Here is a 57,671-nt window from a genome sequence, read left to right as displayed (position 1 = left end):
ATCAAACCCCATTCGGCGGTGGGTGGCTGCGGTCCCATGCCAAGGAAGCTCAATCCGGCAGTGCCAATAATCGCGGTGCCCAATCCCAACGTTGCCAGCGCGGGGACTTGGGCAATCGCGTGCGGCAGGATGTGCCGGACAATCAATGTGAAGCGCGACAGACCAAACGTGCGCGCCTGTTCAACGTATCCTGAGGTCATCACGCTGTAGGTTTGTGCGCGCACCACGCGGGCAAAACGCGGCACCGACGCCACGCCCAGCGCGATGATCAGGTTGTTGGTGCCGGGTCCGGTGAAGGCGATCAACATCAGCGCCAGCAACAGATCGGGAAAGGCGGAAATCACATCCACCGCGCGACTCAGCAGCTCGTCAACCACGCCGCGCGCCAATGCCGCCACCAATCCCAGCGCGGTGCCGAACACCACCGCCAACGCCATCGCCGCCACGCTGATTAGCAGCGAATAACGGCTGCCATAAATCACGCGCGTTAACAGATCGCGTCCTAACTGATCGGTGCCCAGCCAGTGCTGCGCCGACGGCGGCAACTGCGCGTTAAGCGGATCGGCGAGTAACGGATCGCTGTGCGTCAGCCACTGCGGTGCGATGACGGCAATCGCTAAGATCAGCAAAAACAACACCGCTGCCCACACCGCCGCAGGCAGCGCGACAGGAAAACGTTGCAGTGCGGCAATCATGACTGGCTCTCCCCACGCAGACGCGGATCGATCCACAGCGATAAAATGTCCACCAAAGTGCTCATTACCACGTAGATCAGCGCCGACAGAATCGCTACCGCCAGCACCACCGGCAGATCCTGTGCCAGCACCGCATCCACCGTCAGTTTGCCGAGTCCGGGACGACCAAACACTTGCTCGGTGATCACCGCGCCACTCAGCAAGCCGCCGACCAGCCAGCCGGTTAGCGTCACGGCGGGCAGCGCAGCATGGCGCAGCGCGTGCCGCAGACGAAGGGTGGCTTCTGCGACGCCCCACGCGCGCAGCGTTAAGGTGAATGGCGCATCCAATGCGCGTTCCAGTTCGCGGCGCAGCAGTTGCGCGATCACCGCGCCCTGCGCCATGCCCAACGCCAGTGCTGGCAGCACCAGCGACGACAGCGAACGATCGCCAGCCACCGGGAACCAGCGCAGCGTGAAGCTGAAAATAAACAGCAGTACGATGCCCATCCAGAACGATGGCGTGGAAGCCAGCAGCAGCTCCAGCGCATTGGCAATGCGGCGACCAACGCGGCGATATGCGGTGCCAACCGCCAGAGCCAGCGCAAACAGAATACTGACCAGCAGCGCCGCCAGCGTTAGCTTGATGGTCGGCCACAGTTGCGTCGCCAGCAGATGGCTGACTTCGGTATTCAGCAGGTAAGAACGACCAAAATCACCGTGCAGCACGCGCCATAAATAGTGCACGTATTGCCACCATAACGGCTCGTTTAAGCCCCATTCGGCGCGGATCGCCGCCTCAATCGCTGGCGTACGCATCTGCTCGCCAATCAGCACGCTGACGATGTCGCCGGGTGCCAGATGCACACCCAGAAACGCCAGCGTCACGGCGGCCCACAGCACTACTATCCCGCCGAAAACCCGGCTGACGATACGACGCGCTAATTCGCTGCGCCACACAGCGGGCCGCCGCGTGCTGGGCGTGCGGGTGACAATGCTTTCCAGACTCATTTTGGTCTCCGGAATTAATCGGTTTATTTGCAGATAAGGTTGGCGAGAGTATTAAAATCCGCGGAGTTAAAGTAAACCGAGAATAACGGCAATCGATTTGTAGAATATGGCAATGCAATGCATTACAGAGGAGATGAAAATATTCAAGCGAGGCACATACCGTAGCGGCGCAATTTATTGCGTTATTTTGATTTTTAAAATCAACTGAACGCGATGAATCGCGCCGCTACGAATATGTGCGGTTATTTAATGCTTGCTTAACCACACATCATAAACACTTTCTGGCATCTGCTTATAACTACGGAAACCGTAACCGTGCACATAACTGGCGGTGGCTAACTGATCTTCCGGTTCATACAGCGGCACAGCCAGCGCCAATTGTGGTAACGCCAGTTGTTGCAGTTGGCTGTAAAAATCACGACGCTGATTGAGATCCAACGTGGCGGCGGCTTTATCCAGCAATGCGTTGATTTCTGGGCTATTCACGCGACTGTAGTTGATCGCGCCGCCCTGAGCGATGGGACGATAATGGTTTTCGATATCCACGCCATCGGTTGGTGTGTTGGAGTTGGCGATGGTGCCAAATTTGCCGCTTTTGCGCACATCGCCATAGGTGCCGGAATCGACGTAATTCAGTTTAAGATCAACACCCAAGCGCTGACGCGCCTGCGCCTGAATCGCCTGCAATAACACATCGCGCTGATCGCGCACCGTGGCCTGGGCCTGAATCAACTCGATGCGTAGACGTTGACCGTCTTTGGTGCGAAACCCTTCGCCGTCGCGCGTTTGCCAACCGGCCTCATCCAGCAGTTTGTTAGCGGCCGTGAGATTGTTGCCGTATTTGCCCTCCAGCGCTTTGTCGTATAGCGGATCAATCGGTGAAGTGATGCCCCACGCACGCGTACGTTCACCGCGATAAACCGATTTCAGTAAGGGATCGATGTCCAATCCTTGTAGCAACGCTTGCCGCACCTTTACCTCTTGCGTGGGACCATATTCCACGTTCAGGAACAGCGAATATGGCGTCCCCGTATTGAGCGCATGTTGGTAAGTGAAGTCGGGATTGTCTTTGAATTCCCCAGCATCGTTGCCTGAAATCCCTTCAATCACATCCACCTGGCCGGATAACAGCGCGCCTGTTCGCACCGATGATTCTGGCAGGAAGCGGTAGGTGACACGATCAAGATAGGCCGGACCTTGGTGCTGCGCGGTGGCGGGCGCCCAGTGATAATGGGGGTTTCTCACGTAGGTGACCTGCTGGCCTTTCTCGTAGTTTTCGAGAATAAAGGGCCCGGTACCGGCGAGCGCTTTGCCACCCGATTTAAGCTGCGGTGATGTCCAACTGGCCGGTGCTAAAATCTGCAAACCGGCGGCAAATGACAGGAACGGTGCATAAACGTCTTTCAAGGTGATCACCACGGTGTGATCGTCCGGAGTAGCGATGTTGTCGATGTGCGAACCCATCAGGCACAAACTGGTGCCAGCGCAATATTGCGCCACCTGGGTTTGACGAAAGTTGGCGGCTACTGCGTTGGCATCCAATTTTTCACCGTTGGAAAAGGTGACGTCACCTCGCAGGTTAAAGCGGATCACTTTACCGTTGTCGCTGACCTGATAACTTTCCGCCAGCCACGGCACAAAGCTGCCATCGGGACGGCGTGCTAACAGCGATTCCCAAAAGTTGCGCAGCGTGATTTCGGCTTTGTCCTGCCCGTTCAACTGCGGATTAAAGGTGGTAGGTTCGGTTTCTACGCCGACGGTTAAACTGCCGCCGCTGATGGGTTGATCGGCCGCGATAACAGCCGATGCGCTGCCCAGTAGCGTTAAACTCAGCGCCAACGTCATTTTATTAAATTTCATATTATCCTTGGTGAATGCAGGTATATTTTAAATAGCTCGCAGAGAGCCTGAATTAATTCCCGCTGAATTATTAAAACCCGGACAAATAAATGTAAAACGACAATAGTGGCAATCGATGTGTTGAATGTGGCAATGAAGGGAAATAAAAAAAGGTCACCATAAATGGCGACCTTACAAAGATGAGGTGCGGTTTTCGTAGGGTCACCGTTTATGGTGACCCTACGTTAGCACAACTCGATTATTTATTCGGCGCGAGCGGCGATGATGCTTTCGGCCACATTGCGTGGTGCTTCCGCATAGTGCGCAAACTCCATGCTGTAAGTTGCACGACCTTGCGACATCGATCGCAGTGTGGTGGCGTAGCCAAACATCTCCGACAACGGCACTTCGGCGCGAATAATGCGCGCACCAAAACGCTCCTCCATGCCTTGCAGGTTGCCGCGCCGCGATGACAGATCGCCCATCACGCTACCGGCGTACTCCTCCGGCGTTTCCACTTCTACCTGCATCAGCGGTTCGAGGATCACCGGATCGGCCTGCTTCGCTGCGGCTTTGAAGCCAAAAATCGCCGCCATGCGGAACGCCATTTCTGACGAATCGACATCGTGATACGAACCAAAGGTCAACGTGGCTTTAAGATCCACCACCGGATAACCGGTTAGCACGCCGCTGTTCAGCGCCTCGCGAATCCCCTTCTCCACCGAAGGAATAAACTCGCGCGGTACCACGCCGCCTTTGGTGGCATCTTCAAAGGCAAATCCCGCGCCAGCCGCTTGCGGTTCCAGCGTCAGCACCACATGGCCGTACTGACCTTTACCGCCGGATTGACGCACAAACTTACCTTCAACGTCGCGCACCGTTTTGCGGATGGTTTCGCGATAGGTCACCTGCGGCCGCCCGATGTTGGCTTCGACGCCAAACTCGCGCTTCATGCGATCGACAATAATCTCCAGATGTAACTCGCCCATACCAGAAATAATCGTCTGGCCGGATTCCTCATCGGTATGCAGACGGAACGACGGATCTTCGGCCGCCAAACGCTGCAACGCCAGCCCCATTTTCTCCTGATCGCCTTTGGTCTTCGGCTCAATCGACAGCGAAATCACCGGATCGGGAAACTCCATGCGCTCCAGCGTGATCACCGCATCGGGATCGCACAGCGTTTCACCGGTGGTCACCTCTTTCAAACCGACGCAGGCGGCAATATCACCGGCGCGAATCTCTTCGATTTCGATACGATCGTTGGCCTGCATCTGCACGATGCGGCCAATACGCTCCTTGCGCCCTTTCACCGCATTCCACACGCTGTCGCCTTTGCGCAGCACGCCAGAATAGACACGCACAAAGGTCAACTGACCGACATAGGGATCGCTCATCAATTTGAACGCCAGCGCCGAGAACGGTTCGGCATCATCGGCGTGACGTTCGTCGTGCTCGCCTTGCTCGTTAACGCCGCTCACCGCCGGTACATCCAGTGGCGACGGCATCAGCTCAATCACCGCATCCAACATGCGCTGCACGCCTTTGTTTTTGAACGCGCTGCCGCACAGCATCGGCTGGATTTCACCGAGCAAGGTGCGCTGACGTAGTCCGGCAATCACCTCTTCTTCACTGAGATCGCCCTGTTCCAGATAGCGATCCATCAGCGCTTCGCTGGCTTCGGCGGCCGCCGCGACCATGTTCTCACGCCATTCGGCGGCCAGCGCCTGCAATTCATCAGGAATCGGCGCATAGCTGAAGCTCATGCCTTGCGTGGCATCGTCCCAATAAATGGCGCGCATTTTGTTGAGATCGACCACGCCGCTGAAGTGCTCTTCGGCGCCAATGGGAATCACAATCGGTACCGGATTCGCGTGCAAACGATCTTTCATCATCTGCACCACGCGGAAGAAATCCGCGCCCTGGCGATCCATTTTGTTGACGAAAGCGATGCGCGGCACATGATATTTGTTGGCCTGGCGCCAAACGGTTTCGGATTGCGGCTGCACGCCGCCCACCGCGTCATACACCATCACCGCGCCATCCAGCACGCGCATCGAGCGCTCAACTTCGATGGTGAAATCGACGTGGCCGGGCGTATCAATAATGTTGATACGATGCGGCGTAAAGCTGCCATCCATACCCGGCCAGAAGCAGCTTACTGCCGCCGAGGTAATGGTGATGCCACGCTCTTGCTCCTGCGCCATCCAGTCGGTGGTTGCCGCGCCATCGTGCACTTCACCTAACTTGTGGCTCATTCCGGTGTAAAACAGAATGCGCTCAGTGGTGGTGGTTTTACCGGCATCGATGTGCGCGGAGATGCCGATGTTGCGATAACGTTCGATGGGGAGGGTTCGGGGCATGATGCGTCCTTAGTCTGCTCGACTGAGTCATTGCGCGGGCACCATTGCCCGCCGCTGCGCAATAGCCTAATCCTATTGTACGAACAAACACGAACAGTTTGAGCCTTTTTTAATCATCGTTGAAATCTTGCAGACGATTCAGCATTTGCGGGCTGGCAAGCCAACGCCCGCCGCTTTAAGGTAAGGGTTTCACTGTTAACGGGAATCTCAACCATGCGCATTCTGGTAGTCGGCGCCGGCGCAACCGGCGGGTATTTCGGTGCGCGTCTGGCGCAAGCAGGACGTGATGTGACTTTTTTGGTGCGCGAGCGCCGCTTCAAGCAGTTGCAGCAAACCGGTTTGGTATTGAAAACGCCTGATGCTAGCGAAGTGATTCAGCCGCAGCTGGCGCAGGCCGGATCGCTCAGTGGCAGCTTTGACCTGATAATTTTGACGGTGAAAAGCTTTGGACTGGATCAGGCGATGGATGACATCGCACCCGCTGTAGGCGCGGATACGTTGATCATGCCGATCCTTAACGGCATGCGACATATCGATACGCTGCGTGCGCGCTTTGGCGACAAAGTGATTGGCGGCTTGTGCAAAATCAACGCCACGCTGGGTGAAAACGGCGAAGTGATGCAGATGACGCCGCTGCATATGCTGTATTACGGTGCGCTCGACGGCAACAATGATGCGCGTTTGCAGCGCGTCAACCAAACCTTGAGCGGCGCGGCGTTTGATACAGTGTTTGCGGACAATATCATCAGCGAATTGTGGGAGAAGTGGCTGTTGCTGAGTACGCTTGGCGCGGTGTGTTGTATCGCGCGTGGCAATACGCAGCAAGTGCTGACTTCACAAGGCGGCGAAGCGTTGCTGCAAAGCGTTTTTGGCGAAGTGTTGGCGGTATTGAGCGCCGAAGGTTATCAGCAGCGTCCGGCGGTAACGGCGAAGATTTATGAGACGCTGAACAATCCCAAAGCCGCGATGACTTCGTCGATGTACCGCGATTTAACCCAAGGCTATGAGATTGAAGCCGACCAGGTGATTGGCGATTTGCTGGTGCGCGGCGCGCGCAGCGGCGTGGTAACCCCACTGCTGAACGCGGTGTATGTCAATTTGCAGGTGTATTTGCAGAATCGATAATAGCGGTCACCATCAATGGCGACCCTACAACATCCGTACGGTCGCCATTATCGGCGACCAAATTCTTACAATCGCGACTGCACGCCCGGCAATTTCACCAATCGTTGCCAGCCCGCTTCCACTGCTTCCGGCACCTCAACATGGCCGAGGAAACCTTTGCCGCGCGGGCCATAACCGTTTTCATCGTCACGCAGACGTTGAATTTCGCCAATCAGCAGCGACAGAAAACGCTCCATCGACCACAATCCCTGCGGCGGCGCACCGATGATGCGCAGCATGCCCGCGTCCATCATCACCTGCGGCACAAATACCGGCCAGCTGATAAATTCCGGTGCGTCGGCACGATCGCGCCATTGATAGCGGAAAGTTTCCCAGGTACGGCGCTGCATCAGCGGATCTTGCACCAACAGCACGCGCTGCGGCTGCCAGTTGTGCTCATCCAGCATTTTTTGGCTGAAAGCGGCGTTTTCACCACAGTTACGCGAGGCTTTTTCCAGCAGCAACTGATCGTCGGGCAACGCGGCAAACACCTGCGCCACTTCGCCCAACAGTTCCGCTTCACTTTTGCCTTTACTGTTAATTTGACGATACAGCGGATGCGCGGCCAACATCTCCGCCAGCAGCGCGGTTGAGTGACCAATACCGCCGCTGATCAACAAGGGCAATTGATACTTTTTCGCCACGGCAATCACCGCTTCGACGTTGGGCAGTACCGCATGACCGGCCAGAATGGCGAGATCGATATCGAGCGAGCCGTCTTTTGGCATGTGATCCAGCGCCAACCAGGCCGCCAGCGTGTTGATGTCCTGAATCTGATCGTTGTTGAGCTGCATTCCGTTCTCCTCGTTTTATCCTTGGCAGTGTAGCGGCTTAAGTGCGCGTCGGCAGGGAAAAATTTGCTACACTCGAGGCTGTTTATTCAGGAGAGATCCATGACTGCGCATTCCGTAACCCTTGACGATGTTGCCCAATTAGCTGGGGTTTCCTACCAAACCGTGTCCCGCGTTCTCAACCACTCCGCACAGGTTTCGCCGCGTACCCGCGCCAAAGTCGAAGCGGCGATGCAGCAACTCAACTATGTACCGAACCGCGTAGCGCAGCAGTTGGCGGGCAAAAATACCCGCACATTGGGTCTCGCCACCAGCGATCTGGCGTTGATGGCACCGGCGCAAATCGCCTCGGCGATTCAACAGCGTGCGGCGGCGCAGGGTTATCATCTGGTGATCGCCATGGCGAATCCACACAGCGCGCCGCAGGATACGGTGAATGAACTGCTGGCACAGCGGGTGGATGCGTTGATGATCAACCTGCCCCTCGACGCCGCACAAGCGGCGCAGATTCAGTTGCAGTGCGATAACAAGCCGGTGCTGTTTCTCGATGTCGAGCGCAGCGCAGCGGTGGCGCAGTGTCAGTATCAGAGCGAATCGGGCGCGCAGCAGGCAGTGGATCATTTGGTCGCGCTCGGCCATCGTCATATCGGCGTGTTGAATGGACCGTCGCGCTCCGCTTCGGCGCGGGCGCGTTATCATGCCTGGGAAGCGGCGCTGGCAGCACATCATCTGGCCCCCTTCTGCGTGCTGCATGGCGACTGGAGCGCGGCATCCGGTTATCAGGCGTTGCTGACGCAATTGCCGCAGCAGTTACCGCAAGCCTTGTTAGTGGCGAACGATCAGATGGCGCTCGGCGCGATGCGCGCACTGCATCAGCATGGCGTAAAAATTCCGGCTGAGATGTCGATTATCGGCTACGACGACACGGCAGAAAGCGCGTGGTATCAGCCGCCATTAACCACGGTGCGTCAGGATTTACAGCAGTTGGGCGCGGTGAGCGTTGATCGTCTGTTAGCGCAGTTGGAAGGTAACGAGGGTGGCGCAGAAGCGTTGCAAACGGAGTTGGTATTGCGCGAAACCACCGCAGCGCCGCAGAAAAATCAGGTGAATGTGGCGGAGATTGCACAGCAGTTGCAGGCATTGGCGCGCCAGTTGCTTGAGGCGCAGAAATAAAAAAGGTCGTCATAAATGACGACCTTCAGTATTACTGGGCTTTTGGTTCGCCCATCGCTTTCAACTTCTTCGACAGCTCGCGACGCTCTTTCGACAGGTCAGCGTTTTTGATGATGTATTCATCAACGCGGTCTTCATAGTCCACACGCATGGACGCAATGATTTCCTGCACCGCCTCAATGCTCATGCCTGGTTTGATGTATTCGCTCAGGTTGTCCAGCAGCAGCACACGTTTCTGGTTATCACGGACTTTCTTCTCGTTATCCACGATTTCGCGCTGCAGTTTGTTTTTACGACGGAACATACGCACAAACTCCAGTACGTCCTGAAATGATTGCTTGGCATTATCCATGTTGGCACCTTTCTTGAGGCCTGCATTCGCAGGCGGAATAGTCATAACGTTCAGCTTAGCGGGTTGGCCGCCAGGGAAGCAATTTTCACAGCTAAATTCGGACTGGCGCTTATCTTAGCGCAAAGAAAGCGTGATTCACATTAAGTCATTGCCTGAGAAAACTATTTACGCAACGCCAGACGCACCAAATCGGTCATGCGCTCCAATTGACGTGCTTGCTCCAGGCTCAGCCACACATAGCCGTAAATCGCGGTGGTTTCCGAACGCCCGCTGCGATTGGCGATCAACTGCTCCAACTCTTGCGTAATCTCTTCTAAAACATGGCTGTTGGCGGTGATCTGCTCGGTTTCGCCTTTCACCATCAAGGTGGCTAGCGCATTCAAGGTGTCTTCGGTCATTTGCTGCGTGCGGCGCAGCGTAGGCGCATTTAGCATGATCAGATGACTTTCACGCGATGACCACCACGCATCAATTTGCATCTGCATAGTGTTAACCATATTACGGTTGATGGTCTGAATCGCTTCAAACACCGATTTCGGAATACGCGTCTCTTTGCTGGCCGGTTCCAGCAGCGAGCGCATCTTGATCACCCCGGTCAGCAGCTTTTGGAACGGCTTATTGAGTCGCGGTTTTTCCAGCAGATTCGGCGAGAAGCCGGTGTGATGCAGCTTCGCCATCGCAATAAACGCATCCGACAATTGAATGCGCCAATGAGTGTAAGCACGCTGCGCCCAAATCGCGCTGAACAGCAACGCCATCAGCGAGCCGAGAATCACATCGCCGCCGCGCCATAGCGCAATAGTGAAATCGCCAGCCGGTGCACCCACCACCACGCCGAGCGTGATGCCGATCAGCAGCGCCATGTACGGTTGTTTACCCAGCGTCAAATAGCCGCAGACAATCATCACAATCGCACACCACACCAGCATCACCGGCAGCGAAAACAGCTCCAGTTTGAGCGCAATCAAGCCAGAGATCAGCCCGGCAAACGTGCCGCTGATGCGTTGTACCACGCGCGGGAAGACGTTGCCCCAGGTGGAAATCGGCCCCATCACCACCACCAGGGTAATCAGCGGCCAGGTGCCTTCGGGGATGTCGGTCATGCGCACAAACAGGAAGCACAATACAAAAGCGATAGCGATGCGCACGCCGTGCACAGCGCGATAGTGGCGGTAGAACCAGAACTCAATCTGCGAGATGGGTTTGTCAGCGCGTAACATGGTTATCCGGGAACGATAAAAAATTGCGCGCTATGTTACCCTGGCGACGCGCGAACCATCAGTGCCTGAAGCAACTTTTTCGCGCCATTTGGCGAAATTAAACATGTGCGTTACAAAGAATTTTCCCAATAGAAACATCAATGTAACGCCATGCGATTTTAATCGGCGGCGCGCACCGGGATATACATATCCACCAGCCAATCGCCGCTATCGGAACCATCAGAAAGGTAATGCTCGAAGCACGGACGATTGTCGACTTGCCAATCGCTTTGTGCTTTCAGGTGATCAAACAAACTGCGCCACGCGCTGAAGAAATCATTATTCAGCACCTCAATACGCGCATGATAATACTTGCCGCCCGCCAGCAATCCGCGTTCAATTTCATCGCTGGCTTCTGGCAATATGTCAGTGGCGATCACCGTTTCGACGCGCAGCTCTTCTGGCGGCACCACTTCGGGATTGCCGTAATAAATCGCCAGCCATTCGCCCTGCGCCTGATGCTCGCTGACCCAGTTTTTCAGCCGTTCAAAACCGCGCGGCACCGTTTCCTGCCACGGACCTTGCAGATGGTAGCCAAGCCAGCTTTGCGGATTACGTTCAACAATCGATGCTTTCATACCTTGCCTCAATTCAGCGGTTGAAAGCGCAATTGTGCCATCACCGCCGCGCCACGGCGACGATGATGACGCTGAAATCCGTCGCGGATTACAGTTTCTGTTTCACGTAATCGGTAATACGGGTAATGATGCCAGCCTGATCAACCGCTTGCAGCGCATACAGCGGATAGCTTGCCAGCTGCTTATCTTTATCCATCACCTGAATCTCGCCGACCTGCTCACCGGCTTTCAGCGGCGCTTCCAGGTCTTTGCGATCAATCACATATTTCGCCATCACGTTAGAGACTTCGCTGCGCGGCAGTGACAGATAAACATCCTGGGTGGTACCGACATCAACCTGATGCGGCTTGCCGTACCAAACGTTTTCGGTGCCGATTTTCTTGCCGGCGTGGAACAGTTGTACGGTGTCGAAGTTGTTCTGGCCCCACACCAGCAGCTTACGCGCCTGATCTTCGCGCCCTTTCGAGCTCTTGCCGCCCATCACTACGGCGATTAAGCGATGACGTCCCACCACGTTCGAAGCGATGATGTTGAAGCCCGCGCTCTCGGTGTGACCGGTTTTCAGGCCATCGACGTGCAGATTTTGATCCCACAGCAAGCCGTTACGGTTGTTCTGGGTGATGCCGTTCCAGCTCAGGGTTTTCTCGCTGTACATGGCGTAGAAATCCGGTTCGCCGCTGATAATCGCCCGTGACAACACCGCCAAGTCGCGCGCCGTGGTGTGCTGGCCCGGCGCATCAAGACCGTGCACGGTTTCAAAATGGGTATGCGACAGGCCGAGTTTCTGCACGTAGTTGTTCATCATGGTGACGAAACTGCTTTCGCTGCCAGCGACGTGATCGGCCAGCGCCACGCAGGCATCGTTACCGGAATCGATGATCACGCCGCGCATCAGATCGCGCACCGTCACCTGATCGCCCGGCTTGAGGAACATCAGCGAAGAGCCTTTAAACACCGGATTGCCCGCGCCCCACGCATCTTTGCCGATGGTGACTTTGTCGTCGCGACTGATTTTGTTCTGATCGATAGCGCGATCCACCACATAACCGGTCATCAGCTTGGTGAGGCTGGCCGGGTTGCGCTCTTCATCCGGATTACCGGCAGTGAGAATCTGGCCGGTGGTGGCGTCCATCAACACCCATGAAGCCGCATCAATCGGCGGAGGCGTCAGGGGAAATGGCATGCTGTCGTCGGCCTGTGCCAACGATGCCCAAACAATCATTCCAGATACAGTAACCAGCAGACGCCTTTTCAACACTTCTTCCTCGAAATCAAAAAATGAATTTACCGCCGGACGTTTTACGGCAAATAGCGCTTACAGATCTGAATAAATTGAAAAAAAGTATGAACTGCGGACAAATGCTGCGCGCCCGCTCGCAGCGAGGATGATCGAGGTTGTGCTGCTATCAACGGACGACTATCCTGTGCGTTGTTTCTCCACAGCCAGGATGATGCCGTGCCCGCCTCTGAGTTCACCTTCTTATTTCACGATTACGAGACCTTCGGTAAAAGTCCATCGCTGGACCGTCCGGCGCAGTTTGCTGGCCTAAGAACCGATAAAGAATTCAATGCAGTAGGTGAACCGCAGGTGTTTTATTGCCAACCTGCTGACGACTATTTACCGCAGCCAGAAGCGGTGATGATCACGGGCATTACGCCGCAAACCGCCAAAGCACGCGGCGTGACGGAAGCGGCATTTGCTGAGCGCATCCACGGCCTGTTTAGCGAGCCGCAAACCTGTGTGATTGGTTACAACAATGTGCGTTTCGATGATGAAGTGACGCGCAATATCTTCTATCGCAATTTCTTCGATCCGTATGGCTGGAGCTGGCAAAACGGCAATTCCCGCTGGGATTTGCTGGACGTGATGCGTGCCTGTTACGCGCTGCGCCCGGAAGGCATTGTATGGCCGGAAAATGACGATGGTTTCCCGAGCTTCAAGCTGGAGCATCTCACCAAAGCCAACGGCGTGGCGCATGAACAGGCGCACGATGCGATGTCTGACGTGTATGCCACGTTAGCGATGGCAAAGCTGGTCAAAGAGAAGCAGCCGAAGTTGTTTGAGTTTCTGTTTACCCATCGCAACAAACAGAAACTGATGACATTGATTGATATCCCGCAAATGAAACCGCTGGTGCATGTCTCAGGCATGTTTGGCGCGGCGCGCGGCAACACCAGCTGGATTGTGCCGCTGGCGTGGCATCCCGATAACCGTAATGCGTTGATTGTCGCCGATCTGGCTGGCGATATGTCGCCGCTGCTGGAGTTGGAACCTGATGAACTGCGCGCGCGTTTGTATACTCGTCACAGTGAGTTGGGCGAGCGCACTGCGGTGCCGATCAAGCTGGTGCACATCAATAAGTGTCCGGTGCTGGCACCGGCAAATACCTTGCGCCCGGAAGATGCTGACCGGCTGAATATTGATCGCCAACACTGTATCGCCAACCTCGCGCTGTTGCGTGCGCATGCTGAAGTGCGCGAGAAAGTGGTGACGCTGTTTGCCGAAGCCGAGCCGTTTACGCCATCAGATGATGTGGATGCGCAGTTGTATGACGGCTTCTTTAGCGATGCTGACCGCGCGGGCATGAACATTGTGCGCCAGACGCCGCCGCAGAATTTACCGGCGCTGGATTTGACCTTCGAGGATAAGCGCATTGCTAAATTGCTGTTCCGCTATCGTGCACGCAACTTCCCTGGCACGCTGGATGATAAAGAGCAGCAGCGTTGGTTGCAGCATCGCCGCGAGGCACTGAATGCCGATCGCGTGCAGGCGTTTCTGATGGAATTGGAGTCGCTGGCGAGTTTGCACGAAGAGAATGCCGAGAAGATGGCGCAGTTGAAGGCGTTGTATTTGTACGCGCAGGAGTTGGTGTCGTAGTCCTCTGCGGTCTGATGCCCTCACCCTAGCGCTCTCCCACAGGGAGAGGGGATGTTTAGGGGGCGAAAGCATCAGCACAGAGAGAGGGATGTTTAGGGGGAATGTGTGGTTAGGGGGTAACGCATCTGCCACCGCACTCGATCAGTCCCCTCTCCCGCGTGCGGGAGAGGGTTAGGGTGAGGGGCAGACGACGCCTTAAATCATCGCCCACACTGCCCACGTCAGGACGAAACCGCTCAAACCCATCACCGTAGTCAGCACCGTCCAGGTCTTCAAACCATCGGCAACAGACAAGCCCAGATAGCGCGTCACCACCCAGAAACCGGCATCATTAACGTGCGACAAGCCCAACCCGCCAAAACACGCCGCCAATGTAACCAGCACGCGCTGCATATCTGTCACATCGCCCACCGCCTGGCTCAGTAAACCACTGGTAGTCAAAATCGCGACCGTGGCCGAACCCTGTGAGGCACGCAACGCCAGCGACAGGATAAACGCGGCTGGAACCAGCGGCAGATGCAAGGTTTCCAGCGTCAGCGCCAGCGCTTTGCCCACGCCGGATTCCACCAGCACTTTACCAAACGCGCCACCGGCACCAGCGACCAGAATCACGCTCGCAGAACTCGGAATCGCACGACCGGTAAGATCTTCTAGCTTCTCTTTGCTCCAGCCACGGCGCACGCCCAGCAGCCACGCCGCCAAACCCAACGCAATCAGCAGCGCAATCGGCGGCGTACCAATTACCGTCATCACCGAGCGCAGCACGCTATCTTCCGGCAGCATGCTGTGCGACAGCGTACCCAGCACAATCAGCAGAATCGGTACAATAATCAAACCGGTAATGGTCATCGCGCCTGGCGCTGGCGCATCGTTTTTTGCCGCGCCTTCTGGCTTCGCCAACTGCAATTGCTCCAGCACATCAACCGAAAGATGGTACTGACGCAGGTTCATCGCTTTGGCCACGAAATAGCCCACCACGCCCACCGGGATGGAGATCAGGATGCCGAGCATCATCAGCCAACCCATATCGGTATGCAGAATACCGGCCGCCGCAGCAGCACCCGGATGCGTCGGCAACGCCACGTGCACCGTCAGCATCACACCGGCCATCGGCAGGCCGAATTTCAGCGGCGAAACGCGCGCCACTTTGGTGAAGCCGTAAATCAGTGGGATCACGATGATAAAGCCGACTTCGAAGAACACTGGAATGCCCAGGATAAACGCCGCCATGGTCAGCGCTGCAACCGTGCGCTTGATGCCCAGCGATTTACTGAAGCGCTGCGCCAGCGATTCGGCACCGCCCGAGGCTTCAATCACCGCACCTAACATCGCTCCCAGCACGATGATAATCGTGATATGGCCCAGCAAATTGCCCATCCCGCTAAAGATGGTTTCCATGATTTTGTCGGCCGGAATGCCGGTCGCAATCGCCACCAGCAAGCTGACGATCAGTAAAGCAACAAACGGGTGAACTTTGGTTTTAATCACCAGCAACAGCAAGATCACAATGCTGGCGGTAGCTATAGCAAGCAACAACGCAGTTGACATCATAAACCTCTATTTTATAAGTATTTTCGGGTACAGCTTTCTCTGGTATTGGCGAAATTAGGTAAGACTTCACCGGCACAGCGCAAAGTGCACTGTGCGGGGCACAACAAGACGGCTTATTTAGCGTAAGGCGCGAACCAGCCCAGACCGGCTTCGGTGCGGCCGCGCGGGATGTATTCGCATCCCACCCAACCGTCGTAGCCCACTTCATCTAACAGATTGAAAATGTAGGCGTAATTCACTTCACCTTCGTCCGGTTCATGACGATGTGGCGCAGAGGCGATTTGGATGTGACGATAGCGTCCGGCATATTCGCGAATCAGATGCGTCAGATTGCCGTCCACCAGCTGCGCGTGGAACAGGTCGAGCTGTGTGAAAACGTTCGGGCGATCAATACGTTCCATCATCGCCAGCGTTTGGTATTGGCTTGAGTAGAGGTAATTCGGCTTGGTCACCGGATTAAGCGCTTCCAGCAGCAAGCGAATGCCGTGCGGCGCAAACTGCTCGCTGGCGTAATGCATGTTTCGCACAAAAGTGGCTTCATATTCGGCACGATCGGCACCGTTCGGCACGGTTGCTGCCATCACGTGCACCTGCTTAACATTCAGCGCCAGCGCATATTCCAGCGCACGGTCGATATCGGCACGCGCATCCGCTTCGCGCCCCGGAATGGCCGAAACGCCCCACTCGCCCGCTTGCACGTTGCCCGCCGCGGTATTGAACAGCACCAGTTCCAGTTGATGTTTTTCCAGTTCGGCTTTGATCACTTCTGCTGGATAGTCATAAGGAAAAAGGAACTCCACCGCGCGGAAACCGGCATTCGCCGCAGCGGCAAAGCGTTCGATAAACGGCAGTTCACCGAACTGGGTGGATAAATTGGCTGCAAACTTTGGCATTAGAAATTCCTCAATTCCGCAACTTCGCTATCGGTGAGATAACGGATCGAGCGGTCGCCGAGCGTGAACATCAAACGCGCGGTCTCTTCCAGTTCTTCTGTGTTATTGGCCGCTTCGCGTAGCGATTTGCCCACTACCACCGGGCCGTGATTCGCCAGCAGGAAAGCGTTATAGCGCGATGCCAGATTGGCTAAATCATCGGCCAAACGCTGATCGCCCGGCTTGTAATACGGCACCACCGGCACGTCGCCGACGCGCATCACCACGTATGGCGTGAACGGGCGAATGCAGTTTTCGCTATCGAGATCGTTGAGGCAGGAAAGCGCGGTCAAATAGTGGCTGTGCAGATGTACCACCGCTTTGCACTCGGGATTATTCAGGTACAGCGCACGGTGAAACGCCACTTCTTTTGACGGTTTGTCGCCAGAGATCCACTCGCCTTGCAAGGTCACTTTTGACAGGCGATCGGCTTGCAATTCGCCGAGGCAGGAGCCGGTTGGCGTTGCCAATAGGTTGCCATCTTCCAGCAGCAGCGACAGGTTGCCCGCCGAACCGGTGGCGTAGCCGCGCTGGAAAAACGAGGCGCCGAGTTGCACCATCTCTTCGCGTGCTTGTTGTTCGGTCATGCTGAAAACTCCGTTTGTGCGCGGGCAAAGAACTGTTCGTCGCCAAAATTGCCGGATTTCAGGGCCAGCGAAAGCGGTTGATGGATATCGCGCACCCACGGCACGCCAGGCGAAATCATCGGCCCGATATGGAAAGCGGTCACGCCCAGACTCTGCGCCACCACGCCGGAGGTTTCACCACCTGCCACAATAAAGCGCTGCCAGCCGCGTTTCTGCAGTTCACGCGTCACGTTGGCAAACAGTTGCTCAACCGCCTCGCTGCTGCGCGCCGCGCCATATTGCTGCTGAATCGCCTGCAACTGCTGCGCATCGGCGGTAGCAAACAGCAACGGAGCCAAGGCTGATTGATGATGGGCTTCCACCCAATCGCACAGTTGTTGCGCATAACTCGCGGCATTTTCAAGGCAACGTTCCACCAACACTTCATGTGATGGCGCTTGTTGGCGATAGGCTGCCACCTGGCGATTGGTCATCTGCGAGCAGGAGCCAGAAATCACCACCGCGCGTTCGCCCTGCGGACGTCCGGCTTGTTCAGCATCGCTGTTCTGCTGCTGCGTGGCCCACGCGCGCGCAATGCCAATCGCCAGCCCGGAACCGCCGGTCACCAAAGGCATGGCTTTCAACGCTTCACCTTGAGTCAGCAAATGCTGTTCATGCAGCGCATCAAGTACCACATAGTTGATGCCCTGCGCTTTCAATGCGTCCAATTGCTCACGTACCGCGTCGGCACCTTTATCCAAATGCGCGGCATTGATCACCGCCGCCTGGCCTTGGGCCTGGCGCGTCATCAAACGCACCAGATTGCTGTCGGTCATCGGCGTCACCGGGTGGTGGCGCATGCCTGATTCGGACAGCAGCTGGTCGGCAACAAACAGATAACCTTGATACACGGTGCGACCGTTGACCGGCAGCGACGGCGAGATCACCGTTTGTGTTTCGCCCAGCGCCGCCAGCAGCGCATCGGTAACCGGACCGATGTTGCCCTGCTCGGTGCTGTCGAAGGTCGAGCAATATTTGAAGTAGAAACGGTCGCAGCCCTGCTGTTGCAGCCATTTTAAGGCCGCCAGCGATTGATCAATCGCCTGTTGCGCCGGGCAAGAACGTGACTTCAGGCTGATGACAATCGCCTGCGTGCTCAATTCATCGTGCTCGGCGGGTACGCCGTTAAACTGAATGGTCGGCAAACCGTTTTGCACCAGAAAACTGGCGATGTCAGTCGCGCCGGTAAAATCGTCTGCAATTACGCCTAAACGCATAATTACTTCTCCTTGCCCTGCGGCAGCGTGATGCCGCTGAAAATCTTGATCACTGCGCTGTCGTCTTCACGACCGTGACCGGCATTGCTGGCTTCGGTAAACATGTTGAGTGCAGTTGAGGCCAGCGGCAGCGGGAAATGCAGCGACTTGGCGGTATCCGCCACCAGATTGAGATCTTTAACGAAGATATCCACCGCGGATTTTGGCGAGTAATCACCATCAACCACGTGGCGCATGCGGTTCTCAAACATCCACGAGTTGCCTGCCGCGTTGGTCACCACGTCATACATGGTGTCGAGTGGAATGCCCGCGCGCGCCGCTAGCGCCATCGCTTCTGCACCAACGGCGATATGTACGCCCGCCAGCAACTGGTGAATAATTTTGACGGTGGAACCTAGGCCGATTTCACTGCCAACGCGATAAACCTTCGCGGCGACCGCATCCAGCACCGGCTTGAGCAACGCAAAGGCTTCATCGCTACCCGACGCCATCACCGTCATCTCGCCCACCGCCGCTTTCGCTGCGCCGCCAGAAACCGGTGCATCCAGCATCAACAACTGGTGTTGTGTAAGCTGTTGTTCAATCGCCTGCGCATCTTGTGAAGAAATGGTAGAGGACACCATCACCACTGTGCCCGGCTTCAGTTGCGCGGCAACACCGTTTTCACCAAACAGAATCGCTTTCACTTGCGCGGCATTCACCACCAGCAGCAATACGGCATCGAGCTCTGCGGCAAAGCTGGCTGCGGAGGTCTGTGCATCACGTGCACCGGCCTGACGCAAGGTTTCCAGCGCCTGCGGATTGAGATCAACACCCCAGGTATTTAATCCAGCGCGGATACAAGACTGCGCTGCGCCCATGCCCATGGAACCTAAACCAATCACGCCGATGTTATTCACGGTTGCTGACACAGCAAACCTCCATTGTTAATTTAAGTGATAATTTGTTCATTGGTGTTAAGTCTGCCGCAGAAACTGACCAGGAAACGTGCGTGATATCACAAAAATTAACTTACCCACGGAACATTTAACATCCCTTCACACGATGAGGCACAGGTCACAACCACAGGATTGGCGGGATTTCTGCTTAGTTTACGGCAAGATAAATTCTGCTGCGGCCTGTGAATCGATGATCTACAATGTGAAAAAATGATAATTCAGGGAGAGCATCATGATTCCGGTTGAACGTCATCAACAGATTCTAGCGTTGGTTGCTGAGCGCGGCGTGGTGAGCATTGCCGAGTTGACGGAAAGATTAGGCGTGTCGCATATGACGATTCGCCGCGACGTGCAGAAGCTGGAGGAACAAGGCGCGGTGTTGTCGGTGTCGGGCGGCGTGCGTTCAGCGGATCGGCTGGCGGCGGAGCCGTCACATCTGGCGAAAACCAGCATGTACAGCGGCGAGAAGATGGCAATCGGGCAATATGCCGCGCGCCATATTCCGCGTAACAGTTGTATTTACATTGATGCCGGCACCACCACGCTGGCGCTGGCGCGAGAGTTAGTTGAGCGCGACGATTTGCTGGTGGTGACCAATGATTTCGTGATTGCCCGCCTGTTGATGGAGAGCAGCGGCTGCAAGCTGATTCATACTGGCGGCACCGTTTGCCGTGAGAACCGATCCAGCGTCGGTGAAGCCGCAGCGCGCAGTTTGCGTCAGCTGGCGATCGATATCGCATTTATCTCGGCATCTTGCTGGGGCCCGCGCGGCTTGTTTACGCCGGATGAAGATAAAGTGCCGGTGAAGCTGGCGGCGAGCGATGTCAGCAGCAAGCGCGTGTTGCTGAGTGATAGTTCGAAGTACAACAAAATTGCTACGCATCTGGCGTTGCCGCTGGAGCGGTTTGATACCTTGATTACCGATGCCGAGTTAAGTAAAGCCGGACGTGAGACATTGAGCTCGGGGAGCTGGGAATTGGTGTTGGCGGGTTGATGTTGCGGTTTTTAAAAGGGTTGGATGGTGCTCGCTGTCCCCCATCCCGGCCTTCCCCCGCAAGCGGAAGAAGGAGACGCTGCCACATGTGAATGATGAGCTGACATATTCGCTCGGGCAGTCCCCTCTCCCGCGTGCGGGAGAGGGTTAGGGTGAGGGACAGCGCCCTCGATCACATCAAACTTCTTCGCTGAACTGCGGCACCGGATTGCGGAAAGTGCGGGTAACAAACGCGAGGTAAATAATACCAATCGCCGCCCACACCAGGCCGAGCACCATTGAGGTCTCTTCCAGGTTAATCCACAACGCACCCACCGTCAGCGCGCCCATCACCGGCAGCACCAGATAGTTCAGGTGATCTTTCAGCGTCTTGTTACGCTGCTCACGGATCCAGAACTGGGCAATCACCGACAGGTTCACAAAGGTGAACGCCACCAGCGCACCGAAGTTAATCAGCGCGGTTGCCGTGACCAGGTCGAAGTTGATCGCCAGCAGCGCCACACCACCCACCAGCAGCACGTTCAGTGACGGCGTGCGGTAAGTTGGGTGGATGAAGCCGAAGAAACGCTGTGGGAACACGCCATCGCGGCCCATCACGTACATCAAGCGCGAAACACCGGCGTGCGCCGCCATGCCCGATGCCAATACCGTCACCACCGAGAAGATCAGGATGCCGATTTGCAGCGCTTTACCCGCAACAAACAGCATGATTTCTGGCTGTGAAGAGTCCGGATTGGTGAAACGTGAGATGTCCGGGAAGTACAGTTGCAGGAAGTAAGAGACACCAATAAAGATCACACCACCAATCAGCGCGGTGAGGAAAATCGCGCGCGGGATAGTGCGTTCAGCATCTTTGGTCTCTTCCGACAGCGAACTGATGCCGTCAAAGCCGAGGAACGAGAAGCAGAGAATGGTCGCGCCGGTAATCATCGGCACCACATGTGCGTTCTCAGACCAGAACGGTTTCGTGCTGGTCAGGGTTCCTGCGCCAACACCGTGTGCCACACCGTAAACCACCATGCCGGTAATCACCACCATCACCACCACTTGCAGCACCACGATCACGCTGTTGAAGTTGGCAACGGTTTTGATTCCGCGCAGGTTGGAGATGGTCATAAAGGCCACCAGCAACACCACGAAAATCCACGACGGAATGCCCGGCACCAGCGTTTCAAAATAGCTTTTCGCCAGCAGGATGTTGATCATCGGCATGAACAGGTAGTCCAGCAGTGATGACCAGCCAACCATAAAGCCGACGTGCGGACTGATAGCCTTCTGAGCATAGGTGTAAGCGGAGCCCGCAGATGGGAAGCGGCGTACCAGCTTGCCGTAGCTCACGGCAGTAAACAGAATCGCAATCAGGGCGAAAGCATAAGCGGTGGCGACGTGGCCGTCGGTCAATCCTGACACGATGCCGAAAGTATCAAACAGGGTCATTGGCTGCATATACGCCAGGCCCATCATGACAACCGGGATCAAGGTCAGAGATTTTTTCAGGTGTGCACGCTGAGGTGCGGCAGAGGTATTAAGCGACATGCTTCAGGCCCTCGTTGAAAAGGACGCTGCGCACTGTGTTGCAGTGAGAAGTGGTATAAGTGTTTGCGATTGTTGCGGCGCCGTAGTCGTCACGGAAGCGCGCGCCAGCCTGAGCTGGTGCAATGGTAAACAGTCCCATCTTTGTTTTCCTCAAATCTCACGCACAACGCGTGTTGTCAGTATCTATCTATCCGGATGCGTGTCCGGCCTCGTTTGAATGTCAGTGAGTACATCATGCAAAAAAATAACCGACGGGATAAGCGTCGGTTATGTTTCTCATTTTGCAGGGCGCGTATTTTGCCCCAAATTAGGCCATCGGCACAAGACGTTAGATCAAATCTCTCCGCACTTAAGCGTTCTTCAGCATCCAATCAATCTCAGTGGCGGTGATTAAGCGCTCAAACTGCATCAATTCATACTGTTTGCAGCTGTGCCACACGCCGCTGAAACGCTCGCCCAACAGCTTTTGCAGCGGGTAGCTATTCTCGAATTCGTACAGCGCATCGCTTTGCCGAATCGGCAAGGCCAGCCCTTCCGCCTCATGTCCGTTGCCCTTCACGGCATGCGGTAAGGGTAGCTGATTATCCAAACCGTGCAAAATTCCGGCAAGAATTGTTGACACCACCAGATAAGGATTTGCATCGGCACCGGCCACACGATATTCGATGCGATGATTATCGGCATCGCCGCAAGGAATACGTAAGGCTACCGTACGATTGTTATGTCCCCATGACGCTTGCAGCGGTACATAGGATTCCGGCACAAAGCGGCGATAAGCATTCACATTCGGCGCCAGCAACGCCATCGAAGCCGGCATCAGATCGATCATCCCCGCTAACGCACGCTTCATCAGCGGCGAATCGCTGCCATCGTCCAACGCAAAGGCGTTGTGGTCGGCGGCATCCAGCATGCTGATATGCACGTGCATGCCGCTGCCGGCGTACTCTTCGTACGGCTTGGCCATAAAGGTGGCGGTCATGCCGTGATTTTCCGCTACCTGACGGATCAAGCGTTTCAGCTGAATCGCGTGATCGCAGGCTTTCAGCACATCACGGGTGTGATGCAAGTTGATTTCGAACTGACCGGGCGAAGCTTCCGCTAATGCGCCATCCGCCGGAATACCCTGCTGCTTAGCAAGATTATCGATATCACGCAGAACGTCGGCGAAATGGTCGAGATTATCTACCGAATACACCTGACTCTGCATGTTTCGTTCATCACTACCCGGCGCGCATGGCGGTTGGATAAACCCTTCCGCGTCTCGATGCTTGTCCACCAGATAGAACTCCAGCTCTACCGCTACCACCGGGAACAATCCTCGATTGCGCAGCTGTTGCCACAAGCGATTGAGGACATTACGGGGTTCAACGTCAAAGGGAGTGCCATCTTGGTTACACATGGTCAGCAGTAGCTGGGCGATGTGAGTGGGATCAGCAGCGGAAGGTATCAAGGTGCCGGGAACCGGCGTGCAGAGGTGGTCGGGTTCGCCAAGTGACTGTCCAAGTCCCGCTTCTTCGACCGTGTTACCGAGAATATCCATGGCAAAAACCGAAGCCGGGAAATAACAGCCTTTTTCCAGTTTTGCTAATGCGGAGATGGGAATGCGCTTACCGCGAAATACCCCATTTAAATCATTAAGAAGAATATCGACATACTGCGTTTCAGGATGGCGTTCCAGCCAGGTTTTCACCTCCAGCTGGAACGCGCTTGTTCGTTTTTCTTCACTGTGTCGCGTGAAGTCTTCTACTTCTACGAGGTTCGTCATGTTCCCACCCGCCTTTTACCGTTTAAATTTGGTGCGCGCAATGCTCAAAATAACAGCCACTCTTCTAACATAGCTCTAACGCAAAAAGTGTGCAAATGTAACAAATCTGTTTGAAGAACGAACATGTGGTTGCTAGATTGACAAAATATTGCACACTTTTAAGTCTAGCCGCGCAATTTCGGTGAAAATATTGAACAGCAACGTGGAGACGTTATGGGCATTATTTTTGACAAGCCCTTGATTGGTGTAGTGATGTGCCAAAACTTCATCGGCAGCCATGTAGGGCAAACGGTTCACAACAAATATCTCGACGCTATTGTCCTGGCTGGCGGCGTGCCGCTGCCTTTGCCACATCAATTGATGCACGCACCTCATCTATTAGAAAACAGTATGACCATGCTGGATGGCATTTTGCTGACCGGCAGCCCCAGCAACATCGAGCCCTGGCATTACGGTGAAGACGGTAAAGAAGCGCATGCCGATCCAGCGCGCGATCGCCTTGCCTTTGGCTTGATCACTCACGCGATTGGCAAAAAGATGCCGATGTTTGGCATTTGTCGCGGCTTACAAGAAATGGTGGTAGCCAACGGCGGCGCGCTGCATCGCCAACTGCACATGACCCATCTTTATCAAGAACACCGCGAAGACGACTCCTTACCGCTGGATGAGCAGTACGCGCCGGTGCACGACGTGCAACCGGAAAGCGACGGCATGTTGCGTGAACTGCTGGGCAGCGATGCGCCGTTTGCCGTGAATTCTCTGCACGGTCAGGGCATTCGCGAAACGGGCCCGCAGCTGCGCGTAGAAGCGCGAGCAGCGGATGGCTTGGTTGAAGCGGTCAGCCTGCGCCAGCACCCGTTTGCTCTCGCGGTGCAGTGGCATCCGGAATGGCATTCTGAAGACGATCCCATCTCACGTCGTTTGTTTGCGGCCTTTATTGCCGCCGCGCGCAGTTATCACAAGGAAAAGCAGCCATGAATGATGCCACTCTGGCACCCGGACGACGTTTGTCACAGATCCGGCAAGAGTTGGGATTGTCTCAGCGTCGCGTCGCTGAGTTGTCAGGATTAACGCATAGCGCCATTAGCACCATCGAACAGGACAAAGTCAGCCCGGCAGTCAGTACCTTGCAAAAGTTGCTGAAGGTTTATGGTCTGTCGCTGTCGGAATTTTTCTCTGAACCGAAAATCAACGCCACGCCGCGCGTGATTGTGCGCCCAGAAGAGTGTGTCGAGATCGGCAGCCTCGGCGTCTCGCTGCTGTTGATCGATAACGGTGCCGCACGCCGCGCGCTGGCGATGCTGCTGGAGAGCTATGAACCAGGCGCCAGCACCGGCGAGAAGATCCGCCATCCCGGCGAAGAGACCGGCACGGTACTGGAAGGGGAAATTACCTTGGTGGTGAATGGTCAGAGCTACCATTTGTATCGCGGCGAAAGCTACGTGATTGATACCGGTTTGCCGCACAGTTTTACCAATACCTCAGATCAACCGTGTCGCATTGTTAGCGCGCATACGCCCGCCAATTTCTAGGTTTCGCGCTTTAGGAGGCTTTAATGCAACATGTGGGAAGTTTTTACGCCGCAACCGCCAACGCTCATGCACCGTGGCCAGAATTGCAGGAATCGGTGCAGTGTGATGTCTGCATCATCGGCGGCGGCTTTACCGGACTCTCTTCAGCATTGTTTCTCACTGAAGCCGGTTACGACGTGGTGGTTTTGGAAGCCGCAAAAATCGGCTTTGGCGCCAGCGGCCGTAACGGCGGCCAGGTGGTGAATTCGTACAGCCGAGACGTGGATGTAATCGAACAGCGCTACGGCAAGCAAACCGCGCAGATGCTCGGCAGCATGATGTTTGAAGGCGCGGAGATTATCCGCGATCGCATCGATCGTTACGCTATCGCCTGCGATTATCGTCCCGGTGGCATTTTCGCCGCGCTCAATCAGCGCCAAATGGTCCATTTGCGCAGCCAGAAAGCGCTGTGGACGCGCTATGGCAATCATGATCTAGAACTTTTAGATGAACGTGGCATTCGGCGTGAAGTGGCGACCGATCGTTATGTTGGTGGCTTGCTGGATAAGCGCGGCGGGCATTTGCATCCGCTCAATCTGGCGCTGGGCGAAGCCGAGGCCATTCGCCGCCACGGCGGACGAATTTACGAACAATCGTCGGCGCTGGAAGTGAAATATGGCGCGCCGCATCGGGTAAAAACCGCCAAAGGCGAGGTGACGGCTACCTTTGTGATTTTTGCGGGCAACGCCTATTTACCGTCACAACTGGAACCACGACTGAGCCGCAAAAGCATGCCGTGCGGCTCGCAAATTGTGACCACCGAACCGTTAACGCGCGATCAGGCGCTGGGTTTGCTGCCGAACAATCATTGCGTTGAAGATTGTAACTATCTGCTGGATTACTTCCGTCTCACCGCCGATAACCGCCTGCTGTATGGCGGCGGCGTGGTGTACGGCGCACGCGAGCCGGATGATATCGAAGCGCTGATTCGCCCTAAATTGCTACGTACCTTCCCACAACTGCGTGATATCAAAATCAGCCATCGCTGGAGCGGCAACTTCCTGCTGACGCTGTCGCGCATGCCGCAGTTTGGTCAGGTGGAAAAGAATGCGTTCTTTATGCAGGGCGACAGCGGGCACGGCGTCACTTGTACGCACCTTTCCGGGAAACTGATTGCGGAAGTGCTGCGCGGGCAGGCGGAACGGTTTGATGCGTTTGCTAAGTTGCCACACTTGCCGTTCCCCGGCGGGAGAAGGTTTAAAGTGCCGCTGACGGCGATGGGCGCGGCGTGGTATGCGTTGCGGGATCGGTTGGGGGTTTGAGATTGACCAGGTCGCCATAAATGGCGACCCTACGGAGCATTCGCGGTAGCGGGGAAATCACTCCAATGGCATTTTCATCGGGTCATCGTAGGTGTACTCAAACCCCAACTCATTAGCGATTTTCGAGCCATCGATCACCTTCCCCGCTGATCGCTCCTGCTCAACAGCAAACGTCGGCGCTTCCAGACCCAACTGTTTCGACACGCTTGGATAGAAGCTGTCACGCGACGGATGTTTCGAAGCGCAAAGGTTGTAAACATGCCCGCCTTTAGGCGTTTGTAGCAGCAGCACAATCGCATCTACCACATCATCAAGATGCACCAGATTCACCGCATATCCACCATTTTCCAGCCCGGTTTTACCGGCGAGAAAACGGCCAGGATGACGATTCGGCCCAACTAATCCTGCCAAACGTACAATATCCACGCTGGTGCCCGGCAGATCGTGCAGCCAGTTTTCCAGCTCCACCAGCGTTTTGCCGGCGACGGTTTCCGGTTGCAGCGGGCTGCTCTCTTTCATCACACCATTGCCGCTGCCGTACACTGATGACGAGCTGGTGAAAATAATGCGCGGCACTTTTTTCGCCAGCGCGGTATCCACCACGTTTTGCACTGCTTGCAGATAGGCTTCGCCGCCTTGTACCGTGCGGCTGGCAGGCAAAGTCACCACCAGCGCGTCCACCGCCATCAGCCGCTCTAAATCTTCCGCTTCGCACTCCAGTTCTGGCGTGAGAACCAGTTGAAACGCATCAATGCCGCAGCGTCGTGCCGCGTCCACACCATCCGGCGAGGTTTTGCTGCCGGTCACTTGCCAACCGCGTGCCGTTAACGCCATCGCCAGCGGCATCCCCAGCCATCCCAGACCTACAATCGCGACCTTTTTCATATCGACTCCTGATACACGGCTCGTTGAAAGTTCATCTTAGTGCCGGGAGATGTCGCAAACCAGCGCAAACTGTTTCGGGAGATTCCGGAAATTGACGGTTAAAAAAGGGTTGCCAAATTTCATCATCTTGGTTAGGTTAATCAGCACGCAAATGAATACTCATTCAGCAACGGAATTTACTATGACACGCGTTCAGTTCAACCACCATCATCACCATCATCCTGACTAGTCTTTCAGGCGATGTGTGCTGGGAGACGATTAGGATCTTCCAGTGGTGCGAACGCAAAGAGAGCCCCCGGAAGATCATCTTCCGGGGGTTTTTTTATGGGCGAACGCAACCCGACAAGTTCAAACAGGATTGAATAAGAGGATAGGAACCATGTTAGATAACACCCGTATTCGCATAGCTATGCAGAAATCAGGCCGTTTAAGCGATGAATCACGCGAATTGCTGGCGCGCTGCGGCATCAAAATCAATCTTCAGCAGCAGCGTCTGATTGCGTTTGCGGAGAACATGCCTATCGACATCCTGCGTGTGCGTGATGACGATATTCCTGGCCTGGTGATGGATGGCGTGGTGGATCTCGGTATCGTCGGCGAAAACGTGCTGGAAGAAGAGCTGCTGAACCGCCGTGCACAAGGCGAAGATCCACGCTACTTCACGCTGCGTCGCCTGGATTTTGGCGGTTGCCGCCTGTCGCTGGCGATGCCGGTTGATGAAGAGTACACCGGCCCGCAATGCCTGAATAACGCCCGCATCGCCACCTCTTATCCCCACCTGCTGAAGAAATACCTCGATAAACAAGGCGTCGCTTTCAAATCTTGCCTGCTTAATGGTTCTGTCGAAGTGGCACCGCGCGCCGGTTTGGCCGATGCGATTTGTGACTTGGTTTCTACCGGCGCAACGCTGGAAGCCAACGGCCTGCGCGAAGTGGAAGTGATTTACCGTTCCAAAGCGGTGTTGATTCAGCGCGATGGCGAGCTGCCTGCTGCTAAGCAAGAGCTGGTCGACAAAATGATGACGCGTATTCAAGGCGTGATTAAAGCGCGTGAATCCAAATACATCATGCTGCACGCGCCAAGCGAGCGTCTGGAAGAAGTGATCGCTCTGCTGCCAGGTGCTGAGCGTCCAACCGTGCTGCCGCTGGCGGGTGATGTGAGCCGCGTGGCGATGCACATGGTGAGCACAGAAACGCTGTTCTGGGAAACCATGGAAAAACTGAAAGCGCTGGGCGCCAGCTCAATCCTCGTATTGCCAATCGAAAAAATGTTGGAGTAATACGATGAGCAAGCTGATGACGCCGATTGATTGGCAACAGTGTAATGAAGATCAGCAGCAAGCGCTGCTGATGCGTCCGGCGATTTCAGCCTCGGAAAGCATCAGCCAGATCGTGCGTGACGTGCTGGTCAAAGTAAAGAATGAAGGCGATGCGGCGCTGCGTGAATTTAGCGCGCGCTTCGACAAAGCGCAGGTGGATAATCTGCGCGTCAGTGCCGAAGAGATGCAAGCGGCCAGCGATCGTCTAAGCGACACGCTGAAGCAAGCGATGGCGGTGGCTGTGGGCAATATCGAAACCTTCCACAACGCGCAGATTCTGCGTGAAGTGGATGTGGAAACGCAGCCGGGCGTGCGCTGCCAGCAGATTACCCGTCCGGTAAAATCGGTTGGACTTTACATTCCTGGTGGTTCCGCCCCGCTGTTCTCCACCGTATTGATGCTGGCGACGCCTGCGCGCATTGCCGGTTGTGGACGCGTGGTGCTGTGCTCGCCGCCACCGATCGCCGATGAAATTCTCTACGCTGCACAACTGTGCGGCGTGAAGGAAATGTTTCAGGTTGGCGGTTCACAAGCGATTGCCGCCCTCGCCTTTGGCACCGAAACCGTGCCGAAAGTGGACAAGATTTTTGGCCCAGGTAACGCTTATGTCACCGAAGCCAAACGTCAGGTCAGCCAACGTCTTGATGGTGCAGCGATTGATATGCCTGCTGGCCCATCCGAAGTGTTGGTGATTGCCGATGAAGGCGCAACGCCAGCGTTCGTGGCATCGGATTTGCTGTCGCAAGCCGAACACGGCCCGGATTCACAGGTAATCCTGCTGACGCCTTCTTTAAAGCTGGCTGAAGGCGTGGCGCAAGCAGTGGAAGAACAATTGGCGCAACTGCCACGCGCGGCGACTGCACGCCAGGCGCTGGAAAGTAGTCGCCTGATTGTGCTGCGTGATTTGGCGCAGTGTGTGGAGATTTCCAATCTGTACGGTCCGGAGCATCTGATCATCCAGACGCGTCAGCCGCGCGAATTAGTGGATGACATCACCAGCGCCGGTTCAGTGTTCCTTGGCGATTGGTCACCGGAATCAGCGGGCGATTACGCCTCCGGCACCAACCACGTGTTACCGACTTACGGTTACACCGCCACCTGTTCCAGCCTCGGATTGGCCGATTTCCAGAAACGTATGACGGTGCAAGAATTGACGCCTCAAGGTTTCCTCAATCTGGCTGCAACCATTGAAACGCTGGCCGCCGCCGAGCAGTTAGAAGCCCACAAAAACGCCGTGACCCTGCGCGTTGCCGCATTGAAGGAGCAAGCATGAGCCTGAATATTGAAGATTTGGCGCGCGCCAATGTGCGAGCCTTGACGCCGTATCAATCGGCGCGTCGTTTGGGTGGCAACGGCGATGTGTGGCTGAATGCCAACGAATACCCGCTGCCGGTGCCGTTTGAACTGTCGCAGCAAACCCTGAACCGCTATCCAGAATGCCAGCCAAAATTGGTGATTGAACGCTACGCCGCTTACGCCGGTTTAGCGCCAGAGCAGGTGTTGGTCAGCCGCGGTGCCGATGAAGGTATCGAACTGCTGATGCGCGCGTTCTGCGAGCCGGGTAAAGATGGGATTCTGTTCTGTCCGCCAACTTACGGCATGTACAGCGTCAGCGCCGAAACCATCGGCATTGAATATCGCACCGTGGCTGCTCTGGAGGATTGGCAGCTCAATCTTCCGGCTATCGCTGATCAACTCGACGGCGTGAAAGTGGTGTATATGTGCAGCCCGAACAATCCTACCGGCAACCTGATCAATCCCGACGACATCCGTAAACTGCTGGATATGACTGCCGGAAAAGCGCTGCTGGTCGCCGATGAAGCCTATATTGAGTTTTGCCCGGAAGCGACACTGGCGGGTTGGCTGAAGGATTATCCGCATCTGGTGATTCTGCGCACGCTGTCGAAAGCCTTTGCGCTGGCGGGTTTGCGTTGCGGCTTCACCCTGGCGAACAAGCCGGTGATCGATCTGCTGATGAAGGTGATTGCGCCCTATCCGCTCGCCACGCCGGTTGCCGATGTTGCTGGACAAGCATTGAGCGAGCAAGGTATCGCCTTGATGCGCCAGCATGTGGCGCAACTGAATGCCAATCGCGCCTGGCTGTTTGAGCAGTTGCCGCAGCTGGATGTGGTCCAGCAAGTGTTCCCGAGCGAAACCAACTATATTCTGGCGCGCTTCACTGATTCGCCAAAAGTGTTTAAAACACTGTGGGATCAAGGCATTATTCTGCGCGACCAAAACAAAAACCCCGGCCTTGCGGGATGCCTGCGCATCTCCATCGGCACCCGTGAAGAGTGCGAGCGCCTGATCGCCGCGCTGCAAGCCTTATCAGTGGAGTAAGCATGAGTCAGAAGATCCTTTTTATCGACCGCGACGGCACCATCATCTCTGAGCCACCAACTGATTATCAGGTGGATCGTATGGAGAAGCTGGCGTTTGAGAAGAACGCGATCCCGGCGCTGCTGGCGCTGCAAGCTGCGGGTTATCAGTTGGTGATGATCACCAACCAGGATGGCCTCGGCACCGATAGCTTCCCGCAGGCGGATTTTGATGGCCCGCATAATCTGATGATGCAGATCCTCAGCTCGCAAGGTATCAACTTCAGCGACATCCTGATTTGCCCGCACATGCCGGATGACAACTGTGATTGCCGCAAGCCAAAAACCAAAATGGTTGAAGCCTGGCTGGCCGAAGGGGCGCTGGATACCGCCAACAGCTACGTGATCGGCGATCGTCTGACCGATATTCAGTTGGCGCAAAACATGGGCATTCAGGGCCTGCGTTACGGCAAAGAAGGCGAAGATTGGGATGCGATTCAGGCGCGTTTAACCAAGCGCGATCGCTATGCGCTGGTGCAGCGCAATACCAAAGAGACGCAGATTAAAGTCGAAGTGTGGCTGGATCGCGAAGGCGGCAGCAAAATTAATACTGGCGTCGGTTTCTTCGATCACATGCTGGATCAGATTGCGGTGCACGGCGGTTTCCGCATGAACATCGACGTTAAAGGCGATCTGTATATCGACGATCACCACACCGTGGAAGATACCGGTTTGGCGCTCGGCGAAGCATTATTGAAAGCGCTGGGCGACAAGCGCGGCATCGGCCGTTTCGGCTTTGTGCTGCCAATGGATGAGTGTCTGGCCCGCTGCGCGCTGGATATTTCCGGTCGCCCGCACATCGAATTTAAAGCCGAATTCAGCTACCAGCGCGTTGGCGATCTCAGCACCGAAATGGTCGAGCACTTCTTCAGCTCACTCTCCTACGCAATGATGAGCACGCTGCACCTGAAAACCAAAGGCCGCAACGATCACCATCGCGTCGAAAGCCTGTTCAAAGCCTTTGGCCGCACGCTGCGTCAGGCGATTCGCGTTGACGGCAACACCTTGCCGAGCTCGAAAGGAGTGCTGTGATGAACGTGGTGATCCTCGATACCGGCTGCGCCAACTTGTCGTCGGTGAAGTGGGCGATTGAGCGCCTCGGTTATACGCCGCAGGTGAGTCGCGATCCCGACGTAGTGCTGCATGCCGACAAACTGCTATTGCCGGGCGTTGGCACCGCGCAAGCCGCCATGAATCAGTTGCAGGAACGCGACCTGATCGATCTGATCAAAGCCTGTACGCAGCCGGTTTTAGGCATTTGCCTTGGCATGCAGTTGCTCGGCCGCGGCAGCGATGAGAACGGCGGCGTCACCACGCTTGGCCTGGTGGATGAACCGGTTTCATTAATGGATACCCAAGGTTTGCCGCTGCCGCACATGGGCTGGAACCAGATCACTGCGCAAGCCGGTCATCATCTGTTCCGCGACATTCCTGACGGCAGCTATTTCTACTTCGTGCACAGCTACGCCATGCCGGTGAATGCCGCTACCATCGCCCAATGTGATTATGGTCAGCCGTTTACTGCCGCCTTGCAGAAAGATAACTTCTTCGGCGTGCAATTCCACCCGGAGCGTTCGGGCAAAGCCGGCGCGCAGTTGCTGAAAAATTTCCTGGAGATGTGATGATTATCCCCGCATTAGATTTAATCGACGGCAAAGTGGTGCGTCTGCATCAGGGCGATTACGGCCAGCAGCGCAACTACGGCAGCGATCCACTGCCACGCTTGCAAGATTACGAACGCCAGGGCGCAGAAGTGCTGCACCTGGTGGATTTGACCGGCGCCAAAGATCCGGCCAAACGTCAGATTCCGCTGCTCACCACCTTGCTGCGCGGCGTGAACGTGCCGGTGCAAGTTGGCGGCGGCATCCGCAATCGCGATGATGTCGCGGCATTGCTGGCGGCGGGCGCGACGCGCGTTGTCGTCGGTTCTACTGCCGTTAAGCAACCAGAAGAAGTGAAAAGCTGGTTCAGCGAATTTGGTGCCGACGCCATTGTGCTGGCGCTGGACGTGCGCATTGACGCCACTAATCGTAAAGAAGTGGCGATCAGCGGCTGGCAAGAAGCGGCGGGCGTGACGTTGGAAGAAGTGATTGGCTGGTATCAACCGGTCGGCCTTAAACACGTGCTGTGCACCGATATTTCGCGCGATGGCACGCTGAGCGGCTCCAACGTCGAGCTGTATCAAGAAGTTTCTGCTGCCTTCCCGGACATTGCGTTCCAGTCTTCTGGCGGCATTGGTTCACTGGATGACATCGCCGCGCTGCGCGGCAGCGGCGCACAAGGCGTGATTGTGGGTCGCGCCTTATTGGAAGATAAATTCACCGTAGCGGAGGCAATCGCATGCTGGCAAAACGGATAATTCCTTGTCTTGATGTGCGTGACGGACAAGTGGTGAAAGGCGTGCAGTTCCGCAACCACGAAATCATCGGCGACATCGTGCCATTGGCGCAGCGTTATGCGCAAGAAGGCGCAGATGAGCTGGTGTTCTACGATATCACCGCCTCTTCTGATGGCCGCGTGGTGGATAAAAGCTGGGTGTCGCGCGTTGCAGAAGTGATTGATATTCCTTTCTGCGTGGCCGGCGGTATCAAAAGCGAAGCAGATGCCGCGCGCATCCTGCAATTCGGTGCCGACAAGATCTCCATCAACTCGCCAGCATTGGCCGATCCGACGCTGATCACGCGCCTTGCCGATCGTTTTGGCGTGCAGTGCATCGTGGTGGGCATCGATACCTGGTTTGATGAAGCCAGCGGCAAATATCACGTCAATCAGTACACTGGCGATGAAGCGCGCACCAAAGTGACCACGTGGGAAACACTGGATTGGGTGCAGGAAGTGCAGAAGCTGGGCGCCGGCGAAATCGTGCTGAATATGATGAACCAGGACGGCGTGCGTAACGGCTACGATCTGGTGCAACTGAAGAAAGTACGCGACGTCTGCAAGGTGCCACTCATCGCCTCTGGCGGCGCAGGCACCATGCCGCACTTCCTCGAAGCCTTCGAGCAAGCCAATGTTGATGGCGCGCTGGCCGCTTCGGTGTTTCACAAACAAATTATCAATATCGGCGAGTTGAAAAACTTCCTGATCGACAACGGTGTGGAGATTCGCGCGTGTTAACAGCAGAACAACTGACCAAACTGGATTGGGTCAAAACCGCGGGCATGATGCCTGTGATCGTCCAGCACAACGTTTCTGGCGAAGTGCTGATGCACGGTTATATGAACGAAGAAGCACTGCAAAAAACCCTCAGCGAGGGCAACGTCACCTTCTTCTCGCGCACCAAGAATCGCCTGTGGACCAAAGGCGAAACTTCGGGCCACTTCCTGCAAGTCGCCAGCATTACGCCGGATTGTGATAACGATACGCTGCTGATTTTAGCCAATCCAATTGGTCCAACGTGCCATCTCGGCACCTCGAGCTGCTTCTCACCTGCGGCACCAGACTGGACGTTCTTGTATCAGCTAGAGCAACTGCTGGCTTCGCGCAAAACTGCCGATCCGGAGAGTTCGTATACCGCGAAACTCTACGCCAGCGGCACCAAGCGCATCGCGCAGAAAGTCGGTGAAGAAGGCGTAGAAACCGCGCTGGCTGCTACGGTCAACGATCGCCACGAACTGACTAACGAAGCGTCAGATCTGCTGTATCACCTGATGGTGCTGTTGCAGGATCAGGAACTGGATTTGAGCACCATCATCAATAATCTGCGTGCGCGTCATAAATAACGGATTGTGCAACATACTGCTCAAAATTGGCTTCTATGGCTAATTTTGAGCAACATACTTCTCAAAAAATCAAATGCGAACTAGAATTGAGCAAGATACTGCTCAATAGGCTCTCGCATGCTTACCTTACAAATCTATCTTGATGGCCGCTGGCAGGATGCAGCACTGCTCGATTGCAAAGAGCCGCTAAAAGGTCGCGACAGCGAAGCCTTACTGGCTTACGACTTCAATTACGCCGTTGATCATCTGGATCGCAACGATATTGCCAGTTGCAGTATCAATTATCCGGTGATGCTGATTGGCAGCCACTTCGCCAAACCGTGGTTCGGTTTTCTTGACGACATTATCCCCGCTGGCGCCAGCAGACGTTACTGGATCACCCTGTTGGGTCTGCAAAGTAAAACCGCCAGCGAGCAGGATTTTGCGCTGTTAAAAGCGGGTACTATCGCGCCCGTTGGCAACCTGCGCATTAAGGAATCCTTACCGCAGTTGCCTGCAAACAGCCAGCTGAAGAGTCGGCGCTTCCCCGCTGAATGGGCGATCGAGCGGGATACTGATTTTCTTGAATATGCGCAGCAGATGGGCGCGGCCAGCGGCGGTGCTACCGGCGCAGGCGGTGAAGCACCAAAACTGCTGTTGCGCCGCAATAGCAACAGCGAAGTTTGGATTGATACCTGGCAGGACGATCCATTAAATCAAGACACTGCCTATTTAGTTAAATATCCGCGCGGTGCACGTAGCCCGATTGATTGCGATATCCTGCGGGCGGAATACCATTTCTACCATGAGTTACATGCGCTGGGCGTTGAGACTATCGACACGCAACAGATGTTGCTATGCGAAGGTGAACGCTATCCTTCGCTTTGGTTGCCGCGTTTTGACGTGGATTTCAGCTCTGGCCAAAAGGTTCTGTATGGATTGGAATCAGTTTATTCCATCATGCAAAAAGCGCCCGGCAGCTATCTAAACCATTTTGAGGTGCTGCATGCTTTGCTAGATAAGTTGCAGCTGGATGCTGCACAAGCTGCCGATCTAGTTATCGAGTGGGTTAAACGTGACATGCTAAATATCGCTTTTGGTAACTCCGATAATCATGGTCGTAATAGCGCCATTCTCAAGAAACCCACGGGAATGGGCTTGTCGCCGGTTTATGATTTCGCCCCAATGAAAGCCGATCCCGAAGGCATAGTGCGTACCACACAATGGGGCTCGCCTTTCGAGGAAGGCGGTCATTATCAATGGCAGCTGATTGCCCAACAGCTTAATGACCTGGCTCCACATGATGTTTTGCTTGCGGAATTAGGTGCACTGGCAAAAAAACTGAAGGGATTGAAGGCGCGTTTGGCGGCACGCGGTGTCCCCACATCAATACTGGAAATGCCTGGCATCGGTTTTAATTATCTGGATGAACGCATCGCAGGATGGCAATTATGAAAAAAAATCTGTCACCTTTTGAGCGTGAGGCAATGCTGCTAGACCTGCTGCAACAGTTCATCGAAGAGAAATTCACGCAAGGAGCATTATTGATGCAATTGCGCAAAAAAGTGTTGGGCTTCTCGCAAGATCGCTACGCGTCACTGGCTGGAATCAGCCGGCGCACACTCTCTGACATTGAACAGGATAAAGAGAGCATCACGTTGACGACATTAAACCGGGCGTTTAAACCGTTAGGATTAAAGCTGGGTTTATTGCCGCGCCAAACGCATATGATGCAAGCGCTGCTGACCCAACTTACTCAACAAGGAGACCACCATGACCACCCATGAAAAACTACTCGCCCTGCTCGATCAACATCAAGCGCGATATCGTGTGATGGAACATGAAGCGACCGGCAAGTGTGAAGCGGTGGCGGCGATTCGTGGTACCGAGGTGGGTCAAGGCGCGAAGGCGTTGGTGTGCCATGTGAAAGGTAACGGCATCAAACAGCATGTATTAGCCGTACTGCCCGCCGATCAGCAAGCCGATCTCAGCAAAGTGGCAGCCGCAGTGGGAGGACGTCGCGCATCGCTGGCTTCACCGGCGGAAGTCGATGCGCTGACCGGCTGCGTATTTGGTGCCATTCCCCCGTTCAGTTTCCACGCCGATTTAATGTTGGTGGTCGACCCACTCTTGTTCGAGCGCTATGACGAAATCGCCTTCAATGCTGGCCTACTGGAGCAATCGGTGGTGATGAATGTGGTGGATTATCAAGCACTGCACAATGGTAACGTTATGAAAATAATCCAGTAATTGCCTTGATTAGCCCTGAGCGGTACTCTTCGTGATTCCACATCACGTAAAAGAAGACCGAATTTATGGCAAGTTCTCGTTTTACCGCCCGCCTGCGTCAAACGCTGGCGCTGGCTGTGCTGGCAGGTTGCGCATTTGGTGCGCAGGCAAAAATTGATCAAGTACGTTTCGCGGTTGATCCGACCTACCCTCCTTTCGAATCCAAAACCCCACAAGGCAAACTGGTTGGCTTTGATATCGACCTCGGCAATGCGCTGTGCGAGCAGATGCAGGCGAAATGCGTGTGGGTCGAGAGCCAGTTTGACGGCATGATTCCGGCGCTGAAGGCGCGTAAGTTTGATGCCATTTTGTCCGATATGGGCATCACTGAAGAACGCCTGAAGCAGATTGACTTCACTGTGCCGCTGTACGACACCCACACCCAGCTGATTGCGCGCAAAGGTTCTGGCCTGCTGCCGACCGCCGAATCGCTGAAAGGTAAAACCGTTGGCGTTGAGCAAGGTACGGTGCAGGAACGTTACGCGCTGGCTAAATGGCAGCCGCACGGCGTGCAAGTGGTACCTTATGGCGATCAAGCACAAGTGGAAAGTGACCTAATTTCTGGTCGTCTTGACGTGGTGTTTACTGATGCGGCGCAAGCGGCAAACGGCTTCCTGAAGCATCCACAAGGCAAGGATTTCGAACTGGCTGGCCCAATTGTGCAGGATCCGATTATCGGCCCGGGCACCGCGATTGGCCTGCGCAAAGGCGACACCGAGCTGAAAACCGCGCTGGATAACGCTTTTGCTGAAATCAAAAAGAACGGCACTTTCGATAAGATCCAGAAGCAGTATTTCGCGACGGATATCTCCATTCAGCAGTAATCTTTTGGGCGGCTTTTTGCCGCCCTTTTCCGCAGCAGCACTATAATTCCATCAGAAAATTAATCAGGCGCGATGGCTACGTGCCGTGGTAAAGGACATCGATAGCGTTATGCAACAACAACATCATCCCCTATTAAGCGCCTCACTCGGCACCCAACGCGAAATTGTCAGCTTCCACTTCGGCACCGATTCACAACAGCGCGTATACATCCAGGCGGCACTGCACGGCGATGAACTGCCGGGCATGGCGGTGGCGTGGTACTTGAAGCAGAAACTTCTGGCGCTTGAGTCGGCTGGTCAGCTTAAATCGAAAATCACCCTGGTGCCGGTGGCCAATCCTCTGGCTATGGGACAGCACTGGCACGGCAGCCATTTAGGTCGCTTCCATACGTTGTCTGGCCAAGATTTCAATCGCCGTTTCCCAGCGTTAGGAGAAACATTGGCAGCCGAACTGGCAGATTCATTGACGCAAAGCGAATACGAAAACAAACGGCTGATTCGTGAAGCTATCGATCGCCATTATCGCGATTGCATTGCCCGCACTGAACTCGATGCACAACGCTTTACCTTAATGCGCATGGCGAGCCAGGCCGATTTAATGATCGATCTGCACTGCGATTGGGACGCTCTACCCCATCTCTACACCACGCCACATGCATGGGCAGAAATTGAGCCGCTGGCGCGCTGGCTTGGCAGCGAAGTGCAATTGCTGGCGCAGATTTCTGGCGGCGAACCATTCGATGAAGCTTGTTGCGAGCCGTGGTTGACGTTGGCGGAACGCTATGGTGATGAATATCCAATGCCGCGGGGATTATTGCCGGTGACGCTGGAATTGCGCGGCGTGGCGGATGTCTCGCCTGAGCAAGCCGAGAAAGATGCCGATGCGATTATCAATGCGCTGATTGAAGGTGGCTATATTGCGGGTGAGTTGGGTGAGTCGCCAAAGCTGATCCATCCAGCGACGGATTTAGCTGGTTGTGAGTACATTCATGCGGCGCATTCCGGGCTGGTGTTATATCGCCGTAATTTGGGTGAATGGATTAAGGCTGGCGAAGTAGTAGCGGAGATTGTTGACCCGATTACGGATATGGTCACGCCACTGGTAGCTGAGTTTGGCGGTGTGCTGTATGCCAGGAATTTGATGAAGTTTGTGACGGCGGGGATGTTGGTGGTGAGGCTGGCTGGGGAGAATGCGGGGAGACGGGGGGAGTTGTTGGTGGGATAAAAATAAGGCTTCCCGAAGGAAGCCTCAGTGCTATTAATCCAGCCACTCAGTGTGGAACACACCGTCTTTATCAATGCGCTTGTAAGTATGCGCACCGAAGTAGTCGCGCTGAGCCTGAATCAGGTTAGCCGGCAGAACTTCTGAACGATAGCTGTCGTAGTATGCAATCGCTGCTGAGAAGGTCGGTGTAGGGATACCGTTCTGAATCGCGTAAGAAACAACATCACGCAATGCCTGCTGGTATTCGTCTGCGATATTCTTGAAGTACGGATCTAACAGAAGGTTGGCGATGTTTGCATCTGTTGCATACGCATCAGTGATTTTCTGCAAGAACTGAGCACGGATGATGCAACCAGCACGGAAGATCTTAGCAATCTCACCATAATGCAGGTCCCAGTTATTTTCTTCAGAGGCTGCACGCAGCTGAGAGAAGCCCTGAGCATAAGAAACGATTTTGCCGAGATACAGAGCACGACGAACTTTCTCAACAAACTCAGCTTTATCACCAGTGAAGGCTTTCGCCTGCGGGCCGCTTAATACTTTGGAAGCCGCAACGCGTTGAGATTTCAGAGAAGACAAGTAACGTGCAAATACTGATTCAGTGATCAGAGACAGTGGCTCACCCAGATCCAGTGAACTCTGGCTAGTCCATTTACCCGTACCTTTGTTAGCCGCTTCATCCAGAATTACATCAACCAAATATTTACCGTCTTCATCTTTCTTAGTGAAGATATCTTTGGTGATGTCGATCAGGTAGCTGCTCAACTCACCGTTGTTCCACTCGGTAAAGGTTTCTGCCAGCTCTTCGTTGTTCAGGCCCAATGCGCCTTTCAGCAAAGCATAAGCCTCAGCAATCAGCTGCATGTCACCGTATTCGATGCCGTTATGCACCATCTTCACATAGTGACCAGCACCGTTCGGGCCGATATAAGCAACACAGGCTTCGCCATCTTCCGCACGTGCAGCGATTTTATCGAGGATTGGTGCAACCAGTTCATAAGCTTCTTTCTGGCCGCCAGGCATGATTGAAGGACCTTTCAATGCGCCCTCTTCCCCACCAGAAACGCCGGTGCCGATAAAGTTGAACCCCTGATCAGACAATTCTTTGTTACGACGGATGGTATCTTTATAGAAGGTGTTACCGCCATCGATTAGGATGTCGCCTTTATCCAGATGTGGTGTCAGCGAGGCGATAGTTTTATCCGTCGCTTCACCTGCTTGTACCATCAAAAGAATACGACGAGGTTTTTCCAGCGATTCAACAAACTCTTCAACAGTATAAAAAGGAGCCAGTTTCTTACCTTGATTCTCAGCGATGACTTCATCAGTCTTTTCGCGTGAACGGTTGAAAATAGAAACAGTGTAACCGCGGCTCTCAATGTTAAGAGCCAAGTTACGGCCCATCACTGCCATACCTACAACGCCGATCTGTTGCTTGGACATTTTTTACTCCTGTCTGATGATCACTTCACAAACAAATCTGTTTGTGAACAAAAGTGGCAAACATGTTAACTCAAGTGAGTATTGAAGAGGTAGTAATTGGTGCGTTTATAAATCATCAAAAATTTCAGAGAATGCATTATTTCATATATTAAAAACTATAGTTCTGAGAGAGTTTTATATACTTGGAGTGTCTCCATAGCACAACGATGCCAGGAAAATTGTTCGACGCGTTTAAGACCTGACTGCCGATAAAAATCTAAAGTCTCTTCGTCTTCCAACATCTCATTTAGATGAGAGCTTAATCCTTCAACGTCGGAGGGGGCGAAGTACAATGCAGCTTCTCCCGCAACTTCTGGTAAACATGAAGCATTAGAAGATATTACAGGAACGCCAGAGCTCATGGCCTCCAAAATAGGCAGGCCAAAACCTTCATATATAGAAGGGAAAACAAATAAACGAGCGGCTGAGTAAATAAGAGGAAGATCATCATGATTAACAAAGCTAAGGTATTTTAGCCAGCCTTCAGACTCAAATCGCTTAATTTTTACGTGTGTTTTTTCGCTGCACCAACCTTCGTGCCCTACAAGTACTAAAGGAAATTTAGCCCTCAGAACATTAGGAAGTCTACTATAAGCATCAATTAAAACATCTATATTTTTTCGAGGCTCAATGGTGCAAACACATAATGAAAAATTGTTATAACTAAGTCCATACTTATGTAGTGCATCTAAAACCTGAGCTTCTTTTCTCACTTGAAAACTTGAATCACAAGCTAAATGAACTGCTTTGACTCTATTTTCATCAATACCAAAATGCTCTATTAATTCATTTTTAGTATGATGAGTATCAGTAATAAAAAAGGTGGCATTTTTTACAGTTTCAGTCAGTTGCCGCTGTAGAAAGTCACAACGTTTAGGCTCAATGCAATGAGGCATTAAAAAAGGGGAAAGATCATGAAACGTGGAGATACTCTTTCCTTTAAACTTAGGAACGTAAAAATTGGTTCCATGGAATATATGATCAGTATAAGAAGAAAGCGCCCTACTCTTCAAATAAGGAGACAAAACACGATAGACATCAGCAACCGAACTCTTCTTTAACTGAGAAACAATCCTTGTTTTTAATGAAGAGCTAGAATTAACAGAAGCAACGCCATGATTAGAATTAAAATCATTTACAACTGTATAGCCGTTAAGGTATTTAACGTCTTCAAACGATTTCAACTTTTGGAATGCCATTATTAATTCATAAGTATAACGACCAATTCCAGTTAGTGGGAATTTTATGGGGTCAGATGAAATTATAACTTTCATTGGTAAACACTCAAAATTTTATCTTTAGAGAGTGACTTTTCTTTAAAAAATAGTCCTCAATGCATTTAAAACTAACAAAAGAAATTATTAGCGATATGGTAATCATGCTTATCCCGAACACAAAAAAATGGTAAGGACTCGAGAAAAAAATACTTTCATCTTTTACAAGATACTTTTTGATCAAAAAAATCCCATAAAAGTTAATAGATAAATGCCAAAGATAAAATGAATAACTCACCTTCCCTAACAACTGCAATGAATGAGATATTCTGACAGGAATCTTAAATGGACATATTAAAAATGATAAAAATGCAAAATAAGCGCTTATGGTACATAAGATAGACTTGTAATGCACTATTCCTTTATAACCTTCGCTGAACAAATAAACAATTAATGACAGAGATGAAAGTATAAACAAAAGAGTTAACTTACCTGAAAAAAGATTCTTCAGATAACTTTCAAAATACAAAGTTATTGCACCTAAGAAAAAAGCGGCGAAAAAAACAAAATCACTATCACCACTAAATACTTTCGTAATATCGCTGAAAGTAAAGACAGCTAAAATCAAAGCGATAATCAGAGTTAACTTTTTTGGCCATATGGCTAGAATAGGGAGAGTTAGATAAAATAACCACTCCCACTTTAATGTCCAAATTGTATTTATTCTCAAGTACATATTACTTGAAAAAACATCATTAACTCCACCAAATCCAAACATATAGTTTTTCAATATCGCATTTAGTCGCGATAAATCTAAAGCTCTGTCTTGGCTAGTTATGAAATCCACAAGAGTTACGGCTGTTACGACCGTTATAACGATTGGCACCAAGCGGTAAAAACGTTTTATATAAAACCTATTAAAATCAATTTTATTACTTATCACTTGATTCCAAAAAAGATAAGCAGTTAGCATAAAAAAAATGTTAACGCCAAAAGAACCAGTGTAAGTAGACAAAATATATCTTGGTGATAAATATCCAAAATACATAGTCGTATGCGCCAAGAAAACTGAAAAAGAAGCAAGCCCTCTTAACATTTCTAGATTTACATTAAAACCCTGAGCATTCTCAATTTTAACTCCAATTCTCTGACCCAAGAATGTACATAAAAACAAAGCGTAGATGAGAATTGCTGAACTAATCAGCAGCATTAAAATCTCGCCCATTAACTCACCTTACTCAAATAATCAATATATATATCAGTGACAATATCCTCAAACGTTGCAGTAACAACAGATGATTCATTAACAACGTTATTTAATTTCTTTGGACACCCAACCAAACGCCATATTTCGTTTTTTCTAACGAAATCAGGATTGATAAAATAATCAAGTTTATGTCCGGAAATTTTTTCTAATACATTCATAGCGTCACGAGCACTATGTCCAACACCTGAGCAAATATTAACCGGTCCATCTAGTTGAGAGTTGTTTAATATCATCTTCTTTAGAACTCTTACGCAATCATCTATTGAAAGGTAATCTCTAACCGCATCAATATTCCCCAAGGGCACATTGTCAACTTTGTTAGCATAGCGAGACGCTAGTTTGGGGATTAGAAAATTATCTCTTTGCCCCTTACCTATAATGTTGAAAGGGCGAACGATATTTATATTAAACTTATCCCGATAGTGACTACACAAATGTTCAACAATTAATTTACTGTACGAATAGTGATTATTGGGAGTGGCTAACGAAGTTTCTTCGATATTTTCAGACTGGTTATTTCCATAAACACCAGCTGTACTTGCAACAATTACATTTACTTTTTTAGAGCAAGACCTTGCGATAGCATTAAGTAAATTTTCGGTGTATATCACATTTGTTCTATAAATTTCGGAAAGATCATTATGCATCACATTTGTGATCGCTGCTGTATGGACTATAGAATCGGGTTGGAATTCAGAAATCCATTCAGTTAGAGAATCCTCATTAGAAAAATCCAAATGAGATATTGTCGTGTTAATTTTTTCAGGGCTATTAGTTGAACCTATGACTTCAAAACTTTCTTTTTCTAACACGGAGGCTAAATTTGAACCTATAAACCCAGTAATACCTGTAATTAGCACTTTACTCATAACTTTTTTACTCCGGGACATGTAAGCCAATTTTTGTGACTAATGACTTAGCACAGTCTTGCCACGTTATGCTTTTCCAATTTTTATGAATTTTTTGTTCTAAACTAGTGCGATAGTTTTCATCTTTAAACAGTCGAATGATTTCATCTCCCCATTGCTCAACATTCCATGGATGAACAAAAGGCACTAAACCTTCTCCAACTTCCCTCAGAGGGTCTACATCCGAAGTAATGCAGACTTTACCATATGAAAGACTTTCGGGCAGAGTTAAGCTCCAACCTTCATACATGCTTGATAAAACAGTAAACATACATCTTCTATACAAAACATCTAATTCAGAATCTGAAGGCGAAATATAACGGATATATTTCCTAACTCTCAAATCATTTTGCAATGATTCAAGGAAACTTGATATCTTCCATCCTGGTTTGCCAGCGATGATTAATAATGGAGGTATTTGGTCTTTATCAAGTAAGTTTAAATACGTCTTATAAAGCGTCTCATGATTTTTTCTGATTTCAATGGTACCGACAGTCAGAATGAATGGCTGTTCAATCTCTAATTTCTTGAGAATCTCATCATCGCCATCATTATTGTCACTCTTCGTCGAAACGATATCCGAACCAAACTTGATGTAATCTGAACATTCAATTGGCCAATCATGTTCTTTGAAATATAGATGTGCATCTCTTTGAGCTGTCGCTCCCCCAAATATAATTTGGTCACTTGCTTTTGCAACGCTTTCCAAAAAATTATGGTATTTCATACTATTTTCTTCAGCATGCAAATGTGGGGTAATAACAGGAGTTAGATCATATATTACTTGTGTAAATTTAAATGTTTTAGTTTTTTTTGCTTCAGTAATAAACTGTAGTAACTCTGTAGTCCAATCTATACCTACAGATAAAACTTGATCACCGTTTTGAAATGGTGAATTAGAGGTATCAACCTTAAGTTCATTATTAACTGTAGCCTTCACTTCAGTAGGAAGAACTTTAGATCTGCCAAGGGTTTTTGTTTTTAACGCATACAATGATTTAATAACGAAATTGCCAATATTTTTAGGCAGAACACTTGATAATAGTATAAAAGAGTGAAAAAGGCGATTGCGCCTGGAATTTGAGAAATTATATGAATCTTGAAGTTCAGGGAAAATTATTGGATTCTCACTGGGTTTTATTAAATCATTTGGAATACGATTTCCTGAGCCAGCAGATTCATAATAACTCCAAAAACTTTGGAAATGTCGATAGCCTTCTTCAATACTTGGAGCATCAAATATTATTTTGAGATTTTCATGTGGAATTATGAATATTTTGCCATTGTAATAACCGAAAAATTTAACATTTATATTCGACTGAAGTATTTCTTTGGCAAGTATCAATTCACTTCTAATAATCCCACTCACCCCTCCGCGCCATCTTACATAAGATGTAGTTAGATCATACCAAAGTGTTTCATATGTTGATTCATCTTCACGGATTAGAAAATCAGGTTGCGCAATTATTTTATTAATTTGCTCAGCACATTGAAGCCATGTCGTATTTTCCCATTGTTGCTTAATTACAACTTCACGGTTTTTTATTTCATTTTTATTATTAGCGTAATAATCAATTTTTTTAGCCCATGCGAACGGATCATAAATATTTATAAACTCTGTTAGGCCGTCACCTATTTCCCTCAAAGGAGGCACATCGGCTGCAAGGCACAGTTTTCCATACCCAAAACTTTCAGGAAGAGTTAAACTCCATCCTTCGTAAAAACTAGGTAATAAGGTAAATAAGCAGTTACGATACAGGCAATCAAGTTCTTCATCACTTGGAGTAAGTAGTATAATACTATCTTTAACTCTAGGATCTCTTTTAATGTTATCAACTAGCTCTTCACTACGATAACTTGGACGCCCTATGATTATTAGCTTGGGAATGTTACCAGATTTTTTTTCATTAAGAATTGCATAAGCTTTATATAAGACATCGTGATTCTTTCGAGCTTCAATTGAGCCAACAGTGATAATAAAATCATCAGTTACTCCTAGCTTAGATAGAATCCCTTTATCGCTTTCTGAATTTTCTTTTTTAACTTTAATAATATCTGAGCCAAACTTAACACTCTGGCCTGCTGGGCTTCTTAAATGATGAAGCTTTTGATAAGAAAGGGTATCTCTCTTAGCCGTTTCACCACCGAATAATAAAAAATCACAGTGCTGCGAGATCCATTCAAAATATTTTTTGAATTTCTCACTTCCGATCTTGTTATATAAATGAGAGGTTTGATTATTAATAAGAATCAAATCATAAACTAAATAAACAAGTTTAAGTTTAAATTCTTTTTTATACATTTCAAAGACAGTTTCTTTTTGAGAGTCCATCCACCCCATACTTACAATCACATCATTAGAACTAAGTCTCAATGAGTTTAATATTTCGACCGGGTTCTCAATCGAAATTGTTGAGCGCGCTCTTTTAATGCTCAAACGTCTAAAAATGAAAGAAGTAATGTCAACTAATTTTAGAGGTAAATATGCAAGTAGCAAAGAAATACCTTGTATATGTTTCGGTAGTACGCTAATCCCCATCAAACTAGCGCGTTTTAACCGTGCAGATCGTCCTATTCCGGAGTTTCTCTGAGCTTCATCTTGGTTTAGAATATTTTCGATGATACCATTATTTTTGATACTATTATTAGGCCTATTCTTTAAATAGTCAGCAGTTACATCTTCTGTTTCCCATAACCATGAGAGTGAGTCAACATTAATCTCTTCAATATGTCCATTATTTTCCAAGCAAAATTTTATATCTTTATTAAGAGCATGAAGATTCTTGGCTACTTCTAATTCTGCGCGAACAATGCCTACAACTCCGCCAGTCCATTGCATTGAGGTGGTCATATCAAACCAAATTTGCTTAGCCATTATTTAACCACCTCAACAATTTTTCCATGCTCAAGTCTAATTATTTTATTACACATTGTATTAATCATTTCTCTATCGTGCGAAGCCAAAACAAAAATCTTGGAGGATTTAGAAATATCTTTCATTCTTTGAAGTGCTTTTTCTTGAAAATCTGAATCCCCTGTCGAAATCATTTCGTCTACCAAGAATATTTCTGGCATAACACTAGTAGCAACCCCGAACATTAATCGCATAGTCATACCACTTGAGTAAACTCTAACAGGCAAATTAATAAAGTCCCCAAGGCCACAAAAATCTGTAACTTCATCTAATAATTGATACGCCTGCCGGAAATCAGCTCCCTGAAGCATGGCTACTCGTAATATATTTTCTTTGCCAGTTAATTCTGGGTCAATGCCAGCTCCTAATTCGAATACAGTGGTTACTTTACCTGCTTTAATTATCTCTCCACCGGTAGGGGAATAGATGCCAGCAAGAACTCTTAGTAAAGTGCTTTTTCCTGATCCGTTATGGCCAATCAATCCTACACTATCACCATCTTTAATATCTAAATTAATATCATCAAGTGCGCGAACAACTGTTGTTTTACCAGCCTCAGAAGAAATTCGCCCACCAGTTGAAAGTCTTAAAAGATTATGGCGAAGAGATAATGTTTTTGTATTATAAATAGGAAAGTCTAAACTCACTTGATTAAGTTTTACAAAAGCCATCTTAATTCCTTATAACCAAAAAGTAATATTTTTTCTTTTGTAATTTAATAATATACAGCCTACAACCATAGTAATAACGGTTATAAGCACAAATCCAATAATAAAATTGTTCTCAGGAATTTTACCTAACAGTAGATCTCGAACTATTGTCACATAGTAAGCAAATGGGTTGTAATCTATAACCCAAGATGCGACTTTTATTTGTGTCGGTTTGTAAAGGATTGGCGTTATAAAAAATAGCAATGGAAGAAACGCTGTGATTGTTGGTTCCAAATCACGGTATCTAGCGCCAATGAACCCCAGGATTATACTAATAAAAAATAAATTTATAAAAACTAAAATTAGGGCTGGAATAACCAGAAAAGTATTAGCATTAATAGCTATAGAGTAATAAAGCATTACCAGAACAATCACAACAAAATTATGTGCGAAATTAATTATATGTCTCGAAACCAATAAAGCTGGGTAGAAAGAAAAAGGCTGGGGGCTATTCTTAATGATGCTAGCATAACGCATAAATACGCTTGGAGATTCTGCAATGCAGTTAGATATCAACTGCCAACAGACTAATCCAATTGTTAAATTCGGTATGAAATCATCACTTTTAATGTTGAGAATTTGACTCCAAACAATACCCAGCCCCAATACTCCGATAAGAGTTCCGAGTGTTAACCAAAAAGGACCCAATATACTTCGCTTATATCTAGCTTGAGTATCGGACTTAGCGAAGAAAAATATTATCCGTGATTTTTTGATCGTTCCGGCTAAATCTGTAAATCCACTCATTTATTCAAATCACCTTGTAATATAGAATTGACGATTTTTATGCTGAAAAATTACTTCTTCATAAATATCCAAATATTCACTGGCCATTTTTTTTGCCGTAAATATTTCCTCATACCTTTCTCTCGCCCTTTTCCCATATTCAGAACTTTTACTTCTATCGTTCCAAATGTTATAAACAGCTCGTTTTAATTGTTCGGGATTAGCTCCATCTATCACAATACCCGTTTGGTCATTGGTATTAATAAATGTTGTTCCTGTGCCTATTTCGCAAGAAATAAGTGGCAAGCCAAAACAAGCTGCTTCAACAAGCGAAATTCCAAATGCCTCAGATCGTAAATGAGATGGAAATACAAACCCTACAGCTTTGGCCAAATACGAATATTTTATAGAGTCATCTTTAGCACCAACAAAGTTAATATTTGTCATGTTATGCTCTTTTACAAATTTTTTAAGACTATCTTCTTCACCATTTGCACCAAGCAGAACGATTGGAATATTGCTATCCTTCATTGCCTCAAGTAAATAATGTAATCCTTTGTAATATCTAAAAGAACCAACAAATAGAAAATATCCATTTGGAAACTGTTTGGTAATTTCATTATTCACATCAGCATCGGATTTTGACTTTGTAATATCAGGTATCCCATAGGGTACTATCGATACCTTATCTTTATAATTTTGCAAAACCTTACTCGAATTTAAATAATTAGGTGAGGCTGTAACTATTCTATCTACACTTTTCAAAAATCGTTTCATTAATGGATTATATAAGCCCATTAATTTTTTTTGTTTGATGATGTCGGAATGATAACTTACTACGGAAGGCTTGTTAACTTTAGAAGCAAAATGGAGCATATCCATAAACGGATATGGGAAATGGTAATGCACAATATCAAAGCTCTTAACTAATTCCTTAAATTGCTTAAATGCCTTAAAAGAAAATGGAGTTGAGGCTATTTCGAAATCTTTTTTCGTTCTAAAAACATAATGATTATGGAATGGCTCTAGCCCTGAATCTTCGCTATTATTTACACAAAATACCGTAGATTCTACCTCATCAGTGTTCATTGCTTCGGAAAGCTGGAATATAACCTGCTCGATGCCACCAAAAGTAACCGGATAGTATGTTTTATAGCAATGTAAAACTCTTAATTTGCCCATAATCACGCATATTTTTAAACAGAAAATAATGAAAATCTCTAGATTTAGAGTTTTATCACTTATGTAAACAAAAAAGCAGCCTGAAGAAAGAACAGGCTGCTCAAATATTAGAATGAATTACCGTTTTTATTTCTCTCTAAATCAGCTCTCACCATCATATCACATAACTGTTCAAGAGTAGTTTGAGGCTCCCAACCTAAAATTTGTTTCGCTCGCTCAGGATTACCGATCAAAAGTTCAACTTCGGCTGGACGATAAAACTTAGGATTTACCTTAACTAAAACTTTACCAGTTGATACATCAATGCCGACTTCTTGCTCTTCTTTACCTTCAAAGCGCAATTCAAAACCTGCGGCTTTAAATGCCATCGTAACAAAATCACGAACTGTTTCAGTTCGGTTGGTTGCCAGGACAAATGTATCGGGCTCATCAGCCTGAAGCATAAGCCACATACCTTCTACATATTCTTTTGCGAAGCCCCAATCGCGTTTAGCATCCATATTGCCCAGTTCAAGGACATCTAATTTTCCTAGTTTGATTTTGGCGACAGAGTCAGTGATTTTTCGGGTAACAAATTCCTGTCCACGTAGTGGAGACTCATGGTTAAACAAAATGCCACTCGAGGCAAAAATATTATAGCTCTCGCGATAATTGATTGTCATCCAGTGAGCATATAGCTTGGCTACCCCATACGGGCTTCGTGGATAAAATGGTGTATCTTCTTTTTGAGGAATGGCTTGTACTTTTCCAAACATCTCGGAGGTAGATGCTTGATAGAAACGGATTTTTGAATTGACGATGCGAATTGCTTCTAGCAAGTTAACTGGCCCAATTCCCGTTATTTCCGCCGTAGTCAAAGGCTGTTCAAAAGACACACCAACAAAACTTTGAGCAGCTAAGTTATAAACCTCAGTCGCTCCGCTTTGTTGTAAAAGTCGAATGCTGGCGGATAAGTCTGTCAGATCATACTCGACGAGATGTAGGTTTTTATTATCCTTAATACCTAACTCTTCAATACGCCAGAAATTCACTGAACTAGTGCGACGATATGTACCATATACCGTATACCCCTTATCCAGCAATAGTTCTGCAAGATATGCACCATCCTGACCTGTAATACCTGTGATAACAGCAACCTTATTCGACATATTCTAACCTACCATTATTTATTAAAATTAATACGAGTGGATAATTGAAGTAAATTCTTCAAGCAATAAATTTAATTTTTTGATATCACCTTTTGTTTCGATGTTTAAACGAAGCAAAGGCTCAGTGTTTGAAGTCCTCAAGTTGAAACGCCAATCTGAAAAATTCAAACTAATTCCATCAATATCATCTCTAGTTTGGCAAAGCGACGAATACTTCCCTGAAAGAATAGAGATAATTTCACTAGCATTGCTAACCTTGAAATTAATCTCCCCACTACAAGGAAACGCCTTCATCCTTTCTGCAACTTGCTGAGACAGTGTTTGCCCTTTAACCGCCAACAATTCAGCCACCAGCAGCCACGGAATCATCCCACTATCACAGTAAGCGAAATCACGGAAATAATGGTGGGCACTCATCTCACCGCCATAGATCGCATCTTCCTCACGCATACGTTCTTTAATAAACGCATGTCCAGTTTTGGACATCACTGGAATCCCGCCTGCCTTGGTCACAACATCGATGGTGTTCCAGGTTAGACGTGGATCATGAATGATTTTTGCGCCTTGCTCTTTCTTTAAGAAAGCTTCTGCCAGCAGGCCAACAATGTAATAGCCTTCAATAAATTCGGCATTTTCGTCAAATAAGAAGCAGCGGTCAAAATCGCCGTCAAAGGCAATGCCCATATCTGCCCGATGCTCACGCACAGCATCTGAGGTATCTTTGCGGCATTCAGGCAGAAGTGGATTAGGAATTCCATTAGGGAAGTTGCCATCGGCCTGATGATGCACCTTGATAAAACTTACAGGTGCATTTGCTTGCTGGAATCTTTTCTCGATCTCATCTATGACATGTCCCGCCGCGCCATTTCCCGAATTAATCACCAGTTTCATCGGCTGTTTGAAATTGGCTAAATCGATATAGCCCATCAAATGGTCGACGTAAGCATCCAATACTGAAATTTGTTTATACGAACCGCGCTTAACACTATCAACATCAGCAAACTGATTAGCTTCAGCTAAACGCTGCACATCGCGTAATCCAGTGTCGCCACTAATTGGGCGTGCACCTTCACGCACCAGCTTCATGCCGTTGTAATTCATTGGATTGTGGCTGGCGGTCACTTCAATGCCACCATCGATGCCTAAATGAAAAGTCGCGAAGTAAATCTCTTCGGTGCCGCTCATGCCGATATCCAGCACATCAGTACCGGCATCCATCAATCCGTTCGCCAGCGCCATCTTTAATGCTTCGCTAGTCAGGCGAACATCACCGCCTACCACAATCGTTTTCGGCTTTAAAAATTCGCCATAAGCGCGACCAATACGATAGGCAATATCTTCGTTTAGCTCTTTGCCCAACTCACCACGAATGTCATACGCTTTAAAACAAGTCAGTGCTTCCATTTTTATCGGGTGTCCTTATTTTCCAGCAAATTGCTCTTTAATCATAATGAGGTCGTCATCGCCTAGGTACGAGCCAGACTGTATTTCCAGTAATTCCAATGGAATTTTACCGGGATTTTCTAACGTATGTTGATGCCCGATAGGAATGAAAGTGGATTGGTTTTCAGTCAGCAATAAAGTTTTATCCTGAATGGTGACTTTTGCCGTGCCTGAAAGAATAACCCAGTGTTCTGTACGGTGATAATGCATCTGCAATTCAAATGACTCGCCCGGTTTAACCGTAATTCGATTAACGTTAAAGCGCCCGGTATTGACGATGAGATCGCAACGTCCCCACGGCCAATAGGTTTCGCGATGGCGGCGGTATTCGCTGCGACATTCACTTTTGAGGAATTCAACAACACGCTTAACGTCCTGCACTTGATCTTTACGCGCTACCAATACGGCATCTTTGGTATTAACAATGACCAAGTCTTCCACGCCAATCGCTGCAACCAATTGGTCTTCACTATTGATATAGCAATTCTTAGTGTTATGCAGGAAGGTATCCCCTTTGAGCGAGTTACCAGCCGCATCTTTTTCATTCACTTCCCATAACGCGGACCAAGAACCGACATCGCTCCAGCCAGCATCCAATGGCACAACGACCGCAGCATCGGTTTGCTCCATGACTGCATAATCAACCGATTCATCAGGGCAGGCTATGAAGTCATCTTTATCAATGCTAATGAAGTCGCTGCCTTCTTTTACATTAGCCATTGCACGATGGCAGGCTTCAAGAATATCAGGCCGGAATTTCTCAAGCTCTTGTAAGTAACGCTTGGCGCGGAACATAAACATCCCGCTGTTCCAGTAATACTCACCTGAAGCCAGGTAATCTTCTGCGGTTTTAAGATTTGGTTTCTCTACAAAACGCTGCACACCGAAAGGTGCATCAGTCACATCAGCAATTTGCGCTCCGCGATGAATATAGCCATATCCCGTTTCTGGCCCGGTAGGGACAATACCAAAAGTGACTAAATGCCCAGCTTTGGCATATTTAGTGGCCGTGGTAATCGCCTGATGGAATGCGGCGCGATTTTCGATTACATGGTCAGCCGCAAGCACCAACAGAACCGGATCATCTCCCTGCTCAATCGCATTAATCGCCGCGAGAGCAATCGCCGGTGCGGTATTACGACCAACCGGTTCGAGGATAATGTTGTGGGAGAGTTTATTAATTTGGCGAAGCTGCTCAGCTACCAAAAAGCGGTGCTCTTCGTTGCAGATGACCAGCGGAGCACGTGCTTCTACGCCGGTCAAGCGATTGACGGTTTCCTGCAGCATCGAGTGCTGTCCGTGCAGACTAATGAACTGCTTAGGATAGAGTTCGCGTGAAAGGGGCCACAAACGACTGCCGGTTCCTCCGGCCATGATTACGGGAAGTAACATTCCACAACCTCTAATGTGTCTTTTTTAGACTGCTATATCATTTACCAGCGGGTTATTTTTTCATCAAAATAGAAAATAGCCACGCTACCGCCCTTGGCTTGCAGCAACCACTATGCTGTGTAACAAGTCAAAACTGTCTTTTCTCTCAGAAATATCTAACCGGTCAATAACGCAGCAAGAAACGACCTAATTCGAGAGCACCGCAAATAATACATTTTGTGCTGCCGAATTAACATGGTTATTGTCCGATGACTTAGCGACAAATCTTAACATCAACTTATCGGTACGCTTAAATACAACTGCTTGACGCAAAAGAATATAGTCGCTTTTTTAAACAATTAAAGTCTGTATTTTTCTCATGCTAAAACAGCAAGATAAATGGCGCACGCAGCATTTCGTTCAACAATATGTTTAGGATTTATCCTTACCTCACCCACTCACATTTGAATAAAAAACACGCAATCAATACAAAAGATAAAATATTCAGGTATAAAAAAACCCGGCCGAAGCCGGGTTTTAGCAAATCAGTATCAGCTACTCAAACCCATTCGGGTTCTTACTCTGCCAGTTCCACGTATCGCGCATCATGGCATCAATCCCGCGTGTCACACGCCAGTCCAGTTCATTGTTCGCCAACGTCGCATCGGCCCAGAACGCAGGCAGGTCGCCAGCACGGCGTGGTTTGAACTCGAAAGGAATCGGCTTGCCAGAGGCCTTCTCAAACGCCTTGATCATCTCCAGCACGGAGAAGCCAACACCGCCACCAAGGTTATACGCCTTGTAGCCTTCAACCTTAGACAAATGGTCGAGCGCCTTAAGGTGCCCTTCTGCCAGATCGACCACATGAATGTAGTCGCGCTGCGCGGTGCCATCTGGCGTGTCGTAATCGTCACCAAACACGCCCAGCTTGTCCAAACGACCAATCGCTACCTGCGCAATGTACGGCAGCAGGTTGTTAGGAATGCCGCTTGGATCTTCACCGATTTCGCCTGATTCATGCGCACCAACCGGGTTGAAGTAGCGCAGTGCGATGGCTTTGAAATTCGGATCGGCTTTCGCAAAGTCGCGCATCACCAATTCGATCATGAACTTCGAGGTGCCGTACGGACTAGTGGTGCCGCCGATTGGCGTGGTTTCCACGTAAGGAACCGGCGCATCAGCACCATACACGGTGGCAGACGAGCTGAAAATGAAGTTCCACACGCCAGCAGCGCGCATCTCTTCCAGCAGCACTACGGTGCCAGAGAAGTTGTTGTCGTAGTATTCCAGCGGCATGCGCGTGGATTCACCAACGGCTTTCAGCGCGGCGAAATGAATTACTGCGTTGATGTCGTTGCTGGCGAACAGGTCGCGCAAGCAAGCACGATCGCGGATGTCGCCTTCAACGAACACCGCTTTTTTGCCAGACAGCTTTTCCACGCGATTGATGGCTTCGCGGGAAGCATTGCAAAGGTTATCCAGGACCACAACGTCGTCGCCACGCTCTAAGAGCGCCAGCACCGTATGGGAGCCGATGTACCCTGCTCCGCCCGTTACCAAAATAGCCATGTGTACTCCTTTAAACCGCGCGCAATGCGCGGCAGAGAATGAGGAAGCTTATTTCGCCAGGATTTTCTGGATGGATTCGCGGAAATCACGGCCTTGTGCGTTGTTACGTAAGCCGTAAGAAACGAATGCCTGCATGTAACCGAGTTTACGGCCGCAGTCGAAGCTGGTGCCGGTCAGCAGTTGCACATCAACCGGTTTTTTCTTGCTGAGTGCGGCGATAGCATCGGTCAGCTGGATACGGCCCCATGCGCCAGGTTCGGTGCGCTCAAGTTCTTCCCAGATATCCGCAGACAACACATAACGACCAACAGCAGTTAGATCAGAATCGGTTGAACCGGCTTCTGGCTTCTCAACGAAGCTGGTGATGGTGCTGATATCGCCTGGGTTATCGATCGGCTCTTCGGTGGTCAGAACACCATACTCGGTCAGATCTGCGCCCGGCATGTGTTTCGCCAGCACCTGGCTGTGGCCGGTGTCTTCAAAGCGCGCAACCATCGATGCGAGGTTATAACGCAGGTGGTCAGCGGTTGAGTCATCCAGCAGCACGTCTGGCAGCACCACCACAAACGGGTTGTCGCCGATCATTGGACGCGCGCACAGTACGGAGTGGCCCAGACCCAGCGGGTTAGCCTGACGTACGTTCATAATGGTCACGCCCGGCGGGCAGATTGACTGCACTTCGCTCAGCAGTTGACGCTTGACGCGCGCTTCAAGCAGCGCTTCCAGCTCATAAGTGGTATCGAAGTGGTTTTCCACTGCATTTTTGGAAGCATGGGTGACCAGCACAATCTCCTTGATGCCAGCCGCGACGCATTCGTCAACAATGTATTGAATCATTGGTTTGTCGACGATTGGCAGCATCTCTTTCGGAATGGCTTTTGTCGCAGGAAGCATATGCATACCGAGGCCCGCAACGGGGATTACTGCTTTAAGCTTGGTCATATTTATTCCATTTCATGAAGTGAATACGTGGGCTCGATTATGCAGGATCGGCCAGTTGAGCAAGTATAATCTTTATCTGAAAAACCGGCACTAACTCTCTGTCACACCATCAAAAATCGCTTTTTATAGACCAAACCGAAGCGTGATTACAGCGTGAATTGCCTGCGCTAAACCGCTGAAAAGTGGTGGAAGGATCACAGAAGAGTTTGTGCTGATGGTGCCAGATATTTTCAGAATCGGGCGGCGTAAAAAGAAGCCAATAAATTCGCAGAATGAATCGGGCGACCCTAAAGCCGCCCGCTAAATTACAACCAACCTTCAAACCATTCCGGCATGATGAACAGGTTGAAGTGATTCACTAGCATCATCAGTCCGACAAACACCACTGACACCGAAACCCATTGACGGGCGTACGGCATAAAGCGGATGCCAATCACCGGCTTGATGAAGAACGGATGCGCAAAAGCCGAGATCAGCACCTGCGAGATCGACAGCGTCAACGCCACATACAGCACATTTGGCCAGATGTAGGTGGTTGCCAACACTACGACTACCACCAGGCTCGCCACGATGTTCCAGTAAAACTCGACATTGGTGCGACCGTTAGCCTGCGAAATCGCGCCAGTTAAGCCACCCATCGGACGCAGCATGCCAAACAGCAGCATCAGCGGAATCAGATGGTAAACCTGCTCATGCGAAGCGCCGTACAGCACGCGTACAATCACCGGTGACATGATGCCAATCGCCAGATACATTGCGCTGCTAAACAGCATGATGACGAAAGTGCCTTTCAGGAACAGCTTCTTCAACTGCTCCGGATCGTGCTGCTTCTCGGCAAAACGCGGTAACGCCAAACGGTTAATCACCGGCGAAACCAGCTTCAATGGTTGCAGAATCAGCTCTTTAGCCAGCGAGTAAATACCCAGCATTTCCGCGCCCATCACTTTACCTACGATCAAGGCATCCGCTTGAGTACGCAGCTGGTTAATGGTCTGCGAACCGAGTTGGTAAACCCCGTAACGCACCGCGCTGACAAAGGTTTTGCCATCGAATTCCCATGTCGGTCGCCACGATTTCTCACCGAAGTAGATCATGCAGAGAATACGCGTGAAGGCGTTAATGAACAGCCCAAGAATCGCCGCCGCTACCGTGAGCGAGGTGAAATAGAGCATCGCCACCGTGCACAGGAACGCAAACAGCTTGGTTGCCATCTCAATCTTCGCCAGCGTCACCATGCGTTTGGTTTTCACATAGTGCGCCTGATACTGCGACAGATGTCCCAGCACCAGGAAGTTGAGGCTGGTGAGCATGATTAAGCCCACCAACTCCGGCAAGTGATAGAACCACGCCACCGGATAAGCAATCGCCAGCATAATCAAGCCGGTACAGAAGCTGAGCGACACGTTAACCCAGTAAATCGTGCTCTGTTCACGACGATTGATATCCTGGCGATGCACGATATAGCTGCTCATGCCCATATCTTGCAGCACGGTCGCCACCGCCAGAATCGCATTGATGATCGCCAGCAAACCCAGTTCATGGGTTTCCAATTTGCGCGCCAGAACGGCGAGCTGTAACACCTGAAGCAATGCGGCAAAACAGGTACTACCAAACAGCCAAACGGCCTGTTTTTTTAATCCGCTCACACCATGCGCTCCAGAATTTTCGCCAGCTCACCGTAAGCGATGTGCTGATTGAACTC

Annotated in this window: 52 protein-coding genes and 1 other annotated feature (1 of these 53 running past the window's edge); of the genes, 21 read left to right on the top strand and 31 right to left on the bottom strand. The window is 50.7% G+C overall.

What is annotated here, in order from left to right:
- The 4 genes from ABDW13_RS04715 to fusA all read right to left on the bottom strand — a co-directional run.
- Window positions 1–695: the 5' portion of an ABC transporter permease gene (locus tag ABDW13_RS04715; RefSeq protein WP_343551264.1), read on the bottom strand. Its footprint begins 139 nt before the window's first position; 695 of the gene's 834 nt are visible here — the first part of the coding sequence; it begins with the start codon at window positions 693–695; the stop codon falls past the left edge of the window.
- Window positions 692–1,684, bottom strand: a complete 993-nt coding sequence (locus tag ABDW13_RS04710; protein WP_343551263.1) for an ABC transporter permease — start codon at window positions 1,682–1,684, stop codon at window positions 692–694. The genes ABDW13_RS04715 and ABDW13_RS04710 overlap by 4 nt, the downstream gene beginning before the upstream one ends.
- Window positions 1,685–1,930: 246 nt before the next feature.
- Window positions 1,931–3,544: an ABC transporter substrate-binding protein gene (locus ABDW13_RS04705; protein WP_343551262.1), complete on the bottom strand. Its 1,614-nt coding sequence runs from the start codon at window positions 3,542–3,544 to the stop codon at window positions 1,931–1,933.
- A gap of 242 nt (window positions 3,545–3,786) precedes the next feature.
- Complete coding sequence (gene fusA / locus ABDW13_RS04700; protein ID WP_343551261.1) at window positions 3,787–5,886, bottom strand: elongation factor G; 2,100 nt, start codon at window positions 5,884–5,886, stop codon at window positions 3,787–3,789.
- Between the two features lie 213 nt (window positions 5,887–6,099).
- Here fusA and ABDW13_RS04695 point away from each other — a divergent pair, with 213 nt between their 5' ends.
- The gene (locus tag ABDW13_RS04695) at window positions 6,100–7,011 is read left to right on the top strand and encodes a ketopantoate reductase family protein (protein ID WP_343551260.1); all 912 of its coding nucleotides are present in this window, start codon (window positions 6,100–6,102) and stop codon (window positions 7,009–7,011) included.
- Between the two features lie 65 nt (window positions 7,012–7,076).
- Here ABDW13_RS04695 and ABDW13_RS04690 read toward each other — a convergent pair whose 3' ends face one another.
- Window positions 7,077–7,844: a YdcF family protein gene (locus tag ABDW13_RS04690; protein ID WP_343551259.1), complete on the bottom strand. Its 768-nt coding sequence runs from the start codon at window positions 7,842–7,844 to the stop codon at window positions 7,077–7,079.
- Window positions 7,845–7,943: 99 nt separating this feature from the next.
- On the opposite strand from ABDW13_RS04690, the gene ABDW13_RS04685 reads away from it, so the two are divergent.
- A complete protein-coding gene (locus ABDW13_RS04685) occupies window positions 7,944–9,014 on the top strand; it encodes a LacI family DNA-binding transcriptional regulator (protein ID WP_343551258.1) in 1,071 nt (356 codons plus the stop codon).
- Window positions 9,015–9,045: 31 nt separating this feature from the next.
- Here ABDW13_RS04685 and tmaR read toward each other — a convergent pair whose 3' ends face one another.
- The 4 genes from tmaR to dacD all read right to left on the bottom strand — a co-directional run bounded on the left by tmaR (window position 9,046) and on the right by dacD (window position 12,458).
- Window positions 9,046–9,366, bottom strand: coding sequence for a PTS system regulator TmaR (gene tmaR / locus ABDW13_RS04680; RefSeq protein WP_343551398.1), 321 nt, complete (start codon window positions 9,364–9,366; stop codon window positions 9,046–9,048).
- 161 nt (window positions 9,367–9,527) lie between these two features.
- A complete protein-coding gene (locus ABDW13_RS04675; RefSeq protein ID WP_343551257.1) occupies window positions 9,528–10,586 on the bottom strand; it encodes an FUSC family protein in 1,059 nt (352 codons plus the stop codon).
- Between the two features lie 158 nt (window positions 10,587–10,744).
- Entirely contained in the window at window positions 10,745–11,203 is a 459-nt protein-coding gene (locus ABDW13_RS04670; protein WP_343551256.1) for a GyrI-like domain-containing protein, read from the bottom strand.
- 88 nt (window positions 11,204–11,291) lie between these two features.
- On the bottom strand, window positions 11,292–12,458 hold the full coding sequence (gene dacD, locus ABDW13_RS04665) for a serine-type D-Ala-D-Ala carboxypeptidase DacD (RefSeq protein ID WP_343551255.1): 1,167 nt from the start codon (window positions 12,456–12,458) through the stop codon (window positions 11,292–11,294).
- A gap of 201 nt (window positions 12,459–12,659) precedes the next feature.
- On the opposite strand from dacD, the gene sbcB reads away from it, so the two are divergent.
- A complete protein-coding gene (gene sbcB / locus ABDW13_RS04660; RefSeq protein ID WP_343551254.1) occupies window positions 12,660–14,081 on the top strand; it encodes an exodeoxyribonuclease I in 1,422 nt (473 codons plus the stop codon).
- 195 nt (window positions 14,082–14,276) lie between these two features.
- Here the strand turns inward: sbcB and ABDW13_RS04655 are convergent, their stop codons facing one another.
- The 5 genes from ABDW13_RS04655 to ltnD all read right to left on the bottom strand — a co-directional run bounded on the left by ABDW13_RS04655 (window position 14,277) and on the right by ltnD (window position 19,318).
- A complete protein-coding gene (locus ABDW13_RS04655; protein WP_343551253.1) occupies window positions 14,277–15,629 on the bottom strand; it encodes a GntP family transporter in 1,353 nt (450 codons plus the stop codon).
- Window positions 15,630–15,745: 116 nt separating this feature from the next.
- Window positions 15,746–16,525, bottom strand: a complete 780-nt coding sequence (locus tag ABDW13_RS04650) for an HPr family phosphocarrier protein (protein WP_343551252.1) — start codon at window positions 16,523–16,525, stop codon at window positions 15,746–15,748.
- Window positions 16,525–17,151 (bottom strand): aldolase, encoded by a 627-nt coding sequence (locus ABDW13_RS04645; protein ID WP_343551251.1) that lies wholly within the window; start codon window positions 17,149–17,151, stop codon window positions 16,525–16,527. The genes ABDW13_RS04650 and ABDW13_RS04645 overlap by 1 nt, the downstream gene beginning before the upstream one ends.
- Complete coding sequence (gene otnK / locus ABDW13_RS04640) at window positions 17,148–18,407, bottom strand: 3-oxo-tetronate kinase (protein WP_343551250.1); 1,260 nt, start codon at window positions 18,405–18,407, stop codon at window positions 17,148–17,150. The genes ABDW13_RS04645 and otnK overlap by 4 nt, the downstream gene beginning before the upstream one ends.
- Window positions 18,408–18,409: 2 nt before the next feature.
- Window positions 18,410–19,318 carry an L-threonate dehydrogenase gene (ltnD, locus tag ABDW13_RS04635; RefSeq protein ID WP_343551248.1) on the bottom strand — a complete coding sequence of 303 codons (909 nt, stop codon included), beginning with the start codon at window positions 19,316–19,318 and terminating at the stop codon, window positions 18,410–18,412.
- Between the two features lie 259 nt (window positions 19,319–19,577).
- Between ltnD and ygbI the strand changes: the two genes are divergently transcribed.
- On the top strand, window positions 19,578–20,339 hold the full coding sequence (gene ygbI / locus ABDW13_RS04630) for a DNA-binding transcriptional repressor YgbI (protein ID WP_343551247.1): 762 nt from the start codon (window positions 19,578–19,580) through the stop codon (window positions 20,337–20,339).
- A 177-nt stretch (window positions 20,340–20,516) separates the two neighbouring features.
- On the opposite strand, the gene ABDW13_RS04625 is transcribed toward ygbI, so the two are convergent.
- Window positions 20,517–21,875, bottom strand: coding sequence for an APC family permease (locus tag ABDW13_RS04625; protein ID WP_343551246.1), 1,359 nt, complete (start codon window positions 21,873–21,875; stop codon window positions 20,517–20,519).
- Between the two features lie 349 nt (window positions 21,876–22,224).
- Window positions 22,225–23,640: a glutamine synthetase family protein gene (locus ABDW13_RS04620; RefSeq protein WP_343551245.1), complete on the bottom strand. Its 1,416-nt coding sequence runs from the start codon at window positions 23,638–23,640 to the stop codon at window positions 22,225–22,227.
- Window positions 23,641–23,853: 213 nt separating this feature from the next.
- Between ABDW13_RS04620 and puuD the strand changes: the two genes are divergently transcribed.
- The 3 genes from puuD to ABDW13_RS04605 are packed head-to-tail and all read left to right on the top strand — an operon-like array spanning window position 23,854 to window position 26,473.
- Window positions 23,854–24,618 (top strand): gamma-glutamyl-gamma-aminobutyrate hydrolase, encoded by a 765-nt coding sequence (gene puuD / locus ABDW13_RS04615; protein ID WP_343551244.1) that lies wholly within the window; start codon window positions 23,854–23,856, stop codon window positions 24,616–24,618.
- Entirely contained in the window at window positions 24,615–25,172 is a 558-nt protein-coding gene (gene puuR / locus ABDW13_RS04610; RefSeq protein ID WP_343551243.1) for an HTH-type transcriptional regulator PuuR, read from the top strand. The genes puuD and puuR overlap by 4 nt, the downstream gene beginning before the upstream one ends.
- A 23-nt stretch (window positions 25,173–25,195) precedes the next feature.
- Window positions 25,196–26,473, top strand: a complete 1,278-nt coding sequence (locus ABDW13_RS04605; RefSeq protein ID WP_343551242.1) for an FAD-binding oxidoreductase — start codon at window positions 25,196–25,198, stop codon at window positions 26,471–26,473.
- Window positions 26,474–26,530: 57 nt separating this feature from the next.
- On the opposite strand, the gene ABDW13_RS04600 is transcribed toward ABDW13_RS04605, so the two are convergent.
- Window positions 26,531–27,358: an SDR family oxidoreductase gene (locus ABDW13_RS04600; RefSeq protein ID WP_343551241.1), complete on the bottom strand. Its 828-nt coding sequence runs from the start codon at window positions 27,356–27,358 to the stop codon at window positions 26,531–26,533.
- Window positions 27,359–27,539: 181 nt separating this feature from the next.
- Here ABDW13_RS04600 and hisL point away from each other — a divergent pair, with 181 nt between their 5' ends.
- From hisL to ABDW13_RS04530, 14 genes are all read left to right on the top strand, one after another.
- Entirely contained in the window at window positions 27,540–27,587 is a 48-nt protein-coding gene (gene hisL / locus ABDW13_RS04595) for a his operon leader peptide (protein WP_100396937.1), read from the top strand.
- Window positions 27,563–27,684 (top strand) — a sequence feature (His leader region). It overlaps the preceding gene by 25 nt.
- Before the next feature lie 53 nt (window positions 27,685–27,737).
- Complete coding sequence (hisG, locus tag ABDW13_RS04590) at window positions 27,738–28,637, top strand: ATP phosphoribosyltransferase (RefSeq protein WP_097096747.1); 900 nt, start codon at window positions 27,738–27,740, stop codon at window positions 28,635–28,637.
- Window positions 28,638–28,641: 4 nt separating this feature from the next.
- A complete protein-coding gene (gene hisD, locus ABDW13_RS04585; protein ID WP_343551240.1) occupies window positions 28,642–29,949 on the top strand; it encodes a histidinol dehydrogenase in 1,308 nt (435 codons plus the stop codon).
- On the top strand, window positions 29,946–31,016 hold the full coding sequence (hisC, locus tag ABDW13_RS04580; protein WP_343551239.1) for a histidinol-phosphate transaminase: 1,071 nt from the start codon (window positions 29,946–29,948) through the stop codon (window positions 31,014–31,016). The genes hisD and hisC overlap by 4 nt, the downstream gene beginning before the upstream one ends.
- Before the next feature lie 2 nt (window positions 31,017–31,018).
- Window positions 31,019–32,086 carry a bifunctional histidinol-phosphatase/imidazoleglycerol-phosphate dehydratase HisB gene (gene hisB, locus ABDW13_RS04575; RefSeq protein WP_343551238.1) on the top strand — a complete coding sequence of 356 codons (1,068 nt, stop codon included), beginning with the start codon at window positions 31,019–31,021 and terminating at the stop codon, window positions 32,084–32,086.
- Window positions 32,086–32,676, top strand: a complete 591-nt coding sequence (hisH, locus tag ABDW13_RS04570; RefSeq protein ID WP_343551237.1) for an imidazole glycerol phosphate synthase subunit HisH — start codon at window positions 32,086–32,088, stop codon at window positions 32,674–32,676. Before hisB ends, hisH begins: the two co-directional genes overlap by 1 nt.
- Window positions 32,676–33,413, top strand: coding sequence for a 1-(5-phosphoribosyl)-5-[(5-phosphoribosylamino)methylideneamino]imidazole-4-carboxamide isomerase (gene hisA / locus ABDW13_RS04565; RefSeq protein WP_343551236.1), 738 nt, complete (start codon window positions 32,676–32,678; stop codon window positions 33,411–33,413). Before hisH ends, hisA begins: the two co-directional genes overlap by 1 nt.
- Window positions 33,395–34,171 carry an imidazole glycerol phosphate synthase subunit HisF gene (gene hisF / locus ABDW13_RS04560; protein ID WP_343551234.1) on the top strand — a complete coding sequence of 259 codons (777 nt, stop codon included), beginning with the start codon at window positions 33,395–33,397 and terminating at the stop codon, window positions 34,169–34,171. Before hisA ends, hisF begins: the two co-directional genes overlap by 19 nt.
- Window positions 34,165–34,776 (top strand): bifunctional phosphoribosyl-AMP cyclohydrolase/phosphoribosyl-ATP diphosphatase HisIE, encoded by a 612-nt coding sequence (gene hisIE / locus ABDW13_RS04555; protein WP_343551233.1) that lies wholly within the window; start codon window positions 34,165–34,167, stop codon window positions 34,774–34,776. Before hisF ends, hisIE begins: the two co-directional genes overlap by 7 nt.
- A 117-nt stretch (window positions 34,777–34,893) precedes the next feature.
- Window positions 34,894–36,210, top strand: a complete 1,317-nt coding sequence (locus ABDW13_RS04550; protein ID WP_343551232.1) for a HipA domain-containing protein — start codon at window positions 34,894–34,896, stop codon at window positions 36,208–36,210.
- Window positions 36,207–36,542, top strand: coding sequence for a helix-turn-helix domain-containing protein (locus ABDW13_RS04545; protein ID WP_343551231.1), 336 nt, complete (start codon window positions 36,207–36,209; stop codon window positions 36,540–36,542). The genes ABDW13_RS04550 and ABDW13_RS04545 overlap by 4 nt, the downstream gene beginning before the upstream one ends.
- Window positions 36,529–37,005: a YbaK/prolyl-tRNA synthetase associated domain-containing protein gene (locus ABDW13_RS04540; protein WP_343551230.1), complete on the top strand. Its 477-nt coding sequence runs from the start codon at window positions 36,529–36,531 to the stop codon at window positions 37,003–37,005. Before ABDW13_RS04545 ends, ABDW13_RS04540 begins: the two co-directional genes overlap by 14 nt.
- Before the next feature lie 65 nt (window positions 37,006–37,070).
- The gene (locus tag ABDW13_RS04535; RefSeq protein WP_343551229.1) at window positions 37,071–37,868 is read left to right on the top strand and encodes an ABC transporter substrate-binding protein; all 798 of its coding nucleotides are present in this window, start codon (window positions 37,071–37,073) and stop codon (window positions 37,866–37,868) included.
- Window positions 37,869–37,977: 109 nt separating this feature from the next.
- Complete coding sequence (locus tag ABDW13_RS04530; RefSeq protein WP_343551228.1) at window positions 37,978–39,093, top strand: succinylglutamate desuccinylase/aspartoacylase family protein; 1,116 nt, start codon at window positions 37,978–37,980, stop codon at window positions 39,091–39,093.
- Window positions 39,094–39,126: 33 nt separating this feature from the next.
- On the opposite strand, the gene gndA is transcribed toward ABDW13_RS04530, so the two are convergent.
- The 14 genes from gndA to ABDW13_RS04460 form a co-directional block, all read right to left on the bottom strand.
- The gene (gene gndA, locus ABDW13_RS04525; RefSeq protein WP_343551227.1) at window positions 39,127–40,536 is read right to left on the bottom strand and encodes an NADP-dependent phosphogluconate dehydrogenase; all 1,410 of its coding nucleotides are present in this window, start codon (window positions 40,534–40,536) and stop codon (window positions 39,127–39,129) included.
- A gap of 155 nt (window positions 40,537–40,691) precedes the next feature.
- Window positions 40,692–41,849, bottom strand: a complete 1,158-nt coding sequence (locus tag ABDW13_RS04520; RefSeq protein ID WP_343551226.1) for a glycosyltransferase family 1 protein — start codon at window positions 41,847–41,849, stop codon at window positions 40,692–40,694.
- A 10-nt stretch (window positions 41,850–41,859) separates the two neighbouring features.
- On the bottom strand, window positions 41,860–43,014 hold the full coding sequence (locus tag ABDW13_RS04515; protein ID WP_343551225.1) for an acyltransferase: 1,155 nt from the start codon (window positions 43,012–43,014) through the stop codon (window positions 41,860–41,862).
- A complete protein-coding gene (locus ABDW13_RS04510; protein WP_343551224.1) occupies window positions 43,014–43,925 on the bottom strand; it encodes an NAD-dependent epimerase/dehydratase family protein in 912 nt (303 codons plus the stop codon). Before ABDW13_RS04510 ends, ABDW13_RS04515 begins: the two co-directional genes overlap by 1 nt.
- Window positions 43,926–43,932: 7 nt before the next feature.
- A complete protein-coding gene (locus ABDW13_RS04505) occupies window positions 43,933–46,839 on the bottom strand; it encodes a glycosyltransferase (protein WP_343551223.1) in 2,907 nt (968 codons plus the stop codon).
- Window positions 46,839–47,549, bottom strand: a complete 711-nt coding sequence (locus ABDW13_RS04500) for an ABC transporter ATP-binding protein (protein WP_343551222.1) — start codon at window positions 47,547–47,549, stop codon at window positions 46,839–46,841. Before ABDW13_RS04500 ends, ABDW13_RS04505 begins: the two co-directional genes overlap by 1 nt.
- 9 nt (window positions 47,550–47,558) lie before the next feature.
- Window positions 47,559–48,335, bottom strand: coding sequence for an ABC transporter permease (locus ABDW13_RS04495; RefSeq protein WP_343551221.1), 777 nt, complete (start codon window positions 48,333–48,335; stop codon window positions 47,559–47,561).
- A gap of 9 nt (window positions 48,336–48,344) precedes the next feature.
- Window positions 48,345–49,496, bottom strand: coding sequence for a glycosyltransferase (locus tag ABDW13_RS04490; protein WP_343551220.1), 1,152 nt, complete (start codon window positions 49,494–49,496; stop codon window positions 48,345–48,347).
- A gap of 107 nt (window positions 49,497–49,603) precedes the next feature.
- Entirely contained in the window at window positions 49,604–50,644 is a 1,041-nt protein-coding gene (gene gmd / locus ABDW13_RS04485; RefSeq protein ID WP_343551219.1) for a GDP-mannose 4,6-dehydratase, read from the bottom strand.
- Between the two features lie 27 nt (window positions 50,645–50,671).
- Complete coding sequence (cpsG, locus tag ABDW13_RS04480) at window positions 50,672–52,048, bottom strand: phosphomannomutase CpsG (protein WP_343551218.1); 1,377 nt, start codon at window positions 52,046–52,048, stop codon at window positions 50,672–50,674.
- A gap of 15 nt (window positions 52,049–52,063) precedes the next feature.
- Window positions 52,064–53,479 carry a mannose-1-phosphate guanylyltransferase/mannose-6-phosphate isomerase gene (locus tag ABDW13_RS04475; RefSeq protein ID WP_343551217.1) on the bottom strand — a complete coding sequence of 472 codons (1,416 nt, stop codon included), beginning with the start codon at window positions 53,477–53,479 and terminating at the stop codon, window positions 52,064–52,066.
- Window positions 53,480–54,013: 534 nt separating this feature from the next.
- On the bottom strand, window positions 54,014–55,027 hold the full coding sequence (gene galE, locus ABDW13_RS04470; protein WP_343551216.1) for a UDP-glucose 4-epimerase GalE: 1,014 nt from the start codon (window positions 55,025–55,027) through the stop codon (window positions 54,014–54,016).
- Window positions 55,028–55,075: 48 nt separating this feature from the next.
- The gene (gene galF, locus ABDW13_RS04465; RefSeq protein WP_343551215.1) at window positions 55,076–55,969 is read right to left on the bottom strand and encodes a UTP--glucose-1-phosphate uridylyltransferase GalF; all 894 of its coding nucleotides are present in this window, start codon (window positions 55,967–55,969) and stop codon (window positions 55,076–55,078) included.
- Between the two features lie 305 nt (window positions 55,970–56,274).
- On the bottom strand, window positions 56,275–57,615 hold the full coding sequence (locus ABDW13_RS04460; protein WP_343551214.1) for an MOP flippase family protein: 1,341 nt from the start codon (window positions 57,613–57,615) through the stop codon (window positions 56,275–56,277).
- Between the last annotated feature and the right edge of the window lie 56 nt (window positions 57,616–57,671).

The sequence above is a fragment of the Pantoea sp. genome (assembly GCF_039594315.1).
GTDB lineage: Bacteria > Pseudomonadota > Gammaproteobacteria > Enterobacterales > Enterobacteriaceae > Pantoea.
This window is presented reverse-complemented; position numbering and strand designations above follow the sequence as displayed.

What these genes read in the sequence shown, in the direction of transcription:
- galF (WP_343551215.1), bottom strand. Translation starts at nt 55,969, where the DNA reads ATGACCAAGCTTAAAGCAGTAATCCCCGTTGCGGGCCTCGGTATGCAT.
- puuD (WP_343551244.1), top strand. Translation starts at nt 23,854, where the DNA reads ATGGGCATTATTTTTGACAAGCCCTTGATTGGTGTAGTGATGTGCCAA.
- ABDW13_RS04540 (WP_343551230.1), top strand. Translation starts at nt 36,529, where the DNA reads ATGACCACCCATGAAAAACTACTCGCCCTGCTCGATCAACATCAAGCG.
- ABDW13_RS04645 (WP_343551251.1), bottom strand. Translation starts at nt 17,151, where the DNA reads ATGACCGAACAACAAGCACGCGAAGAGATGGTGCAACTCGGCGCCTCG.
- ABDW13_RS04695 (WP_343551260.1), top strand. Translation starts at nt 6,100, where the DNA reads ATGCGCATTCTGGTAGTCGGCGCCGGCGCAACCGGCGGGTATTTCGGT.
- hisA (WP_343551236.1), top strand. Translation starts at nt 32,676, where the DNA reads ATGATTATCCCCGCATTAGATTTAATCGACGGCAAAGTGGTGCGTCTG.
- ABDW13_RS04620 (WP_343551245.1), bottom strand. Translation starts at nt 23,640, where the DNA reads ATGACGAACCTCGTAGAAGTAGAAGACTTCACGCGACACAGTGAAGAA.
- ABDW13_RS04510 (WP_343551224.1), bottom strand. Translation starts at nt 43,925, where the DNA reads ATGAGTAAAGTGCTAATTACAGGTATTACTGGGTTTATAGGTTCAAAT.
- ABDW13_RS04650 (WP_343551252.1), bottom strand. Translation starts at nt 16,525, where the DNA reads ATGCCAAAGTTTGCAGCCAATTTATCCACCCAGTTCGGTGAACTGCCG.
- ABDW13_RS04690 (WP_343551259.1), bottom strand. Translation starts at nt 7,844, where the DNA reads ATGCAGCTCAACAACGATCAGATTCAGGACATCAACACGCTGGCGGCC.
- ABDW13_RS04675 (WP_343551257.1), bottom strand. Translation starts at nt 10,586, where the DNA reads ATGTTACGCGCTGACAAACCCATCTCGCAGATTGAGTTCTGGTTCTAC.
- ABDW13_RS04500 (WP_343551222.1), bottom strand. Translation starts at nt 47,549, where the DNA reads ATGGCTTTTGTAAAACTTAATCAAGTGAGTTTAGACTTTCCTATTTAT.
- hisH (WP_343551237.1), top strand. Translation starts at nt 32,086, where the DNA reads ATGAACGTGGTGATCCTCGATACCGGCTGCGCCAACTTGTCGTCGGTG.
- ABDW13_RS04550 (WP_343551232.1), top strand. Translation starts at nt 34,894, where the DNA reads ATGCTTACCTTACAAATCTATCTTGATGGCCGCTGGCAGGATGCAGCA.
- hisB (WP_343551238.1), top strand. Translation starts at nt 31,019, where the DNA reads ATGAGTCAGAAGATCCTTTTTATCGACCGCGACGGCACCATCATCTCT.
- ABDW13_RS04710 (WP_343551263.1), bottom strand. Translation starts at nt 1,684, where the DNA reads ATGAGTCTGGAAAGCATTGTCACCCGCACGCCCAGCACGCGGCGGCCC.
- hisG (WP_097096747.1), top strand. Translation starts at nt 27,738, where the DNA reads ATGTTAGATAACACCCGTATTCGCATAGCTATGCAGAAATCAGGCCGT.
- ABDW13_RS04685 (WP_343551258.1), top strand. Translation starts at nt 7,944, where the DNA reads ATGACTGCGCATTCCGTAACCCTTGACGATGTTGCCCAATTAGCTGGG.
- gmd (WP_343551219.1), bottom strand. Translation starts at nt 50,644, where the DNA reads ATGTCGAATAAGGTTGCTGTTATCACAGGTATTACAGGTCAGGATGGT.
- puuR (WP_343551243.1), top strand. Translation starts at nt 24,615, where the DNA reads ATGAATGATGCCACTCTGGCACCCGGACGACGTTTGTCACAGATCCGG.
- cpsG (WP_343551218.1), bottom strand. Translation starts at nt 52,048, where the DNA reads ATGGAAGCACTGACTTGTTTTAAAGCGTATGACATTCGTGGTGAGTTG.
- ABDW13_RS04600 (WP_343551241.1), bottom strand. Translation starts at nt 27,358, where the DNA reads ATGAAAAAGGTCGCGATTGTAGGTCTGGGATGGCTGGGGATGCCGCTG.
- fusA (WP_343551261.1), bottom strand. Translation starts at nt 5,886, where the DNA reads ATGCCCCGAACCCTCCCCATCGAACGTTATCGCAACATCGGCATCTCC.
- ygbI (WP_343551247.1), top strand. Translation starts at nt 19,578, where the DNA reads ATGATTCCGGTTGAACGTCATCAACAGATTCTAGCGTTGGTTGCTGAG.
- ABDW13_RS04670 (WP_343551256.1), bottom strand. Translation starts at nt 11,203, where the DNA reads ATGAAAGCATCGATTGTTGAACGTAATCCGCAAAGCTGGCTTGGCTAC.
- ABDW13_RS04475 (WP_343551217.1), bottom strand. Translation starts at nt 53,479, where the DNA reads ATGTTACTTCCCGTAATCATGGCCGGAGGAACCGGCAGTCGTTTGTGG.
- tmaR (WP_343551398.1), bottom strand. Translation starts at nt 9,366, where the DNA reads ATGGATAATGCCAAGCAATCATTTCAGGACGTACTGGAGTTTGTGCGT.
- ABDW13_RS04505 (WP_343551223.1), bottom strand. Translation starts at nt 46,839, where the DNA reads ATGGCTAAGCAAATTTGGTTTGATATGACCACCTCAATGCAATGGACT.
- hisC (WP_343551239.1), top strand. Translation starts at nt 29,946, where the DNA reads ATGAGCCTGAATATTGAAGATTTGGCGCGCGCCAATGTGCGAGCCTTG.
- ABDW13_RS04530 (WP_343551228.1), top strand. Translation starts at nt 37,978, where the DNA reads ATGCAACAACAACATCATCCCCTATTAAGCGCCTCACTCGGCACCCAA.
- ABDW13_RS04625 (WP_343551246.1), bottom strand. Translation starts at nt 21,875, where the DNA reads ATGTCGCTTAATACCTCTGCCGCACCTCAGCGTGCACACCTGAAAAAA.
- ABDW13_RS04490 (WP_343551220.1), bottom strand. Translation starts at nt 49,496, where the DNA reads ATGGGCAAATTAAGAGTTTTACATTGCTATAAAACATACTATCCGGTT.
- galE (WP_343551216.1), bottom strand. Translation starts at nt 55,027, where the DNA reads ATGGCTATTTTGGTAACGGGCGGAGCAGGGTACATCGGCTCCCATACG.
- ABDW13_RS04705 (WP_343551262.1), bottom strand. Translation starts at nt 3,544, where the DNA reads ATGAAATTTAATAAAATGACGTTGGCGCTGAGTTTAACGCTACTGGGC.
- hisD (WP_343551240.1), top strand. Translation starts at nt 28,642, where the DNA reads ATGAGCAAGCTGATGACGCCGATTGATTGGCAACAGTGTAATGAAGAT.
- hisF (WP_343551234.1), top strand. Translation starts at nt 33,395, where the DNA reads ATGCTGGCAAAACGGATAATTCCTTGTCTTGATGTGCGTGACGGACAA.
- otnK (WP_343551250.1), bottom strand. Translation starts at nt 18,407, where the DNA reads ATGCGTTTAGGCGTAATTGCAGACGATTTTACCGGCGCGACTGACATC.
- gndA (WP_343551227.1), bottom strand. Translation starts at nt 40,536, where the DNA reads ATGTCCAAGCAACAGATCGGCGTTGTAGGTATGGCAGTGATGGGCCGT.
- ABDW13_RS04545 (WP_343551231.1), top strand. Translation starts at nt 36,207, where the DNA reads ATGAAAAAAAATCTGTCACCTTTTGAGCGTGAGGCAATGCTGCTAGAC.
- ABDW13_RS04520 (WP_343551226.1), bottom strand. Translation starts at nt 41,849, where the DNA reads ATGAAAGTTATAATTTCATCTGACCCCATAAAATTCCCACTAACTGGA.
- ABDW13_RS04515 (WP_343551225.1), bottom strand. Translation starts at nt 43,014, where the DNA reads ATGGGCGAGATTTTAATGCTGCTGATTAGTTCAGCAATTCTCATCTAC.
- ABDW13_RS04535 (WP_343551229.1), top strand. Translation starts at nt 37,071, where the DNA reads ATGGCAAGTTCTCGTTTTACCGCCCGCCTGCGTCAAACGCTGGCGCTG.
- ABDW13_RS04655 (WP_343551253.1), bottom strand. Translation starts at nt 15,629, where the DNA reads ATGTCAACTGCGTTGTTGCTTGCTATAGCTACCGCCAGCATTGTGATC.
- ABDW13_RS04605 (WP_343551242.1), top strand. Translation starts at nt 25,196, where the DNA reads ATGCAACATGTGGGAAGTTTTTACGCCGCAACCGCCAACGCTCATGCA.
- ABDW13_RS04495 (WP_343551221.1), bottom strand. Translation starts at nt 48,335, where the DNA reads ATGAGTGGATTTACAGATTTAGCCGGAACGATCAAAAAATCACGGATA.